Source organism: Duganella dendranthematis, assembly GCF_012849375.1.
Classification (GTDB): Bacteria; Pseudomonadota; Gammaproteobacteria; order Burkholderiales; family Burkholderiaceae_D; genus Rugamonas; species Rugamonas dendranthematis.
The window spans coordinates 5312327-5369997 of sequence record NZ_CP051684.1 but is presented as its reverse complement, the minus strand read 5'-3'; the positions used below and the strand labels follow the sequence as shown (position 1 = coordinate 5369997).

General features: G+C 63.2%; 49 protein-coding genes (2 of these 49 running past the window's edge). 26 read left to right on the top strand and 23 right to left on the bottom strand.

Annotated elements, in window-relative coordinates; genetic code table 11:
* From wrbA to HH213_RS24560, 16 genes are all read left to right on the top strand, one after another.
* A protein-coding gene (wrbA, locus tag HH213_RS24635) for an NAD(P)H:quinone oxidoreductase (RefSeq protein ID WP_169113999.1) crosses the window boundary here: on the top strand, window positions 1-78 show its end. 528 nt of this gene lie to the left of the window's left edge; 78 of the gene's 606 nt are visible here — the last part of the coding sequence; its start codon lies beyond the left edge, outside the window; the stop codon is at window positions 76-78.
* A 15-nt stretch (window positions 79-93) separates the two neighbouring features.
* Entirely contained in the window at window positions 94-501 is a 408-nt protein-coding gene (locus HH213_RS24630) for a DUF2069 domain-containing protein (RefSeq protein WP_110847715.1), read from the top strand.
* A complete protein-coding gene (locus tag HH213_RS24625) occupies window positions 498-1904 on the top strand; it encodes an FAD-binding oxidoreductase (RefSeq protein WP_169113998.1) in 1407 nt (468 codons plus the stop codon). The genes HH213_RS24630 and HH213_RS24625 overlap by 4 nt, the downstream gene beginning before the upstream one ends.
* Window positions 1905-1915: 11 nt before the next feature.
* A complete protein-coding gene (locus HH213_RS24620; RefSeq protein WP_169113997.1) occupies window positions 1916-2347 on the top strand; it encodes a DUF4124 domain-containing protein in 432 nt (143 codons plus the stop codon).
* A 107-nt stretch (window positions 2348-2454) separates the two neighbouring features.
* Entirely contained in the window at window positions 2455-5007 is a 2553-nt protein-coding gene (locus tag HH213_RS24615) for an FtsX-like permease family protein (protein WP_169115375.1), read from the top strand.
* The gene (locus tag HH213_RS24610; protein ID WP_169113996.1) at window positions 5007-6098 is read left to right on the top strand and encodes a lipocalin-like domain-containing protein; all 1092 of its coding nucleotides are present in this window, start codon (window positions 5007-5009) and stop codon (window positions 6096-6098) included. The genes HH213_RS24615 and HH213_RS24610 overlap by 1 nt, the downstream gene beginning before the upstream one ends.
* A 61-nt stretch (window positions 6099-6159) precedes the next feature.
* Complete coding sequence (locus HH213_RS24605; protein ID WP_169113995.1) at window positions 6160-7995, top strand: ABC transporter transmembrane domain-containing protein; 1836 nt, start codon at window positions 6160-6162, stop codon at window positions 7993-7995.
* A 66-nt stretch (window positions 7996-8061) separates the two neighbouring features.
* Window positions 8062-8805: a sterol desaturase family protein gene (locus HH213_RS24600; protein WP_169113994.1), complete on the top strand. Its 744-nt coding sequence runs from the start codon at window positions 8062-8064 to the stop codon at window positions 8803-8805.
* 24 nt (window positions 8806-8829) lie between these two features.
* Window positions 8830-9918 carry a threonine aldolase family protein gene (locus HH213_RS24595; RefSeq protein WP_174864431.1) on the top strand — a complete coding sequence of 363 codons (1089 nt, stop codon included), beginning with the start codon at window positions 8830-8832 and terminating at the stop codon, window positions 9916-9918.
* A 40-nt stretch (window positions 9919-9958) separates the two neighbouring features.
* Window positions 9959-11479, top strand: a complete 1521-nt coding sequence (locus HH213_RS24590; protein WP_169113993.1) for a DEAD/DEAH box helicase — start codon at window positions 9959-9961, stop codon at window positions 11477-11479.
* A gap of 129 nt (window positions 11480-11608) precedes the next feature.
* Window positions 11609-12580, top strand: coding sequence for a thymidylate synthase (locus HH213_RS24585; protein ID WP_169113992.1), 972 nt, complete (start codon window positions 11609-11611; stop codon window positions 12578-12580).
* Window positions 12577-13275 carry an alpha/beta fold hydrolase gene (locus HH213_RS24580; RefSeq protein ID WP_169113991.1) on the top strand — a complete coding sequence of 233 codons (699 nt, stop codon included), beginning with the start codon at window positions 12577-12579 and terminating at the stop codon, window positions 13273-13275. Before HH213_RS24585 ends, HH213_RS24580 begins: the two co-directional genes overlap by 4 nt.
* A complete protein-coding gene (gene yidD / locus HH213_RS24575; protein WP_169113990.1) occupies window positions 13272-13700 on the top strand; it encodes a membrane protein insertion efficiency factor YidD in 429 nt (142 codons plus the stop codon). The genes HH213_RS24580 and yidD overlap by 4 nt, the downstream gene beginning before the upstream one ends.
* A gap of 39 nt (window positions 13701-13739) precedes the next feature.
* Window positions 13740-14225 carry a dihydrofolate reductase gene (locus HH213_RS24570; protein WP_169113989.1) on the top strand — a complete coding sequence of 162 codons (486 nt, stop codon included), beginning with the start codon at window positions 13740-13742 and terminating at the stop codon, window positions 14223-14225.
* Between the two features lie 18 nt (window positions 14226-14243).
* Window positions 14244-14813 (top strand): DUF4337 domain-containing protein, encoded by a 570-nt coding sequence (locus HH213_RS24565; RefSeq protein WP_110847704.1) that lies wholly within the window; start codon window positions 14244-14246, stop codon window positions 14811-14813.
* Window positions 14814-15018: 205 nt separating this feature from the next.
* A complete protein-coding gene (locus HH213_RS24560; protein ID WP_110847703.1) occupies window positions 15019-17271 on the top strand; it encodes an arginine/lysine/ornithine decarboxylase in 2253 nt (750 codons plus the stop codon).
* 96 nt (window positions 17272-17367) lie between these two features.
* On the opposite strand, the gene HH213_RS24555 is transcribed toward HH213_RS24560, so the two are convergent.
* From HH213_RS24555 to HH213_RS24545, 3 genes are all read right to left on the bottom strand, one after another.
* Window positions 17368-18273, bottom strand: coding sequence for an intradiol ring-cleavage dioxygenase (locus HH213_RS24555; protein ID WP_169113988.1), 906 nt, complete (start codon window positions 18271-18273; stop codon window positions 17368-17370).
* A 71-nt stretch (window positions 18274-18344) separates the two neighbouring features.
* On the bottom strand, window positions 18345-19091 hold the full coding sequence (locus HH213_RS24550) for a hypothetical protein (RefSeq protein WP_169113987.1): 747 nt from the start codon (window positions 19089-19091) through the stop codon (window positions 18345-18347).
* A 57-nt stretch (window positions 19092-19148) separates the two neighbouring features.
* Window positions 19149-19751 carry a periplasmic heavy metal sensor gene (locus tag HH213_RS24545; RefSeq protein WP_169113986.1) on the bottom strand — a complete coding sequence of 201 codons (603 nt, stop codon included), beginning with the start codon at window positions 19749-19751 and terminating at the stop codon, window positions 19149-19151.
* A 204-nt stretch (window positions 19752-19955) separates the two neighbouring features.
* On the opposite strand from HH213_RS24545, the gene HH213_RS24540 reads away from it, so the two are divergent.
* Both HH213_RS24540 and HH213_RS24535 read left to right on the top strand, forming a co-directional pair.
* Window positions 19956-20648, top strand: coding sequence for a response regulator transcription factor (locus HH213_RS24540; protein ID WP_110848074.1), 693 nt, complete (start codon window positions 19956-19958; stop codon window positions 20646-20648).
* 3 nt (window positions 20649-20651) lie between these two features.
* Window positions 20652-22307 carry a sensor histidine kinase gene (locus HH213_RS24535; RefSeq protein ID WP_169113985.1) on the top strand — a complete coding sequence of 552 codons (1656 nt, stop codon included), beginning with the start codon at window positions 20652-20654 and terminating at the stop codon, window positions 22305-22307.
* A gap of 27 nt (window positions 22308-22334) precedes the next feature.
* On the opposite strand, the gene dcd is transcribed toward HH213_RS24535, so the two are convergent.
* Window positions 22335-22901 carry a dCTP deaminase gene (gene dcd / locus HH213_RS24530; RefSeq protein ID WP_110847696.1) on the bottom strand — a complete coding sequence of 189 codons (567 nt, stop codon included), beginning with the start codon at window positions 22899-22901 and terminating at the stop codon, window positions 22335-22337.
* Between the two features lie 38 nt (window positions 22902-22939).
* Window positions 22940-23776, bottom strand: coding sequence for an alpha/beta fold hydrolase (locus HH213_RS24525; protein ID WP_169113984.1), 837 nt, complete (start codon window positions 23774-23776; stop codon window positions 22940-22942).
* 112 nt (window positions 23777-23888) lie between these two features.
* On the opposite strand from HH213_RS24525, the gene HH213_RS24520 reads away from it, so the two are divergent.
* Window positions 23889-24245, top strand: a complete 357-nt coding sequence (locus HH213_RS24520) for a hypothetical protein (RefSeq protein WP_169113983.1) — start codon at window positions 23889-23891, stop codon at window positions 24243-24245.
* On the opposite strand, the gene HH213_RS24515 is transcribed toward HH213_RS24520, so the two are convergent.
* The 8 genes from HH213_RS24515 to HH213_RS24480 form a co-directional block, all read right to left on the bottom strand.
* Entirely contained in the window at window positions 24242-26686 is a 2445-nt protein-coding gene (locus HH213_RS24515) for a DNA internalization-related competence protein ComEC/Rec2 (RefSeq protein WP_169113982.1), read from the bottom strand. The two genes, HH213_RS24520 and HH213_RS24515, sit on opposite strands and share 4 nt — an antisense overlap.
* Window positions 26687-26778: 92 nt before the next feature.
* Window positions 26779-29667 (bottom strand): TonB-dependent receptor, encoded by a 2889-nt coding sequence (locus HH213_RS24510; RefSeq protein ID WP_169113981.1) that lies wholly within the window; start codon window positions 29665-29667, stop codon window positions 26779-26781.
* Window positions 29668-30581: 914 nt separating this feature from the next.
* On the bottom strand, window positions 30582-30950 hold the full coding sequence (locus HH213_RS24505; protein WP_229263140.1) for a hypothetical protein: 369 nt from the start codon (window positions 30948-30950) through the stop codon (window positions 30582-30584).
* 108 nt (window positions 30951-31058) lie between these two features.
* Window positions 31059-31850, bottom strand: coding sequence for a TatD family hydrolase (locus HH213_RS24500; protein ID WP_169113980.1), 792 nt, complete (start codon window positions 31848-31850; stop codon window positions 31059-31061).
* A gap of 4 nt (window positions 31851-31854) precedes the next feature.
* Window positions 31855-32544 carry a lipoprotein-releasing ABC transporter ATP-binding protein LolD gene (gene lolD, locus HH213_RS24495; protein WP_110847688.1) on the bottom strand — a complete coding sequence of 230 codons (690 nt, stop codon included), beginning with the start codon at window positions 32542-32544 and terminating at the stop codon, window positions 31855-31857.
* On the bottom strand, window positions 32537-33802 hold the full coding sequence (locus HH213_RS24490) for a lipoprotein-releasing ABC transporter permease subunit (RefSeq protein ID WP_169113979.1): 1266 nt from the start codon (window positions 33800-33802) through the stop codon (window positions 32537-32539). Before HH213_RS24490 ends, lolD begins: the two co-directional genes overlap by 8 nt.
* 143 nt (window positions 33803-33945) lie before the next feature.
* The gene (locus HH213_RS24485; protein WP_169113978.1) at window positions 33946-34608 is read right to left on the bottom strand and encodes a PEPxxWA-CTERM sorting domain-containing protein; all 663 of its coding nucleotides are present in this window, start codon (window positions 34606-34608) and stop codon (window positions 33946-33948) included.
* A gap of 32 nt (window positions 34609-34640) precedes the next feature.
* Window positions 34641-40850, bottom strand: coding sequence for an SdrD B-like domain-containing protein (locus tag HH213_RS24480; protein WP_169113977.1), 6210 nt, complete (start codon window positions 40848-40850; stop codon window positions 34641-34643).
* A gap of 260 nt (window positions 40851-41110) precedes the next feature.
* Between HH213_RS24480 and HH213_RS24475 the strand changes: the two genes are divergently transcribed.
* The 5 genes from HH213_RS24475 to HH213_RS24455 all read left to right on the top strand — a co-directional run bounded on the left by HH213_RS24475 (window position 41111) and on the right by HH213_RS24455 (window position 45326).
* The gene (locus tag HH213_RS24475) at window positions 41111-42130 is read left to right on the top strand and encodes a hypothetical protein (RefSeq protein ID WP_229263139.1); all 1020 of its coding nucleotides are present in this window, start codon (window positions 41111-41113) and stop codon (window positions 42128-42130) included.
* Entirely contained in the window at window positions 42127-43821 is a 1695-nt protein-coding gene (gene recJ, locus HH213_RS24470) for a single-stranded-DNA-specific exonuclease RecJ (protein ID WP_169113975.1), read from the top strand. The genes HH213_RS24475 and recJ overlap by 4 nt, the downstream gene beginning before the upstream one ends.
* 61 nt (window positions 43822-43882) lie before the next feature.
* Window positions 43883-44317 carry an antitoxin Xre/MbcA/ParS toxin-binding domain-containing protein gene (locus HH213_RS24465; RefSeq protein WP_161050739.1) on the top strand — a complete coding sequence of 145 codons (435 nt, stop codon included), beginning with the start codon at window positions 43883-43885 and terminating at the stop codon, window positions 44315-44317.
* The gene (locus HH213_RS24460) at window positions 44318-45007 is read left to right on the top strand and encodes an RES family NAD+ phosphorylase (RefSeq protein WP_169113974.1); all 690 of its coding nucleotides are present in this window, start codon (window positions 44318-44320) and stop codon (window positions 45005-45007) included.
* A gap of 1 nt (window position 45008) precedes the next feature.
* Entirely contained in the window at window positions 45009-45326 is a 318-nt protein-coding gene (locus HH213_RS24455) for a DUF2288 domain-containing protein (RefSeq protein WP_110847679.1), read from the top strand.
* Here the strand turns inward: HH213_RS24455 and HH213_RS24450 are convergent.
* From HH213_RS24450 to HH213_RS24415, 8 genes are all read right to left on the bottom strand, one after another.
* Window positions 45318-46667: an 8-oxoguanine deaminase gene (locus tag HH213_RS24450; RefSeq protein WP_169113973.1), complete on the bottom strand. Its 1350-nt coding sequence runs from the start codon at window positions 46665-46667 to the stop codon at window positions 45318-45320. The genes HH213_RS24455 and HH213_RS24450 overlap by 9 nt on opposite strands.
* Entirely contained in the window at window positions 46664-48709 is a 2046-nt protein-coding gene (locus HH213_RS24445) for an alpha/beta hydrolase domain-containing protein (protein ID WP_169113972.1), read from the bottom strand. Before HH213_RS24445 ends, HH213_RS24450 begins: the two co-directional genes overlap by 4 nt.
* A gap of 87 nt (window positions 48710-48796) precedes the next feature.
* On the bottom strand, window positions 48797-49213 hold the full coding sequence (locus tag HH213_RS24440; protein WP_110847676.1) for an RcnB family protein: 417 nt from the start codon (window positions 49211-49213) through the stop codon (window positions 48797-48799).
* A gap of 81 nt (window positions 49214-49294) precedes the next feature.
* Window positions 49295-50386 (bottom strand): DUF4272 domain-containing protein, encoded by a 1092-nt coding sequence (locus tag HH213_RS24435; protein ID WP_169113971.1) that lies wholly within the window; start codon window positions 50384-50386, stop codon window positions 49295-49297.
* Window positions 50387-50399: 13 nt separating this feature from the next.
* The gene (locus tag HH213_RS24430; RefSeq protein ID WP_169113970.1) at window positions 50400-51236 is read right to left on the bottom strand and encodes an aldo/keto reductase; all 837 of its coding nucleotides are present in this window, start codon (window positions 51234-51236) and stop codon (window positions 50400-50402) included.
* Window positions 51237-51316: 80 nt separating this feature from the next.
* Window positions 51317-53212: a S8 family serine peptidase gene (locus tag HH213_RS24425; protein WP_169113969.1), complete on the bottom strand. Its 1896-nt coding sequence runs from the start codon at window positions 53210-53212 to the stop codon at window positions 51317-51319.
* Between the two features lie 34 nt (window positions 53213-53246).
* On the bottom strand, window positions 53247-53933 hold the full coding sequence (locus tag HH213_RS24420; RefSeq protein ID WP_110847672.1) for a PEP-CTERM sorting domain-containing protein: 687 nt from the start codon (window positions 53931-53933) through the stop codon (window positions 53247-53249).
* A 170-nt stretch (window positions 53934-54103) separates the two neighbouring features.
* A complete protein-coding gene (locus HH213_RS24415) occupies window positions 54104-54784 on the bottom strand; it encodes a TetR/AcrR family transcriptional regulator (protein ID WP_110847671.1) in 681 nt (226 codons plus the stop codon).
* Between the two features lie 70 nt (window positions 54785-54854).
* Between HH213_RS24415 and HH213_RS24410 the strand changes: the two genes are divergently transcribed.
* The gene (locus HH213_RS24410; RefSeq protein WP_169113968.1) at window positions 54855-55706 is read left to right on the top strand and encodes a hypothetical protein; all 852 of its coding nucleotides are present in this window, start codon (window positions 54855-54857) and stop codon (window positions 55704-55706) included.
* Window positions 55707-55760: 54 nt separating this feature from the next.
* The gene (locus tag HH213_RS24405) at window positions 55761-56783 is read left to right on the top strand and encodes a proline iminopeptidase-family hydrolase (RefSeq protein ID WP_169113967.1); all 1023 of its coding nucleotides are present in this window, start codon (window positions 55761-55763) and stop codon (window positions 56781-56783) included.
* 8 nt (window positions 56784-56791) lie between these two features.
* Here the strand turns inward: HH213_RS24405 and HH213_RS24400 are convergent, their stop codons facing one another.
* The gene (locus tag HH213_RS24400; RefSeq protein ID WP_110847668.1) at window positions 56792-57514 is read right to left on the bottom strand and encodes an ABC transporter ATP-binding protein; all 723 of its coding nucleotides are present in this window, start codon (window positions 57512-57514) and stop codon (window positions 56792-56794) included.
* A gap of 12 nt (window positions 57515-57526) precedes the next feature.
* On the bottom strand, window positions 57527-57671 hold the final stretch of the coding sequence (locus HH213_RS24395; protein ID WP_169113966.1) for an ABC transporter permease subunit. Its footprint extends 1805 nt past the window's final position; 145 of the gene's 1950 nt are visible here — the last part of the coding sequence; its start codon lies beyond the right edge, outside the window — the gene reads right to left on this strand; the stop codon is at window positions 57527-57529.

Sequence of the window (57671 nt, the reverse complement as noted above, 5' to 3'; positions counted from 1 at the left end):
ATCACTGAAGACGAGAAACGCCTGGCCATCGCAATGGGCAAGCGGCTGGCCGAAACAGCAGTCAAACTTAACGCATAAACCCGGATAAGCGCCATGGAAACCACAATGCAGAAGTATTTTCACTGGGGCGCCATCGGCAGCCTGGTGACGTTGATTATCTTGTGTGTGTTGTGGGAGATGGTGCTGGCGCCGCTAAAGCCGGGCGGTTCGTGGCTGGTGCTGAAGGCAGTACCGCTGCTGCTGCCGCTGTATGGCGTCTACAAGCGTGACATCTACACGCTGCAATGGACCTCGATGATGATCCTGCTGTACTTCACCGAAGGCGTGGTGCGCGGCTGGAGCGATATCGGCTCGTTGTCGGCGTGGCTGGGCTGGGGCGAGGCGGCGGTGGTCTGCGTCTACTTTGTGTGCGCGGTGCTGTATCTGCGTCCGTACAAGCGCGCCGCGAAAAAGATGGCGCGGGAGCTGCTGGACAAGATCAAGGTCAACACGGTCAAATGATGGACTTCCTTATGCAATGCCGCGCCATCGTCGGCGACGCTTATGTGCTCGACGCGCCGGCCGATATGGGGCCCTTCCTCACCGACTGGCGCGGACGCTTTACCGGCAAGGCGCTGGCGGTGCTGCGTCCTGGCTCGGTGGAGCAAGTGGCGGCGCTGGTGCGCGCGTGCGTGTCGCATCGAGTGGCGCTAGTGCCGCAGGGCGGCAACACGGGACTGGTGCTGGGCAGCGTGCCGGATGCCAGCGGGGCGCAGGTGGTGCTGTCGCTGGCGCGGCTAAATAACATTCGCCAGATCGATCCGGTCAACCGCACCATGACGGTGGATGCAGGCTGCATACTCCAACAAATCCAGGAAGCTGCAGCGGCCGAGGACTGCTTGTTCCCGCTGTCGCTGGCGGCGGAAGGCAGCTGCACCATCGGCGGTAATCTGTCGACCAATGCGGGCGGCACGGCGGTTCTGCGCTACGGGAACACGCGTGAATTGTGCCTCGGGCTGGAAGTGGTCACGCCGCAGGGCGAGGTCTGGAGCGGCTTGCGTGGTCTGCGCAAGGATAATACCGGCTACGATTTGCGTGACCTGTTCATCGGCGCCGAGGGCACGCTGGGCATCATTACCGGTGCGGTGCTCAAGCTGTATCCGCAGCCGAAGGCCAGCATCACGGCGCTGGCGGCGCTGCCGTCGCCAGCCGCTGCACAGCAGTTGCTGGTGCTGATGCAGGACTACTGCGGCTCCAGCCTGACCGGCTTTGAGCTGATGTCGCGCTACTGCCTGGAGCTGGTGGCCGAGCAGTTTCCGCAACTGCCCAAGCCTTTCGCCACGCCGCATCCGCAGTACGTGCTGCTGGAGTTGAGCAGCAGCGAGTCGGAGCAGCATGCCGTTGGGCTGCTGGAACAGGCGATCGGCGCGGCGCTGGAGCGTGACGTGATCAATGATGCAGTGGTCGCGACGTCGGTGGCGCAGTCGGCTGGCTTATGGCAATTGCGCGAGCATATTCCGCTGGCGCAGGCCAAAGTGGGCAAGAACATCAAGCACGATATTTCGCTGCCGGTGTCGCGCATTGCGGACTTCATCGCCGTTACCGGGCCGTTGCTGGATGCGGCTTTTCCGGGTTGTCAGCTAGTGTGCTTCGGCCATCTCGGCGACGGCAACCTGCATTACAACGTGGCGCCACCGGTGGGAATTTCAAACGAGGACTTCCTGGCGAACCAACTGAAGGTCAACCGCGTAGTGCACGACAGCGTGGTGTCGTTTGGCGGTTCGATTTCGGCCGAACATGGCATTGGCGCGTTGAAACGCGACGAGCTGGCGCACTACAAGTCGGCGGTAGAGCTGAATATGATGCGAGCCATCAAAGCGGCATTGGATCCGCTGGGTATCATGAATCCCGGGAAAATCCTTTGACCGAGGCTGACATGAAACTGCTGATCGTTGTGGTGCTGTGGGCTGCCACGCTGATGGCGTACGCGCAAACCGTCTACAAGTGCAAGGCGGATGGCAAGACGACTTACAGCGATGCGCCGTGTCCTGCTGGTGCAGACGCTTCCACGCTGGAGGCGCCGGCCGCGCCGCCGCGTGATGCGGCTGCGGCCACCGCGTTGCGCCGCCAGCAAAAACAGGCCGACGCTCTGGAAAAGGAGCGTCTCAAGCGAGAAGAGCGTGACGAACGCGATGCGGCCCGCGTGTCGCAAGCCGCCGCCGTGCAGCGCAAGAAGTGCGACAAGCTCAAACTGAACAAACGCTGGGCCGACGAAGACGCCCGCCGCGCCACCGGCCAAGCCACCGAAGCAGCCCGCCTCCGCGCTCAACGCGCCGGCGAAGCCATGACGCTGGAGTGTCCCCGCTAATGTCCGACCACGCGCCCGCACCAGCACCCGTCGCGCCGCCGGAACACGTCGGCGGCGTCCGCGCCAACGCAACGCCGCTGCACACGCCCTCCGACACGGCGGCGTCAATGCGCCGGCTTTCACGCTGGCTGCTGCTGGGAGAATGGCGCGCGCATCCGGTGCGGGCCTTGGTGGCGATTGCCGCGATTGCGGTCGGCATCTCGCTCGGTTTTGCCATCCACCTGATCAACGCCGCCGCCTTCAACGAATTTTCCGCCGCCGTCAAGGGCCTGTCCGGCCTCGCCGACGTCCAGGTACGCAGCACCGAGCCATTCTTCGACGAAGCCATCTACCCGGCACTGGCGCAACGGGACGGCGTAGTCGTCGCCTCCCCCGTGCTGGAATTCGACGCCTCCGTTCCCGGCCAGCGCACCGCCCTCAAAATCATCGGCACCGACGCCTTTCGCGCCAGCTACATCTCGCCGGAGCTGGTCGGCACGCCGACTGACAACAACATCAACGACACCCTCGCCGACGACGCCCTGTTTCTGTCGGCAGCCGCCCAGCAATGGCTGCAACCGCAAGCCAACGCCGTCACGCTGCAAGTCGGCACCAGTCAGATCAAACTGCGCGTGGCCGGCTCCCTGCCTGCCGCCCGCGCCGGCCAGCGCATCGCGGTGATGGACATCGGCGCCGCCCAATGGCGCTTCGCAAAACTCGGTCAACTCTCGCGCATTGACCTCAAACTGCGCGATGGCGTCAACCGAGAAGCCTTCAAAGCCCAACTGGAAAAAGATCTGCAAGCCCGCTATCCCGGCCGCTTCCGCGTCAACCAGCCTAACGACGGCGAGCAAAACAACAGCAACGAGAGCATGAGCCGCGCCTACCGCGTCAACCTCACCGTGCTGGCTCTGGTCGCGCTGTTCACCGGCGCCTTCCTCGTTTTCTCGACGCAAGCGCTGTCCGTGATCCGCCGCCGCAGCCAGTTCGCGCTGCTGCGCGTGCTGGGCATGGACCGCCAACGCCTGCTGCGCCAGATCCTGCTCGAAGGCCTATGCCTCGGCATCGCCGGTTCCGCCATCGGCATCGCCGCAGGCTACGGCCTGGCCGCCGCCGCGCTGCACTTCATGGGCGCCGACCTTGGCGCCGGCTTTTTCTCCGGTGTGCGCCCGCAAGTGCAATTCACGCCGGTAGCCGCCGCCGTCTACTTCGCACTGGGCGTGGCCGTCGCGCTCCTGGGCTGCGCCGCGCCGGCACTGGACGCCGCCCGCGCCAAGCCAGCCATCGCCCTCAAATCCGGCAGCGAAGAAGCCGCGATGTCACGCCTGTCGCGCGCCTGGCCGTCGCTGGCGTGCATCGCCTTGGCCGCGCTGCTGTCGCAAGCGCCACCGATATTCGAACTGCCGCTGTTCGGCTACGTATCCATCGCCCTGCTGCTGATTGGCGCCATCGGCCTGATGCCGCGCCTGGCCGCCAGCGTATTCCGCTTCGCGCACCGGCGCTGGAGCGCGGCCATCGCCGGCAAGCCCGATGCATCGGCCGTCATGACGCTCACCTTATCGCGCCTCGCCAACGCCTCCAGCCAGGCCGGCATTGCGCTGGGCGGCGTACTATCCAGTTTCAGCCTGATGGTCGCCATGGCCATCATGGTCGCCAGCTTCCGCGTGTCGCTGGACGACTGGCTGCTGCACATCCTGCCAGCCGACATCTACGTCAGCACCGCCAGCGGCGGCGCCACGGCAGGTTTGCGGCCGCAGGAGCAGGCGGCGGTGGCCGCGCTACCCGGCGTCGCCAAAGCCGACTTCCTGACCACGCGCTCCGTCGCCCTCGCGCCGGGCCGTCCGCCCGTCACGCTGATGGCGCGCACCGTGGATGCGGCCAATCCCGGACGCACGCTGGCTATCGTCGGTGCCACGCAACTACCCGCAGCGGGCGGACCGCCGCCGGTATGGGTATCGGAAGCCATGGTCGATTTGTACGGCATGAAGGTAGGCCAGCGCATCGAACTGCCCCTTGCCGGCGCGCCGCGCGCCTTCCTCGTAGCCGGTGTCTGGCGCGATTATGCCCGCCCAACCGGCACCATCCAGATGCGGCTAAGCGACTACCGCGCCATCACCGGCGAACAGGAAGCCAGCGGAGTGGCGCTCACGCTCAAGCCCGGCAGCCGGCCGGAAGACACCATCAAGGCACTGAAACAGTTACCGTTCGCCGCCGCGCTGACAGCCAGCGAACCATCGGAAATCCGCGCCATGAGCATGAAGATATTTGACCGCAGCTTCGCCATCACCTATCTGCTGGAGGCGATCGCCATCGTCATCGGCTTGTTTGGCGTAGCCGCCACCTTCTCGGCGCAAACGCTGGCGCGCGCCAAGGAATTCGGCATGCTGCGCCACGTCGGCGTCACGCGCCGCCAGGTGCTGTCGATCCTGGCGATCGAAGGTGGCTCGCTGACGGCGCTCGGCATCGTTACCGGTTTCGCGCTGGGATGGGTGATTAGCCTGATCCTAGTCTTCGTCGTCAACCCGCAGTCCTTCCACTGGACCATGCAACTGCACATGCCATGGCCGCTGCTGGCCACCGTGGCCGGCCTGCTACTGGCCGCCGCCGCGCTTACCGCGCTGCTGGCTGGGCGCCAGGCGCTGTCCGGCGGGCCGATACGCGCCGTCAGGGAGGACTGGTAATGTTCATCCGCTTGCTCCGCCTCGTCGCAGTCACGCTGGCGTTCGCGCTGTCGTTGCCGGTATATGCCGCCGCGCCGGAATTTGCGACCGTCACGCCGCTACCGGCCGGCGCCGCGCTGTCCTTCCCCAAGGACTACGGCGCCCATCCCGAATTCAAAACCGAATGGTGGTACGTCACCGGCTGGCTCGATACGCCGGACGGCAAGCCGCTCGGCTTCCAGGTCACCTTCTTCCGCAGCGCCACCACGCACGACCGCGATAACCCGAGCCAGTTCGCGCCCAAGCAGCTGATCATCGGCCACGCCGCTGTATCCGACCCGGCCAACGGCAAACTACTGCACGACCAGCGCTCCGCGCGCGAAGGCTTCGGCCTGTCCTACGCCAAAACCGGCGACACCAACGTCAAGCTGGAAGACTGGCACATGGTGCGCGCCGCCGACGGCAGCTACACCGTCCATGTCGACAGCGCGCAGTTCAAATATGACATCAAACTGACCCCTGGCCAGGCCGTGATGCCGGAAGATCAACGCGGCTACTCGCGCAAGGGCCCGCGCCCGGGCCAGGCCAGCTACTACTACAGCGAACCGCACCTGCAAGTGAGCGGCAATGTTACCCGCAACGGCAAGCCGGTCGCCGTCACCGGCAGCGCGTGGCTCGATCACGAGTGGTTCAGCGAGTACGTCGATCCAGACGCCAGCGGCTGGGATTGGATCGGCGCCAACCTCGATGACGGCGGTGCATTGATGGCATTCCAGATCAGAAGCAAGACAGGTGCTAAACTATGGGCGCACGCGACATGGCGCGACGCATCCGGTAAGATCACGCAGTTCGCGCCTGACCAGGTCAGTTTTAGCCCGCAACGCAGGTGGCGTTCACCGCGCACCAATGCCGAATATCCGGTCGCCACCCGGCTCACCACCGGCGGCACAGTATGGGACGTGGTGCCGCTGCAGGACGACCAGGAGCTCGATTCGCGCCGGTCTGTCGGCGCGGTGTACTGGGAAGGCGCGGTCACGCTGAACCGTGACGGCAAGCGTATCGGCCGCGCCTATCTGGAACTGACGGGCTACGTCAGCGCCATGAAATTGTAAGCACAATATAAAGCCGTACCAGACGTCATAACAAGTATATTCACGTAACCGCAGCCACACGATGACCAATAGCACCACCGCCAGCACGCCAACCGCCGCTGCACCGAACGCATCCCGTGAACTTAAAAAAGGCAGCCTTGCCACCTTGCGCGAACTAGGGCCATTCCTGGCGCCGTACAAGCGCCAGTTCGCCATGGCCGGCGTTGCGCTGGTGGTGGCCGCCGCCTCCACGCTGGCCATTCCCGCCGCCTTCAAGCAGATGATCGACCTCGGATTCGGCGGTGCCGGCACGCGCAGCATCCAGCACGTCGACCTGGTGTTCCTGGCGCTGTTCGGCCTCGCCACCATCCTGGCGTTGGCCACGGCGGCGCGCTTCTACACCGTCTCCTGGCTGGGCGAACGCGTGACCGCCGACATCCGCAGCGCCGTCTACAAGCACGTCGTCACGCAAAGCCCGGAATTCTTCGAGACCACGCAGACCGGCGAAGTCCTGTCGCGCATCACCACCGACACCACGCTGATTCAGTCGGTGGTGGGCACCAGCATCTCGATGGCCTTGCGGAACGTGCTGCTGTTTATCGGCGGCCTGGCGATGCTGTTCGTGACCAGTCCCAAACTGTCGGCCATCATCATCGGCCTGCTGATCCTCACCGTGCTGCCGATCGTGATGTACGGCCGCCGCGTGCGCACGCTGTCGCGCGACTCGCAGGACCGCGTGGCCGACGCTTCCGCCATGGCTGGTGAAATCCTCAACGCCATGCCGACGGTGCAGGCCTTCACGCATGAGAAAATCGAATCGCAGCGCTTCGGCAATTCAGTCGAAGGCGCGTTCCAGACCGCCATGCGCCGCATCCGCGCGCGCGCCGTACTCACCATGCTGGCCATCGTGCTGGTGTTCGGCGCCATCGTCTTCGTGCTGTGGCTCGGCGCGCACGCTGTGCTGTCGGGAGAAATGACCGGCGGCGACCTCGGTCAGTTCATCCTGTACGCCTCCATTGTGGCCGGTGCGATTGGCGCGCTGTCCGAAGTGATGGGCGAAGCGCAGCGCGCCGCCGGCGCCACCGAGCGCCTGCTGGAACTGATGTCGGTCAAATCCAAGATTCAATCGCCGGTTACACCATTGGCGCTGCCACCGCGCGCAGCCAACGGCGCCGCACTGACGCTGAACGACGTGATGTTCTCCTATCCATCGCGGCCGGAGACCAACTCGCTCGACCACGTATCGCTGGATATCCAGCCGGGTGAAACCGTGGCGGTGGTCGGTCCTTCCGGCGCTGGCAAGACCACGCTGTTCCAGCTGTTCCTGCGCTTCTACGATCCGCAACACGGCAGCATCAAACTGGATGGCGTCGACATCACCCAGCTTGACCTGCACACGCTGCGCGACGCCATCGGCATCGTGCCGCAGGATACGATCATCTTCTCGGCCAACGCCATGGAAAACATCCGCTACGGCCGCGCCGGCGCCACCGATGAAGAAGTGATCGAGGTCGCCAAGCTGGCCGCCGCCCATGAATTCATCGAGCGCCTGCCGCAAGGCTATCAATCCTTCCTGGGTGAGCGCGGTGTGCGCTTGTCCGGCGGCCAGCGTCAACGCATCGCGATTGCGCGCGCACTGCTGAAAAATCCACCGCTGCTGCTGCTGGACGAAGCCACCAGTGCGCTGGATGCGGAATCCGAACGCCTGGTGCAAAGCGCGCTGGAAGCGGCGATGGTCGGCCGCACCACCGTCATCATCGCGCACCGCCTGGCGACCGTGCAGCGCGCCGACCGCATCATCGTTATGGAAGACGGCAAGATCGTCGAAACCGGCACGCACGCGTCGCTGGTGGCGCTGGGCGGCATCTACGCCAACCTCGCGGCGCTGCAATTCCACAACGTCCACATAGCGCATTAATTATTTTATAAGCACAGCTGGCGCAGGCCGACCGTATGATGGCGTCTTCCAATACCGGGAGACGCCATGCTGCTGCACCGAATACTCAACAGCCTTCAGCAAACCGCAATCTACTATGCGGTGATCGCCGGCGCGTTCTTCGCGTTGTGGCTGTGGTGGCGCAAACGGCCCGGCAAACGCAAGCCGTTGCAGGACAAGCCAGTCGAGGCATCCCAAATCCGCCGCGAGCTGTTCACCTCCATCGGCAGCATCATCGTCTTCTCCAGCTACCTGCCGTTGCTGTTCCTGCTCGGCTTCGGCGAATACACGCAGTTCTATCCGCGCATAGCGGATCACGGCTGGCCGTACTTCTTCCTCAGCATCCTGCTGGCGATGGTGGTACAGGACACTTACTTTTATTGGACTCACCGGCTGATGCACCACCGCCGCCTGTTCCGCTGGTTCCACCTCACGCACCATCGCTCAACCAACACCAATCCATGGTCGACCTACTCAGTCAATCCACTGGAAGCCATCGTCGACAGCGGCGCCGGGGTGTTAATCCTGCTGATCGTGCCGATGACCGGCTGGGCCATCTTCACCTTCTCGATCATCAACACGGTGTATGCGGTATACACGCATCTCGGCTACGAGCTGTATCCGCGCGGGTTGTCGGGCCACTGGCTGGGCCGCTGGATCAACACCTCCACCGCGCACAACATCCACCACGCCAAGGCGCGCTATAACTTCAGCTGGTATTTCCTGTTCTGGGACCGCATCATGGGCACCCTGTCGCCGGACTACGTGGGGCAGTACAAGGCGAAGTGGTAACATGCTGCCTTTCAGGAGACCGCCGTGACCGACGCAGAACTTAAACTCAATTGCCGCAGCCACCTGCCCGGCCATCGCACGCCCTCGCCTGCCGCGCTGTTTGCCGCCATGGGCGAATGGTGCGAAACGCACAAGGTCAGGCATGACGTCTACGGCAGCGGCGCGCTGATACAGGATTTCGAGGCGAAAGTCGCGCGCCTGCTGGGTTTTGAGGCGGCGGTATTCTGCATCACCGGCACCATGACGCAAGCGACCGCGCTGCGCATCGCCTGCGCGGAGCGCGGCAGCAAGCTGGTGGCGCTGCATCCCACCTCGCACATCCTCAAGCATGAACGCGGCAATCATCAGCTGTTCGATCATTTCCAGGCCTTGCAGATCGGCGATCCAAATCGTCCATGGACGCTCGACGAACTGAAAGCCATCCCGGATCAACTGGGCGCGGCCGTGCTGGAACTGCCAGCACGCGAGATCGGCGGCCAGTGCCCAAGCTGGGACGAACTGGCGGCCATCAAAGCCTATTGCAACGAGCGCGGCATCCACCTGCATATGGACGGCGCGCGACTGTGGGAGACCAGCGCCGCCTTCGGCCGCCCGGCCAGCGACATAGCCGCGGGTTTCGACAGCGTGTACGTGTCGCTATACAAAGGCATCGGCGGCATGGGCGGCGCCATGCTGGCCGGTAGCGCGGCCTTCGTCGCCAAGGCGCAGGAGTGGTATCGCCGCCAAGGCGGCAATGTGTATCAGCGTACGCCCTATGTGGTGGCCGCCGCCATGCAGTTCGACGCGCGGCTGGCAGCGATGCCGGATTACTTCCGACGCACGCAATGGCTGTATGAAGCGCTGCGCGACCATCCGCTGCTGACGCCCAATCCGGCCAAGCCGCACGCCAATATGCTGCACATTTACCTGCCGGTGAGCCGCCAGCGGGCACTGGAAATTCGCGGCCGCATCGCCCAGGAACATGGCGTGTGGCTGTTCAACGGCGCCAATCATGCGGCGCTGCCGGACCGCAGCTGGGTCGAGCTGTACATCGGCGACAACCTGCTGTCACTGTCCGATCAGCGCGTGCGCGAGATCCTGGCCTTGTGGTCGGATGCGCTGGCGACTGCATAAACCGGCTATACTGCGCCCCTTTTGTTTGACTGACCACACCATGACCTTCCAATCCCTCGGCCTGATCGCCCCCTTACTTCGCACGCTGGACGCGCTGGGCTACAAGCAGCCTACGCCCGTGCAAAAGCAAGCCATTCCCGCCGTGCTGGCAGGCCGTGACGTGATGGCGGCCGCGCAGACCGGTACCGGCAAGACCGCTGGTTTCGCGCTGCCGATCCTGCACCGGCTGACGATGGAAGGCGCGACCGCGCCGCAATGCGTACGCGCGCTGGTGCTGGTGCCGACGCGCGAGCTGGCGGAACAGGTCTACGAAAGCTTTCGCAGCTATGGCAGCAACCTGCCGCTGCGCAGCGCTGTAGCCTATGGCGGCGTGGCGATCGAGCCGCAGATCACCAAGCTGCGCAAGGGTCTGGACGTGATGGTGGCAACGCCAGGCCGTTTGCTCGACTTGCACGACCAGGGCGTCATCAGTTTCGAACTGCTGCAAACGCTGGTGCTGGACGAGGCGGACCGCATGCTGGACCTGGGCTTTGAGCGCGATCTGGATATCCTGCTGGCGGCGCTGCCCAAGCAGCGCCAGACCTTGCTGTTCTCGGCCACCTTCTCGGATGAGATTCGCAAGCTGGCCAAGGGCCTACTGCGCGATCCGGTGTCGATTCAGGTGGAAGCGGCCAACACGGCCGTCAAATCGGTCAAGCAGTGGCTGGTCACCACCGACAAGCGCCGCAAGCCGGAGCTGTTCCTGCATCTGCTGAACAAGCTGGCTTGGACGCAGGCGCTGGTGTTCGTCAAGACGCGCAAAGGCGCGGAAGCGCTGGTCAAGGAATTACTGGACCACGGCCTGACGGCGGACGCCATTCACGGCGACAAGACGCAGCCGGCCCGCCTGCGCGCGCTGGACCGCTTCAAGCGCAAGGAAGTACAGCTGCTGATCGCCACCGACGTGGCGGCGCGCGGCCTGGATATCGAAGCGCTGCCGCTGGTGGTGAACTTTGACCTGCCGTCCGTGGCAGAAGACTACATTCACCGCATTGGCCGCACCGGCCGCGCGGGCATGGAGGGCGAAGCGGTGTCGCTGGTGTGCGCCGACGAGGTGGATGTGCTGAAAGCGATCGAAACGCTGACGCGCCAGGCCGTGCCGCGTTTCGAAGAACAGGGTTTTGAAGCCGACCACCGTGTGCCGGAGACGTCGGCGAAAGGTGCTGCCGCGCCAGCACGCAAAGGGCCGCCGCCAAACGCCGCCAAACGCCCTGTCGGCGCGCCGCCACTGGCAAAAAAGCCGGCGCCTCCGAAAAGTGAGGCACGGCCTGCCGGCGGCAGCGAATCGCTGGGCTTCTGGACGCCGCCGGAAAAAATCGGCAAGTTGGCCAGCCGCGATCGCGTGCCCGGTAGCGCGCCAGCAGGACGCAGCGCCCCGCCGCGCAGCAAAGGCGCAGACTTCGGTGCGCCAAAAGGCGCGGTGGTGGTGACCGGCGCGCGCGGCGCCAAATCGCAGGCCCGCTCCGACGGCCGTGCCACCGCCAAGCCGGGCGGCCGCAAAGGCAAGCCAGGCCCGCGTTGAGCAGCCGGCGCCGGCCCTGCTAAAATAACCACCTGCGTCGTTCCCGCAACAGCGGAACCCATGCCGAGTATGGATTCCCGCCTGCGCGGGAATGACGGATATTTGCGCCACCCTACGTTGGAGAATTGAATGCAGCAATACCAGGAATTGATCCAGACCGTCATCGACACCGGCAGCTGGCAGGACAACCGCACCGGCATCCGCACGCTGAGCGTACCGGGCGCGATGATGCGCTTCGACCTGACCAAGGGTTTTCCTGCGGTGACGACCAAGAAGCTGGCATTCAAATCCGTGGTGGGCGAGTTGTGCGCCTTCCTGCGCGCCTCGCGCAGCGCCGCCGACTTCCGCGCGCTGGGCTGCAAGGTCTGGGACCAGAACGCCAACGAAAACCAGCAATGGCTGGACAATCCATACCGCCAGGGCACCGACGACCTGGGCCCGGTCTACGGCGTGCAATGGCGCCAGTGGCCAGGCTACAAGGTGATCGACGCCGATCAGCAAGCCCAGTTGGCCGACGCGCAAAAGAACGGTTTTACCGTGGTCGCGCCGATTGAAGAAGACGGCGTGCAGAAAGCGCTGCTCTACAAAGCCATCGACCAGCTGCGCGAGTGCCTGGACACGATCGTGAATAATCCCGGCAGCCGCCGCATCCTGTTCCACGGCTGGAACCCTGCCGTGCTGGACGCCGTCGCCCTGCCGGCCTGCCATCTGCTGTATCAATTCCTGCCAAATCCGACCACCAAGGAGCTGTCGATGTGCCTCTACGTGCGCTCGAACGACCTCGGTCTGGGCACGCCATTCAACCTAGCGGAAGGCGCGGCGCTGATGCATCTGGTGGGCCGCCTGACCGGCTACACGCCGCGCTGGTTCACCTACTTCATCGGCGATGCGCACATCTACGAAAACCACATGGACATGGTGCAGGAGCAGCTCAAACGCGAGCCGTTCCCGCTGCCGCAGCTGATCATCGCCGACCGCGTGCCGTCGCTCGCGCAGACCGGCAAGTACGAACCTGAGTGGCTGGAAAAAATCGAGCCGACCGACTTCGCGCTGGAAGGCTACCGGCACCATGCCCCGATCACCGCCGCCATGGCCGTATGACGCAGCTGGATTTCGTCCCCGGCACGCTGTGCGATGAGCGCATGTGGGGCCGGCTGCTGCCGCTGCTGGGCGACGGTTTTGAATTCAACCACGTCCCGCTGTACAAGGCGCAAACGCGCGAGCAGATGCTGGAGCTGATCGGCGCCCACAGCGCGCCACAGGCCCATCTGGTTGGCTTCTCGCTCGGCGCTTACCTGGCGATGGAGTACGCACTGGCCCAGCCCGAGCGCGTCGCCTCGCTGACCATCATCGGCAGCGCCGGCAAAAAACTGCTGGACAAGGAAAAGGCCACACGCCTGCGCATCATTCCGCAGCTGGAAAAAAACCACTACACCGGCATGACCCAGATGCGCCTGCGCGAAATCGTCGCGCCGGCGCACCTGGACGATCCGGCCATCGTCGGCGTGATCCAACAAATGGCCGTGGACCTCGGCAAGGACGTGCTGCTGGCGCAGTTCCGCAGCACCATCGAACGCCCGGAGCTGATGGACCGCGTCCACACCCTGCGCTGCCCGGCCATGATCATCGGCGCCGAGCATGACAATCTGGCGCCCGCCGACGACGTCCGCGCACTGGCTGCCAGCTGGCCCGGCGCCCAGCTGCACATGCTGGGCGAAGGCACCGGCCACATGATGCCGCTGGAAGCGCCGCAGACGCTGGCCCGCTACATCCAGGACTTCCACCACAACCTATGAAAGTCCTGGCACTGGCAGCCATCTGGTTCTACCAGCGCTACCTGTCGCCGCTGAAGGGCTTCGCCTGCGCGTTCGGCGTCCATACCGGACGCGACAGCTGCTCGGCATACGGCAAGCGCGTGATCGCCCGCCATGGACTGCTGACGGGACTGGCGCTGCTCAAGCGCCGGCTGTCGGCATGCGCGGAGGTCCACCAACGCCACTCGCCACAGCGCCACGTCAGCGCGCGCTACCGCGCACAAGCCGGTCATTGCGACTTGCCGTGCGACCTGCCGCACACGCACTGCGAGGTGGGCGATGCCTGCCAGGTGCTGGAGTGCGCCAGCTGCAATACCAGTGACACCAGCTGCCGCGACTGGTGGCGCAACTGGCGCCGCGACCGGTATAACGAAAAGCACAGGCGCAAACGCCACCCGCGCGCGTAATTTCAACGATAATGACGCCTCTTTACCGCATAGAGAATCATGAGCAAACTCACCATCATCGTCGCCACCGACGCCCAGCGCGGCATCGGCATCAACAACACGCTGCCGTGGAAGCTGCCGGAAGACCTGGCGCATTTCAAGCGCACTACCACCGGCCACCCGATCATCATGGGCCGCAAGACTTTCGACTCCATCGGCCGCCCGCTGCCGAACCGCCGCAACATTATCGTTACGCGTAACGATAAATGGTCGCATGACGGCGTCGAAGCCGTCGGCTCGATCAACGCCGCCATCGCGCTGCTGGACGGCGCCGAGGGCTTCGTCATCGGCGGCGCCGAGATTTACCAGCAATCGCTGCCACTGGCCAGCGAGTTGATTATTACGCAAATCGCCCATACCTTCGACTGCGATGCTTTCTTCCCCGAGATCGACGCCGCCGCCTGGCAGGAAACCGCTCGCGAGGAACACGTTTCCGAAACATCCGGTCTGCACTACGCTTTTGTCACCCTGCGCCGCAAGGCCTAAGTTTTAAAGAGGATATTTATGTCTGGTGATGGTTTTCACGTCCACGGCCCGCACGACCACGCAGTCGAGCACGCAGCCCATAGCAACGACGGTTTTTCCAACAACATCGCCGTCATGACGGCCATCCTGGCCACGGTCGGCGCGGCCTTCGGCTACCTCGGCGGCGCGACGCAAAACGACGCCGCCCTGTTCAAGAACAACGCCGCCATCGACAAGACTGAAGCGGCCAACCGCTGGAATTACTACCAGGCCAAGTCGGCCCGCCAGAACCTGGCCGAACTGGCCATGACCTTGCCTGGCGTCGATCCCAAGCGCTACGAGGCCGATGCCGCCCGCTACAAGCACGACAAGGAAGACATCAAGAAGGAAGCAGAGAAGTTCGAGGAATCGTCCAAGCAATGGAACGAGAAGTCGGACGAAGCCATGCACAAGCATCACCAGTGGGCACTGGCCACCACCGCCGAGCAGATCGCCATCTCGCTGGCCGCCATCACCCTGCTGACCCGCAAGAAGTGGATGATGGGTCTGGCGTACGGCGTGGCCGGTGTCGGCCTGGTGCTGGGCGGCCTGGCGTGGTTGGTTCACTAAGCAACATTAGCTGAGTAACAATTGCCGCCTGTCATGGCGGCGTCATGCTACTCATGCATTCTGGTACGATAATTTTTTTCCCGCAGTCGCGCTATTTCTGCGAGAATCCCGTTCTTATTTTTTGGCGGCCCGTTCATCCGAGGGGTCGCGCCCTGTCCGCCCCTTCACATCCTGTCAGGGGCGGCTTGCTTTTTTGGAGACATGCATGAAATTTCGTTTCCCCATCGTCATTATTGACGAGGATTTCCGTTCCGAGAACACGTCCGGTTTAGGCATTCGCGCCCTGGCCGATGCGATGGAAAAAGAAGGCATGGAAGTGGTGGGCGTGACCAGCTACGGCGACCTGGCCCAGTTCGCCCAGCAGCAATCGCGCGCATCAGCCTTCGTGCTGTCGATCGATGATGAAGAATTCGGCACCGGCTCGGTGGAGGACACCGACACCGCGCTGAAGTCGCTGCGTGCCTTCGTCGAAGAAATCCGCTACAAAAACGCCGACATCCCGATCTACCTGTACGGCGAAACCCGCACCTCGCGTCACATTCCGAACGACATCCTGCGCGAACTGCACGGCTTCATTCATATGTTTGAAGATACGCCGGAATTCGTCGCGCGCCACATTATCCGCGAAGCCAAGTCCTACCTGGACGGCCTGGCGCCGCCGTTCTTCCGCGCGCTGGTGGAATACGCCAACGACGGTTCGTACTCGTGGCACTGCCCGGGTCACTCGGGCGGGGTGGCGTTCCTGAAATCGCCGATCGGCCAGATGTTCCACCAGTTCTTCGGTGAAAACATGCTGCGCGCCGACGTCTGCAACGCGGTGGAAGAGCTGGGCCAGCTGCTGGACCATACCGGTCCGGTCGCGAAGTCCGAGCGCAATGCCGCCCGCATCTTCAACGCCGACCACTGCTACTTCGTCACCAACGGTACTTCGACCTCGAACAAAATGGTCTGGCACTCGACCGTGGCGCCGGGCGACATCGTGGTGGTGGACCGCAATTGCCACAAATCGATCCTGCACTCGATCATCATGTGCGGCGCGATTCCGGTGTTCCTGATGCCGACCCGCAATCACCTGGGCATCATCGGTCCGATTCCGCTGGAAGAGTTCACGATGGAATCCATCATGCGCAAGATCGAGGCGAACCCGTTCGCCCGCGAAGCCGTGAACAAGAAGCCGCGCATCCTGACCATCACCCAGTCGACCTACGACGGCGTGGTGTACAACGTCGAGACCCTGCGCGAAATGCTGGACGGCCAGATCGATACCCTGCACTTCGACGAAGCCTGGTTGCCGCACGCCACCTTCCACGACTTCTACAAGAATATGCACGCGATCGGCAAGGACCGTCCGCGCGCCAAGGAGTCGATGATCTTCTCGACCCAGTCGACCCACAAGCTGCTGGCCGGCCTGTCTCAGGCCTCGCAAGTGCTGGTGCGTGAATCGGAGTCGGTCAAGCTGGACCGCGACGCCTTCAACGAGGCTTACCTGATGCACACCTCGACCTCGCCGCAATACTCGATCATCGCCTCGTGCGACGTCGCCGCCGCCATGATGGAAGCGCCGGGCGGCACCGCGCTGGTGGAAGAATCGATTCTGGAAGCGCTGGACTTCCGCCGCGCCATGAAGAAGATCGACGCCGAATGGGGCAAAGACTGGTGGTTCAAGGTATGGGGCCCGAACGAGTTCGCCGAAGAAGGCATCGGCACGCGCGAAGACTGGATCATCAAGGCGGAAGACGACTGGCACGGCTTCGGCAAGCTGGCGCCGGGCTTCAACATGCTGGACCCGATCAAGGCCACCATCGTCAACCCTGGCCTGTCGCTGGACGGCAAGTTCGACGACACCGGCATTCCGGCGTCGATCGTCACCAAATACCTGGCCGAGCACGGCGTGATCATTGAGAAGTGCGGCCTGTACTCGTTCTTCATCATGTTCACCATCGGCATTACCAAGGGCCGCTGGAACACGCTGCTGACCGCGCTGCAACAGTTCAAGGACGACTATGACAAGAACCAGCCGATCTGGCGCATTTTGCCGGAATTCGCGGCCGCCAATCCGACCTACGAAACCATGGGCCTGCGCGACTTGTGCCAGCAGATCCACGATTTCTACAAGGCCTACGACGTGGCCCGCCTGACCACCGAAATGTACCTGTCGGACATGGTGCCGGCGATGAAGCCATCGGACGCGTTCGCCAAGATGGCGCACCGCGAAATCGAGCGTGTGGCGATCGACGAGCTGGAAGGTCGCATCACCTCGATCCTGCTGACGCCTTATCCACCGGGCATTCCGCTGCTGATTCCGGGCGAGCGTTTCAACAAGACCATCGTTGACTACCTGCGCTTCGCACGCGACTTCAACGAACGCTTCCCAGGCTTCGAGACCGACGTCCACGGCCTGGTCAAGCGCGAGGTGGACGGCAAGCGCGGTTACTTCGTGGATTGCGTAAAGCAATAACAACAAAAGGCAGCTTCGGCTGCCTTTTTGTTTTCTTTTAAATACATTGCCAACGACGTCAGCAGCGCCGGCGAGCCGGCGGAAGCGACTTTCGGATCAGGCGGAAACCGCCACCGTCAGCGTGGCGACATAGCCATCGGTGGCGTTGCCGGTGATGGTAGCCATCTGCAGCGAATAACCATCGCTAAAGACGTTATCAGTGGCAAAGCTGATCGCCGCCAGGTTCTTGACGCTGGCGCTGTAGCCGGTGGTGGCATACACCTCATTGCTGGTCGCCACCGGGAAGGTGAACTGCGAGGTCTTGATACGGCTCGACGCGGTGGTGGCCTTGGCCAGCGACGGGTACACCTCAAAGTGCACATGCGGCACGCGGCCCGAATAGCAGCCCGGATAGATGGTGGTGAAGGTGATGTTGCCGCTGCTGTCGGTCTCCTGCACGCCGCGCAGGTAGTTCTGGTTGGTGACGCCGCTGGAATACAGCGAGTAGTTGCCGTCGCGGTCGCAATGCCACAGGTAGACGGCGGCGCCGGACAAGGCCGCGCAGTTGTTGTTAGCGTTGACGATTTGCAGCTTGATGGTCAGCGGCACGCCAGCCGCGGTGCCACTGGCGCTGCCGAAGCTGCTGCGAATGTCGCTGCGCACCACGCCCGATTGCGTCAGCACGTTGACCACGCCGGCGCTGGTGCTGTTGGTGCCGTCGGCCGGATACGGGCCGCCGGTCTCTTCCGGAATGACCGAGCACGAGCCGACGGTCGGCGTGGTGGTCGTGGTCGTCGTAGTGGTGGTTGTCGTGGTCGTCGTCGGCGTGGTGGTGGTCGCGGCCGAGGTGGTGCTGGTGGTTCCGCTGGCGCTGTCGGAACCGCCACCGCAACCCATCATTGGCAGCGTCGAGGCGCCAGCCAGCAGCCAGCGCAACGTCTGGCGACGGTCGCTGTTCAGGTTGAGCATTGCGGCCAGATCTTCGGCCAGGCTGTGTTCGTGCATTTCGTCGTGGATATCCATACCTGCTCCTGCTTGGGTGAGAAAGCCGCCGCGACGCGCAAGGCGTGGCGGCGGATACAACTGGTGGCGCGTCAGACCGTGGTGTTGACCAGGTTGCCGCTGCTGCCGTGATTGCCGACCTTGGCCGACAGGGCTTGCAGGAAGGCTTCCAGCTTGCTGGTGGCGTCGCTGCTGGAGGTGCTGGTGCTGCTGTCGGTGCTATCGGTGCTGGCCGTGGTGTCGGTGCCAGCGCTGGTGCTGACGCCCAGTTTTTCCAGCAGGTTGGCAAACGAGCTTTCCAGCTGGTCGACCGCATCGCTGCTGTCGGCGCCATCGCTGCTGTCGGTGCTGGTGCTATCGGTAGTGCCGGAGCTTAGCTTGGCGATCAGGCTTTGCAGGTCGGAGTCCAGCTTGCCCGGACCACCCTGGCCACCAGCCGACTGCTCGCTATACGGCGGCGGCGCGTCGTTGCTGCCGTTTTGCGCGTGCAGCGCACCCATCAGACTTTGCAGGAAGCTGCCCAACGCGGCCGCCACATCAGTGGCATCGGTGGTGGTGCTGTCGGTGCTATCGGTGGTGGTCGACGCGGTCGAGGTGTCGCTGCTGGAACTGGAGCTGCTGCTCGACGAGGTGTCGGTGATACCGATCGACTTCAGCGCTTCGGCGATGGCGTTGGCGAAGTCGCCGCCGTCCGGTGGCGGTGGCGGCGGACGCACACCTTGGGTGCTGTCTGCGCCGTTGCTGGCGTTGCTGCTGCTGACGCTGTTGGTGCTGCTCAGACGGCTCAGGAAACTGAGCGCGCTGGCAGCGCTGCTGGAACTCAGGGCGCTGATTGACATACGATTCTCCGCTTATTTGGTTTAGAGGTCATTACGGGCACTGCTTTGCAAAAAACGTTAATCGCGCTGCGGATGGCGCGGTTTGTCGTCCGCTTGCTTCTTGCGCTGTTCCGGCGTCAGCACGGCCAGCAATTTCTGTTGCGTCCGCACGCGCTGCAAGGCGATGTTGGCTTCGGCGGTGGCGGCTTCCTTGGCCAGGGCGGCGGCTTTGGCGTCGTCATACTTGTCGGCGCCGGCCAGCGCATGCAGCGCTGCACGGGCCTTGGCAGCGGCTTTGCCTTGTTCGCGCAGATACGGGGTTTCGGCGTGCAGGATGGCGAAGACCTTGTCTTCCTGCGCTTCGCTCAGTTCCAGACCATGAAAGAATGGTGGACGGCCAGGGCCGAAACCTGGGCCGAAGCCGGGACCGTGGTCAGGGCCGCCATCCGGGCCGCCACGCTCTGGGCCGCCACGCGGGCCTTGTCCATCCGGGCCGCCTGGACCACCTGGGCCACGGTCATCGCTTTCTGGGCCACGCGGGCCATGATCGCCTTGCGTCATCGGTGGCGGCTGGTCGTTAGTCGTCTCGTCGGCGCGGGCGGCGCCCCCCATCGTCAACAGCGGCAGCGCCAGGACGGCGGCCAGCAGAATGTTGCGACCATTTTGTTTTGATGTTTTCATGCCCTGATCCTTGATTGGTAGTGAGCCATCATTTTCTGGGCCGGCACCGTTAAGTGGCGTTAGGGCAACGTAAATCTGCGTAAAGATGATGATCTGACATCCAATTCCCATCAGGCAATACGTTGTAAATCGGGGTAAAACCGCGCCGAAAGCCGCATGCGGGCTGTTATGATTGACGATCTGTATCTAAAGAAAAGCGCGGCAATGAAGAGCAAAGTACTGCTGATAGACGACGACATCGAACTGGTGGGCATGTTTAAGGAATACCTGGAACAGGAAGGCTTCGACGTCAAAGCCGTTCACGACGGCGAGGCGGGCACGGCCGAAGCCTTTACCGGCCTGTATGCGATCGCCATCCTCGACGTGATGATGCCGCGCATGAACGGCCTGGAAACCCTGCGCCGCATCCGCACCAACAGCCAGTTGCCGATCCTGATGCTGACCGGGCGCGGCGACGACACCGACCGCATCGTCGGCCTGGAACTGGGCGCCGACGACTACGTGGCCAAGCCCTGCACGCCGCGTGAGCTGACCGCCCGCATCCGCGCCATCCTGCGCCGCGCGCAAAGCGCGCCGGCCGACAACAGCCAGCAGACCGCCATCTCGGTCGGCCAGCTGATCATGTGGCCGGAGCAGCGCCGCGCCACCTGGGCCGGCGACAAGCTGGAACTGACCAGTACCGAATTCAATCTGCTGGAAGTGTTGGCACGTAACGCCGGCCGCCCGGTCAGTAAGAACACCCTGTCCGAGCAAGGCCTGGGCCGTCCGCTGGCGCGCTTCGACCGTAACATCGACGTCCACCTGAGTTCGCTGCGCCACAAGCTCGGCACCATCGCCGACGGCCGCTCCTGCCTGCAAACCGTGTACCGCCTCGGCTACCAGCTGATCAAGGAGTAAGACTTGGGTCGTTTGTTCTGGAAATTCTTCCTGTGCATCTTGCTGGCGCAGTTTGCCGCCACGGTCGGCATCGGCGGCGCCATCTGGCTGAAGAACCGCAATCAGCAGACCAATCCGTTGGTCAACCTGGACACCAGCCCGCCCGCCGAGATGGCGATCAACGCGGCCGCCGCCACGCTGGAATTCGGCGGCGTCAAGGCGCTGCAGCGGATGCTGGAAAACATGGACCGCCATCGCGTCTACGCGGTGGACGAGCAGGAACACGAGCTGCTGGGCCGCATCGTCAATCCCAAGACCTTGCAGGAAACCCGCGTGCGCCTGAAGGAAGACGGCAAGCGCCGCGTGGTGCGCCAGGTGACCGGCGACGACGGCAAACGCTACATGCTGTTCCTGCCATCCGGCGAGCGCCTGCACGGCATGGAGGGCGACAACCGTCCGCTGCTGGCCGGCTTGGGCGGCGGCGCGCAAATGGCCATGAAGGCGGCCTCGGTGCTGCAAGGCGGCGATGACCGCCGCGATCGTTTTGAAGACCGTGGCAACCGTCCGCCGCCGGGCTTTGGTGGCGCAGCTGACGCCAACCGCCCTGCCGGCGCACCCGGCCCAAGCGGAACCATGCCGGCGCTGGACGGCGCCCAGGCTGGCGATGGCCGTAGCCGCGGCCCCATGCCGGGCGATGGCCAGCCAGGCTTAGGCGGCCCCGGCCCCGGCATGCAGGGCGACATAGGCGGCGACCGTCAATGGGGTCCGCGCTTCCAGCCACTCGGCCCATGGGTGCCGATTGCCGCCGCCATTTTGGCCAGCCTGTTGTTCTCGGTGCTGCTGGCGTGGTACTTCTCGCGCCCGATCCGCGCCTTGCGACAAGCGTTTGACGCCGCCGCCAACGGCGACCTGTCACCGCGCTTCGCCAACGAAAACGGCGGCAAGAGCGGCAATGAACTCAACGATCTGGGCCGCGACTTCGACCGCATGACGGCGCGCTTGCGCAGCCTGATGGACGGCCAGACCCGCCTGCTGCACGACGTCTCGCACGAACTGCGCTCGCCGCTGGCGCGCCTGCAGGCCGCGATTGGCCTGGCGCACCAGCAGCCGGAGAAATTGAGCGCGTCGATGGAACGCATCGAACGCGAAAGCGTTCGCATGGATAAACTGGTTGGTGAACTGCTGACGCTGGCGCGTCTGGAAGCCGGCGCCATCAAAGCATCGCAGGAAGAAATCAGCATGGCCGACCTGCTCGACCAGATCGCCGACGACGCCCGCTACGAAGCGGCCAGCCAGCAACGCAGCGTGGTGCAGGACGGCGAAGCGGATGTGCAGGTGATGGGCCAGCCCGACCTGCTGGGCCGCGCCATCGAAAACGTAGTGCGCAACGCCATCAAACACAGCCCGGATGGCGGTGAGGTGCAGTTGCAGGTGCGCGCACTGGCCGACACGCGCCAGCTGGTGATACGGGTGCTGGATCGCGGACCGGGCGTATCGCCGGCCGATCTGGACACCATCTTCCAGCCGTTCTTCCGCTCCAGTAACGCCAGCACCGAAGGTCATGGCCTGGGACTGGCGATCGCCCAGCATGTGATCCAGGCGCACGGCGGCAGCATCAAAGCCAGCAACCGCGCCGGCGGCGGCCTGTGCGTCGAGATGGTTTTGCCGGTGAAGAAATAAAAACGCGGGCCGTGGCCCGCGTTATCTTTATGCTTTTGGCAGGGTCACGCCACGCTGGCCCTGGTACTTGCCGTTGCGATCCTTGTAGGATACGTCGCAGACTTCATCGCTTTCAAAGAACAGCACCTGTGCGCAGCCTTCGCCGGCGTAGATCTTGGCCGGCAGCGGCGTGGTGTTGGAGAACTCCAGCGTCACATAACCTTCCCATTCCGGCTCGAACGGCGTCACGTTGACGATGATGCCGCAACGGGCGTAGGTCGATTTGCCCAGGCACACGGTCAGAACGCTGCGTGGAATGCGGAAGTATTCCATGGTGCGGGCCAGCGCAAACGAATTCGGCGGGATGATGCAGACGTCGCTTTTGACGTCCACGAAGGAATTGGAATCGAAGTTCTTCGGATCGACGATGGTGCTGTTGATGTTGGTGAAGATCTTGAATTCATCGGCGCAGCGAATGTCGTAGCCGTACGACGAAGTGCCGTACGAAATTACCTTGCGGCCTTCTTCCTGGCGGACCTGATCCGGGAAGAACGGTTCGATCATGCCGTGTTCTTCCGCCATCCGGCGTATCCATTTATCGCTTTTAATCGTCATCGCAATGCCATCCTTCAAGTTTTACAATGCCCGAGATTTTACGCTACCGCCGCCTTTTTAAGAACTTTTTTACCAGATTGCCCGGATAGCAGGTCGTCGATCATTTCCCGGGTGGCCTCAGCGGCGGCGGCCGGGTTCTCCATCGGGAACAGGTGGCCGCCGGGCACGATGCGGAAATGGCTGCCGACCAGCGCCTTGGTATGCTGGTGGCCGGACTGGCTGGTTTCCCAGGAGTTGTCGCCACCGATGAAGCCGATCGGCACCGGATAGCCCTTACGCAGCAGCCGCGGCAAATGGTGCGGCAGCGTGGCGTAAACGGCGGTTTCGTTCTCGCGCGTGAAGCGGAGTTGCACGCCCTCCTCGTGCGGCTTGAGGCCGCTGTCCATGTAGTCGGCCAGCACGCCGGGCGCCCAGGCGGCAAACAAGTCCTTGGCGGCAAAGTGCTGGTAAGCGGCGCCGACATCGGGCCAGACGTTGCGGCGGCGGATGGAGAATTTGGCGGGCGGCATCGTGTAAGCCCGGCCCAGCCGCTTGATCACGTGCCAGGCGAAGGCGCGCCAGCCGCCGACCACCGGCGCATCCAGCATTACCACGCAGCGCACCAGGTCGGGACGCTTGTGCGCCACCATCATGCTCAGCATGCCGCCCAAGGAATGGCCGACCAGGATCACCGGTTCGTTGTAGCGGGTGGTCAGTTCGTGAATGTATTCGTCGACCAGGCGTGGCCAGCCGTCAGTGACGGGGTACTGCGGATTGTGCGCGTGCATGTCGAGCGACTGGATGTCGAAATACTGGGACAGTAGCGCGAAGTATTGTCGGTACACGCCCGCCGGATAACTGTTGGCGTGGGCGAAATGCAGCTTGGGCTTGGTCACAAGCGGTCTCCGTATGGTTATTTTTACTGCATTGTAATGTGGACGCTGGCCGGAGACTGGGGGAAACGCTCTAATATGCCACAAGTGAATCTTCTGTTAACATTATTTTGATATGAAGAAAATTCAAGCAATCCTGGCTTTGCTGGCGGTGCTGGACATCGACGCGGCCAAAAAAAGTCTGCCGCAGATCGATAAGGAGATCCGGGGCAAGGCGCCGGTCGTGCCGGAGGGGAAGCCGGACAGCCGCTACGGCCATCTGTCGCAGGCGATGGAGCGCGGCTATGTCGGCGCCAATCCGAACGACTGGCGCGGCTATTACGAAAGTCCGGAAGGGATTGTGTATTACACCGAGACGATCAAGGGACAGACCCAGTGTTGGATGACAGGGCCGGTCACGTCGCCGTCAGGCAAGAGCAATGGTGCGCTCAGCATCGGCTGTCCGGCATTGACCTCGTGGAAGCGGTATTAGCGCCAGTAACGCGCGGTGTCGCGCCGGTATGCCGACGTGGTGATACTGTCGCCGAATTCCAGCGTGATGGCGCCTGATTGATCGGTGCGCAGGCAAGCGATGCCCAGTTGGCGGTAGCGATCCACCACCTCCTGCTTGGGATGCCGGTAGCGGTTGCGATAGCCAACCAAAAATAGCGCCAGCTGCGGTTTGACCGCTTGCAGAAACGCGTAGGTCGACGAGGTGCCGCTGCCATGGTGCGGCGCAATCAGCACGTCGGCCGGCAAGCGGCCGGCGTCATGCTCCAATAACTGTGCTTCCTGATCGGCTTCGATATCGCCGGCCAAAAGGACCGATTTGCCGCCCGCAGTCAACTTCAACGTGCAGCTGCGCGCGTTGGCTTTGAGGGCATGGCTGGCGTAGCTGCCGGCCTGGGGATGCAGGATTTCGAAATCGACGCCATCCCATCGCCAGCGCTGGCCGGCGGCACAATGGAGGTGCTGGCGCGCCGCCTGTGCGATGGCGTGCTGCGGCGACAGCGACGACAGCACCCAGCCGGTACGCACGCCCTCCAGCACCGACAGCGCGCCGCCGGAATGATCTGCATCGCTGTGCGAAACAATCATGCCATCCAGCGCGTTGATGCCGCGCGCCCGCAGATACGGCACGATGACGCGATTACCGGCGTTGGATTCGGGACTGTAGGCCGGGCCGGTATCGTACAGCAGCCGATGGCCACTAGTTTCGATCAACAACGCCATGCCCTGCCCCACATCGAACGCCGTAACCGTCATGCGGCCCGGCGCGGGATGCGTGGGTTCTGCGGCCAGCAGCGGAATCCACGTCGCCAGCCCAAGCCAGCGCACCGGCCAGCCGCGCGGTGCGAGTAGCCAGATGGTGCCGAACATCGCCCAGCAGAATAGCCAGAACGGCGGCTGCGGCGCGCTCCACACGGCGTAGCGCATGGCGCTGAACCATTGCAGGCATTGCGCCAACAACTCCACCAGCCAGTGCGCGAGCGTGAGCACCGGCGTGGCCAACACCGCAGGCAACATGCTGCCGATTAGCGCAAGCGGCGTGACGACCAGGCTGATCAACGGAATGGCGACCGCGTTCGCCAGCGGGCTCACCACCGACACCTGGCCGAACAGCAGCATCGTCAACGGCACCAGTCCGAGGGTGACCGCGTATTGCGTGTGAGCGCCAACGCGAAGCGCGAGCAAGAAGCGTTCACGGTATGTCGGCGGGACCGGCACATGCGGCGCGGCTGGATCGCGTCCGGCCGGAGGCGCACGCGTTATGGGCACGGTGCGTCCCACCGTCGCGTACAGGATGACGGCCACGGCGCTGAATGACAACCAGAATCCCGGCCACAATACCGCCCACGGATCGATCACCAGCACTACGCCAAGCGCGGTGCACAGCACGTGCGAGACGCTGGTCAGACGATTGAACCACAGCGCCGCCGCAACCACCATCAGCATGTACAGCGTACGCTGGGCCGGGACGCCGAAACCAGCCAGCAGCACATACAGCAGCGCCACCGCCGCGCCAACCAGCGCCGCCACCTTCTGGGCTGGCAGCAACAAGGGCAACTGCGCGCGCGTGAAGAAGGACCAGCGCCACAAGGAAAATGCCGCCAGCGCAAACAGCCCCGCCACCATGGTGATGTGCAAACCGGAGATGGAAATCAAATGGCCGATGCCGGTGCGGTTAAAAACCTGCCAGTCCGCTTGATCGATGCCGCGCTGATCACCCACCACCAGCGCGACGATCACGCCGGCATATGGCTTACCGGGTAGCGCATCGAGGATGCGCTGGCGCAGCACAGCGCGGCTATGCTCAATCAGATTGCTGGCACTGAAGACGAAGCTGTCCAGTCGCTGATTGTCGCGCGCGACGCGCACATAGCCGGTGGCGCGCACGCCCTGCTCCAGCAGCCACGCTTCGTAATCAAAATTATAGGGATTGGCGTTACCGTGCGGCCGTTGCAGGCGAACCGTCAATTGCCAGCGTTCACCCGGCTGAATGTCCGGCACCTCGGTCACCTGATCGCGATAGCCCAAATACCACGATAATGCGATCTTCGGCGGCACCTCGACATCCGCGCGCTCCACCGCAAAATTAAACCGCACGCCCTGTGAAAACTTGTACGGCAAATTATCCACCGTGCCAACGATGCGCACATCGCGCCCCTCATCGGCCAGCGCCAACTCCGGCGCCAACGCCTGATGCGCCAGCCACGCGGCCCAGCCGAATCCCACCACACAACCTGTAGCCAGCGCCGCAAGCGCGCGCACCACAACCGGCACACGGCGCGCGCCACGGCGCCGCACCACCAGCAGCGCTAGCAGCATAAGCAGCGCGCCGCCCGCCAAGGCCAGCGCCTGCAGCGACGGCAACACCGCCTGCACCTGCAAGCACGCTGTCCCGATCGCGAAACCTGTCAACGCCATCCGCATAGCACCGCCTCCCTGCAGCGATACTACGCAAATAAAAAGGGCGGCACACTCATGCGCCGCCGCCATTTGATGCGGATCAGACTACCGCAGCTTTACATCTTCCAGCGCAAGCCAACCGAGACCGAGCGTCCGATCTGAAGCGTGCCGAAATTGGTCAGCTGCGCGTTACCCGCACTGCCGAAGTGGTAGTACTGCTGCTGCATTTCGTTGGTCAGGTTGACGCCACTGATATCAACCGACATGTTGTCGTTGATTTTGTACGACACTTGCATGTCCACGCTCTTTTCCGGATGACGCCAGATGCCGATCGGATTGGCAAACAACGCCGCTTCGTTACTGGCCAGGAAGCCGGAGCGCCAGACATAGGACAAGCGCGCGCTGACCGGGCCTTTTTCATACGCCAGCGTGGCGTTGTACGAGCTGTTGGACACGCCGAAGAACGGTGTCTTGAGCTGGGCGATGATCTCGCCGGCATCATTGGCATCAGGCACGTTCTGCGACGAGGTGAGTCGCGTATAGCTGCCCTGGAATCCCAGACCATCCAGCAGGCTCGGCAGACCTTTCGGGAAGTAGATCAAGCCCAGTTCGGCGCCACTGATCGTGCCGTCGGAGGCGTTGACCGGCGAGTTGATGACGTAATCGTAGCCATTCGTATGGTCGCCGCCCGAGGTCGAGTTGCGGAACGGGTCATTCGCCGGGTCGACGTGCACCTTGCGGCGCAAGCCCACCACCAGACCGTCGATCTTGCGCTTGAACGCAGTGCCATAGAGTGCGCTGTCTTTCTGGAAATACCACTCGGCCGTCAGATCCAGATTCTTGGAGCGGGTCGGTTTCAGGTCCGGATTGCCGCCGCTGCCCGAGCCGTAACCCACCTTCGACACGTCGTCACCCAATTGCAGCACTGGGTTCAGGTCACCGAAGTTCGGGCGGCGCAGGGTTTCGCCGTAGTTGAAGCGCATTACAACGTCCTTCGATGGGTCGTAAATCAGCGTCATGCTCGGCAATACCTTGCTGGTCGACTTGCTGGCACTGGACGGCGTGACCGCCTTGGTGGTGGCATCGACCTTGTAGAAGGTCATGTCGGTATCCACCTTGACGTAGCGCAGGCCGAAATTACCGCGCAGGCGATGGCCGAACAGTTCGTTCTGAGTATTCCCCATCAAGAACAGGTTGGCCGTCTTTTCTTCCACCTCGAAGGTCTTCTGCAGGCGCAGTTGGTCGGTGGTCAGGAAGTTCGGATCGGTCGAGCTAAACAGCTTGCGCCAGTCGTCGATGTGGTCGCGGATGTAGTAGGCATTCGGCTCGATCCATGAGCGCGGAACGTCCGAGATGTCCGTGCCGAAGTTCGAGTTGGTGGAGACATACTGCGGCCCCAGCGAGGCCAGGCTGCGGTTCAGTGTGCCCGATTGGGTCCGGTTCGCCTCCGACGCCTTGCGGTCGTCGAAGCGCGCGCCGAAGTGGATCGTCTCCAGCGGCCCCCAGTCGGCCTCGTAGATACCCGTCAGATTGGCGGTCGCGGCGCTGCCCTTGTTGCGGTTGGCGTTATCGTAAAACTGCGCGACATTCCACTTGCTCGGGTCGGTCAGGTCGGCGTTGTTGTTGTTAAAACCAAACGCCGTGTTGCCGCCGCCGGCATTGAAGTCGACATTGATGGAAGGTGCGACGCGGTCAATCCGGGTGGCGGTAAATTCAGAATGGTAGGTACTCGTCTGGTACGACAGGTCACCATCCAGCTTCAGGCGGTCGCCGACGTTCCATTTGCCGTTCAGGGCATAAACGTAGGAATCGGTTGCCGACGTGGTGTAGTCGCCGCTGTTGAAGCCATAAACGTTATTGACGGTACGGCTCTTGATGATATTGGTTCCCGGGAAGGTCGTAATCGTGCTCGCAGGGTTGCTGCCGAGATCCCCCCACCAGTCCACGAAGCTGAACAGCAACTGGTTGAAGGACTTGTCGCGATAACCGTTGTACATCGATTCGAAAGTGTAGACCGCATCGCTATTCGGCTTCCACTGCAACGCGAGATTGGCGGCAGGACGCTCACGCTTGCCCTGCACGTCGCTCTGGAACACGGCGTCACGCGACAGGTAGTATGGATAAGCTTTGCCGTTGAAATCCAGCGTCGAGCCAGCTGCCGTCGGCAAGCCGGTGTGGGTGCCGGGCGTCCAGATACTGGTGTCGGTGATGCGTTGCAGCGGCGTGTAACCTGGCGGAACTTCGGCGGCATTGGGGCTGGTGAACGGCACCATGGCGCCCGGCGTCACGCTTTCATTGCGGTACTTCGTCTGGCTGGCCGACAGATTGACCAGCGCGCCGACTTCGCCAATGCCGGTTTCCCAGCGGTTGCTGAACATGGCGCTGAGTTGCGGGTTGGCCTTCTTCGCCGGATCGAGGTAGGTTTCGCGCGCCGAGATCGACACTTTCGCTTCCTTGAAATCGAACGGCCGCAGCGACTTGACGTCAACCTGGCCGGCAATCCCGGTCTCCAGCTGGCTGGCGTCGCGCGTTTTATAGACATCAATCTGACGCACCAGGGTCGAAGGAATGTCCTGCAGTGCGACCTGCGTGCCGGACGCGGTGAAAATAGTCCGGCCGTTCCACGTAGTCTGAACGTCGGGCAGACCACGAATCGACAAGGTGCCGACTTCGCCGCCGGCGCGATTGGTGACCTGCACACCCGTCACGCGCTGTAGCGCTTCTACCACATTGTTGTCTGGCAGCTTGCCGATGTCCTCGGCAACCACCGATTCCACCACCTGATCGTTGGTGCGCTTGATGGCCAGGCTCTTGATCAGCGACGCCTTGACGCCGGTGACGACCACGGTGGTCTCGCCGTCAGTGGACTCCGTCTTTTCGACGGCTGCCTGGGCCCACACCGAGGCGCTGCTGAGCAGGCCGGCGCCCAGCAGCGCGACGACGGACAGTTTCAGGTGGCATGGATGTGCGGCGGCCGCCGCGCTGCGGATGGATTGGTGGTGCATGTTGTCTCCCTTAGTTGTATTTTTTTGATGCAGCTTTAACACCGCTCAATTCATCTTATGGAGATCGCAACACACGATCCAATCGTTTTTTTTCGCCGTCCGATATTGGTTTGGATATCTCCTACTGCGGCTGACAACGTCTGGAGTACGAGATGTCACCGCGTGACGTTGCCGCCATACCACTGTAAATGTGCCAATCGGTGGATGAGGTGCGGACACGGCAATTGAACTGTTGCGCCTGGGTCTTCATTGAAATATCAGGCAGGGGATCCAGTTGTAGAATCGTCACTTTGCCCGCCGGGCCGGAACAGGAAGTAGCCGTGCACAGCGGCTCTGTTAGCCGATCGGCAGTGACCGATCTTTTGGTAACCTTGGCAAAATCCACTTCGTAGACGCGGTAGGCATGCGTTGCCAGCTCGGCCGGAATCCCACTCACATTTTCCAGCACATCCGATACGCGCAAGCCGGGGCATTGCGCGGTGGGGTCCTACATTCCGATAAAAAGCGATGTGCTGATGGTAACCGCTAGAATAATTATCCTCCGCGACCGTATCCAGTACCCGCGCGTCCGGGTTGAAACTGTAAGAAGGAATCAGCTTCGCAACCCCTGAGAAGCTGCGCCTGTCGGTGCCGTACACCGAGGCAGTGATAATCGGCGACGGCTCGCTGGAAGCCTCGTCGAAGTGGGCGAACGTATAGTCTTCGGGCACGCTTGCCTCACACGTCCTGGAGCAACCAGCACATTCGACCACGCACTCCTGATACGCCCTCAATTGCGGAAAGCGTGGATCCAGCGTCACCGTCCGGATTTTTACGTCGAAGGCATCCCGATTAAAACTCGGGTAGGCGCAGCCACACAAGGCGGCGAGCGGCGCCAGCATCGCCAGCCATCGGAATAATTGCATTGCCACGGCTTACTTGACGCTAACGTCGGGCGCCTTGACGGCGATCCGCTCGGTGATGTTTTTGGTGGCAATGGTACCGGTCTGAGTCAAGGCCGTGGCCAGCATCTCGGTCATGCCGGTGCCCACACCGGTATAACTCGGCTGCGACACGTTGCCGCTGCGCTCCCACCAGCGGTATTGCCATAGGTCCTGCTGCCCCGCGCCCGACGAGCAATCGGCGGATTTGCATTTGAATTCCGTGAACACGACCTTGGCGGCAGGCGCATTGCATTTGGGGACATCAATGGCGCGCACGGAGACTTCGCTCGGTTCCGCAAAGCTCAGGGCCGGGAGGATCAGCAAGGCTGCAAGGCTGTAATAGCGGACGTGGTTTTTCAAAATAGTTTCTCCGTGTTGGTGATATGTTAAGTTTTGAATTATGCACTGTCGTGCAAATGTCAAATCTATCCAACTTTCACAAAACACAGAAATAAACTTATGGCAACATTATAGTGCCATGCGCGGCAGCGCGGCACGGGCGTTGGCCGTGGTGGCGTGCGCCACCTGCTGTTCCGATAGGCCGCGCAGTTCGGCCAGGACGGCGCCGATGCGCGGAATCTGGTCCGGGCTGTTGCGGCCCGGATGCACCCATGAGGGAGAGATGTCCGGCGCGTCGGTTTCCAGCACGATGGCGTCAAGCGGCAGTTCCGCAGCCATGCGGCGGATCTGCAAGGCGCGCGTGAAAGTCATGGCGCCGCCGAAGCCGAGTTTAAATCCCAGGTCGATATACATCTTGGCCTGCTGGTCGCTGCCGTTGAAGGCATGGGCGATGCCGCCCGCCGGCGGAATCTGCCGCACGTGCTTGAGGATCACGTCCTGCGAGCGGCGCACATGCATCAGCACCGGCAGTCCGAATTCGCGGGCGATTTTGAGCTGTTCGCGGAAGAAGAAAATCTGCTTCTCGCGCATGGCCGGTTCGGTCAGCATGGGAATGAAGAAGTCCAGACCGATCTCGCCGAGCGCCACGAAGCGCGGGTCGGCCATGGCGGCGGCGACCAGTTCGCGCAGCACGCGCAGGTCGTCCTCTTTGGCATTCGGCACGTAAATCGGATGGATGCCCAGCGCATAGCAGGCGTTGTCCACGCTGGCCGCGAGGCCTGCGACGATGGAAAAGTTGGCCGTTTCCACCGCCGGAATGACGATCATGCCCACACCCTGCGCTTTGGCCAGCGCGGCCTGCGCCGCCGATTCGTCGCCGAATTCGTGCGCGTCCAAATGGCAATGGGTGTCGATCCACATGGCGTTATACCTCGTCGGCCTGCAATCCCTGGTCGGTCATGCGCAGCACGCGGTCGCAGCGGCGTGCCAGTTCGATATCGTGGGTGACGATGACGAACGCGGTGCCCAGGGTACGCGACAACTCCAGCATCAGATCGAAAATCTGCTGCGCGGTGCCGTGATCGAGGTTGCCGGTCGGTTCGTCGGCCAGCACGCAGGCCGGTTGGGTGACCAGCGCGCGCGCCAGCGCCACGCGCTGACGTTCACCGCCGGACAATTCGCCCGGCACGTGGGTCACGCGCTTGCCCAGGTTGACGCGCTCCAGGATCTGCTGCGCCGCCGACCTCGACTCGTCGCGCTTGAGGCGACGGATCAGCAGCGGCATGGCGACGTTATCCAGCGCGCTGAATTCCGGCAGCAGGTGGTGGAACTGGTAGACGAAGCCCAGCGATTTATTCCGCAGGTCGCCGCGCGCGGTCTCACTCAGACTGGCGAAGTCCTTGCCTTGCAAGGTAACGCTTCCCTGGGTCGGCGTATCGAGGCCGCCCAGCAGATGCAGCAGCGTCGATTTGCCGGAGCCGGAGGCGCCGACGATGGCCACGCGTTCGCCGCGCCGCACATCAAGATCGATCCCGGCCAGCACTTTCACCGAATACGAGCCCTGGGTAAAGGTCTTGCCAAGATTGCGGCAGGACAGGACGACTGGTTCACTCATAGCGCAGTGCCTCCGCAGGTTTGACGCGGGCGGCCCACCAGCTTGGATACAGCGTGGCGACAAACGCCAGGATCACGGCCACGCCGCCGATCTTGAAGACGTCCGGCCAGCGCAGGTCCGACGGCACGGTGCTGATGTAGTAGATATCCTTGGACAAGAACTGCACTCCCAATAAATGTTCAATAAACGGTACGATCACATCGATATTCAGCGCCACCAGCACGCCGCCGGCCACGCCCAGCGCGGTGCCGAGGATGCCGACCAGCGCGCCCTGGATCATGAAGATCTTCATGATCGACGGCGGCGACGCGCCAAGCGTGCGCAGGATGGCGATGTCGGCCTGCTTGTCGGTCACGGTCATCACCAGCGTCGACACCAGATTGAAGGCGGCCACCGCGATGATCAGCGTCAGGATGATGAACATCATGCGCTTCTCGGTCTGCACGGCGGCGAACCAGTTGGCGTTGAGCTTGGACCAGTCGCGCACGAACAGGTCGCCCGGCATCGAAGCCTTCAGCTCTTTGGCCACTTGCGGCGCGCGGTTCATGTCTTTCAGGCGCAGGCGCAGGCCAGCCGGGGCGTCGATCCGCAGCAGTTTTTCGGCATCAGTCAGGTGGACGAAGGCCAGCGACGAATCGAACTCGTTGTGCCCTGCTTCAAAGATGCCGACCACGGTGAACGAGCGCAAACGCGGCAGCACACCGGCCGGTGTCGGCTGGCCCTGGGCCAGTGCCAGGGTCACCTTCTCACCCAGGTTGACGCGCAGCGCGCGCGCCAGCTCGATGCCCAGCACGATATTGTAAGCGCCCGGTTGCAGCGCGTTGAAACTACCGCGCTTGGTTTGCCGGGCGACGTCGGAGACTTGCGGTTCCTGGTCCGGCAGCACGCCGCGCACGATGGCCGGCCGCAGCACGTCGTCGCGCACCAGCATGCCCTGGGTTTCGGCAAACGGCGCGCTGCCGATCACTTCCGGATTCTTGCGGGCGTCGGCGGCCTCCTGCTGCCAGTTCGGCATGGCGCCGCTGTTGTCGAAGATTTCCACGTGGGCCAGCACCGACAGCATGCGGTCCGTCACTTCCTTCTGAAAGCCGTTCATCACCGACAGCACCACGATCAGCGCGGCCACGCCCAGGCCAATGCCGGCCATGGAAATCAGCGAGATAAACGATATAAAACTATTGCGTCCGCTGCGCTTGCCGGCGCGCGTGTAGCGCAGGCCGACCAGCCATTCGAACGGCAGATTCTTCACAATACTCATAGGCTCCGGAAGGCATCACACGAAATTAGCCCGAAGTGTGCCATACAAACGCACTTTCATGGGTGAAACACCGAACTTTCCACCCATAAAAAACCGCGCCAGGCAGCATGACTGCGGGCGCGGCGGAGGATCTTAAGATCTTCTTAAGCGGCGAATTGTTCGCTCTTTTTCGATTTGCGACGGCCCATGAAGCCGATCATGCCTGCGCCCAGCAGCATCATGGCCCAGGTTTCTGGCTCAGGTACGGCGGCGACGGCCAGTACGGTCTGCGAGCTGTGGTCCAGGCTCTTGTATTCGGTGTAGCTGTAATGGCTGACGCCACCGTAGCTATAGTCCTTGGCGGCCTGCACCCAGGTATTGGCGTCTTTGGAGATGGCGTCGTTGTTGTCGAAAGCGCCGCCGGTTTCGGCCAGCACGACGCTGCCAGGCAGGTTGGTCAAGCTCCACAGCGCCAGCTGGAACGATGCCGCCTTGTCGCTGTTGTAGACGCCGGCCACGAAGACATTGCTGTACGAGCTTTCATACAGGTTGCGGACCAGATCGCTGGGCGCATAGCTATTGGCGCTGTAGTTGGTCACCGATGGAATGCCCCAGGTCAACGGGTCGATGCAGAAGGCCAGCACGCTGCTGCTGCCGTTCACCACACTCCATGGTTCGACGGTGTAGCCCATCTGGCCGAAGATGCTGGAGTCCAGGTTGAAGTAGTCGGTGGTCGACTTGGCCGTGATGTTGATGGCCTGGCTGGCTTGGGCCACGGCCATGGTGGCGGCGAAGACAATGGCTTTCAGTGCGAATTGATGGTTCATGATTTCTTTTCTCTTTATAAAAATAATATTAATTAAGCGTGTACTGCCGGGGACTGGCCCACCAACTGAACTGCCTGACTACTTTCTTGCATCAAATCTGCGATGGTCGGCGTGACCACGCCGGCCGCTGCCGCGTCGCTGGCGGCGACGTTGAAGTAGACGTCGGTCATATCCGCCGTCTTGCCGTTGCTCAAGGTGACGCTGCTGCGTTCCAGGTGCAGGTTGTTATTGGCGTCCAGGAAAGGCAGCTCGGTGTAAGCGACCTTCAGGCTGGTGACGCCAACTTGCGCCAGGGTCATCAGTTCGCCAGCGTCGGTCTTGCCGTCGCTGTTGGCGTCCTGCCAGATGCGCAGTTCGCTGAAGTTGGCGTCTTTCGCATCGACCACGCCGTCGCCATTGCTGTCGTAGGTGGCCAGCTTGGCGAAGCCCGAACCTTTGCTGGCGCCGCCGAACAGTTCGCTGATGTCGTCGATCTTGCCGTTGCCGTTCTTGTCGATGGCCAGGAAGCCGTCGCCTTTCGACAGCCAGCCCGACTGGATCGCCTTGCCGGTGCCCAGCAGGTCGAAGCTGCCGGTCATGTCCTGGCGGGCGATGGTGTGGATGCCGTCGCCGTTGAGGTCGATGGCAATCGGCGTGATGCTGGCATCCCAGCTCATGTCGTTCTTGCCCGAAGTCAGCGTGATGGTGTCGGTCTTGGTGGTGTTGACCGGGTTCTTGGCGTCGCCCACCACGTCCGAATCGATCGCATCATTGGTGCCGACGTTCTTCACGCCCCACTTCCAGTCATTCATGTTGTAGGTGGCCTTGTCCGAGGAGAAGTACACCTTCACATTGCTCTTGTCGAACGCCAGGTAGTAATCGCCCGGATTCAGGTCGGTGAATTTGTAGTTGCCGCTGGCATCGGTCTTGATGGTGGTGCCGACCTGCTTGCCGGTCGCCGCATCAAACAGCGAGACGCTGATGCCGCCGATGCCTTCTTCACCGGTGTCCTGAATACCGTTGTGGTTGGCGTCGCGCCACACCTTGTCGCCGATGCTGGCCTTGCGGTAGATGCCGGCATCTTCGGTGGTGAGGTTCTGGCCGGTGGCCAGCGTGATGACATCGGTCTTGCCGCTGCTGCCCGAGACGGTGGTGATGTCGGAATCCTTGGCATCGCTGCCGATGCCGGACTTGGTGAAGTACCAGCCGGTGCTGTTGACCACTTCCACCTTGTAGTTGCCGGCCTGCAGATCGTCGAACAGGTACTGGCCGCCGTCATGGGTGACGGTGGTGGCTTGCAGCGTGCCGCTGGCGTCGTACAGCTTGACGGTGACGCCATCGACACCCTTCTCGCCGCTGTCCTGCACGCCGTTGTAGTTGCTGTCTTCCCACACGCGGTCGCCGATGCTGGCCGATTTGACCAGGCCGGCGTCATGGGTCTTGTCGACCTGGCCGGAGCTGAGCGTGAACTGCGCGCTCAAGCCGTTGCTGTCGGCGTCCGAATCGGCGCTGGTGCTGCTGCCCTGATTTTGCTTGGTGAATACGTAGCCGTCCGGCGCGGTGAACTTGACCGAATACTTGCCCGGCGTCAGATCGGTGAACGAATACAGGCCGTTGGCGTCGGTAGTCGCGGTGGCGACGGCTGCGCCTTTTTCATTCAGCAGCGTGACCTTGACGCCCTTGGCGGCGGTCTCGTTGCTTTGCTGGATGCCGTCGCCATTGGTGTCATACCAGACCTTGTCGCCGATTTCGCCTTTTTGATACAGGCCGGCGTCCAAGGTGGTGACGCTCTGGCCGGCGGTCACGGTAACCGAACCCAGGTTGCCGCTGGCGTCGGCATCGCTATCGGTGGCGCCACTGCTGCCCTGGTCCTTGGCGGTGATCAGGAAGCCGCTTGGCGCCTTGATGTCGACCGAATAGGTGCCCGCCTCCACCGAGAACTTGTAGTTGCCGTTGCTGTCGGTGGTGGTCGTCTTGACCACGGCGCCATTGCTGTTGCGCAGTTCGACGGTGACGCCGGCCTTGCCGGCTTCGCCGTCATCCTGGATGCCGTTGGCGTTCTTGTCGATCCATACGCGGTCGCCGATGGTGGCGGCGGCCAGCACGCCGGCGTCGACACTCTTGTCGATCTGGCCCGAGGTCAGCTTGACTACGTGCGATACGCCGGCGGCGCTGACGTCGGAATCGATAGCGTCGTTGCTGCCGATATTGGCGCTGGTGAAGGTCATGCCTTCCGGCAGCGATGCCTTGTCGAACACCACCGTGTAGTTGCCCGGTTTCAGGTTGCTGAACTGGTAGTTGCCGTTGGCGTCGGTGGTGACGCTGGCACCGACTTGCTTGCCATCGGCATCGAGCAGCGTGACTTTCACGCCGCACAGGCCGGCTTCGCTGCTGTCCTGCAGGCCGTTCTTGTTGCTGTCCAGCCAGACGCGGTCGCCGATGCTGCCCAGCTTGTACAGGCCGGCGTCAACGGTGGTGTTGACTTCGCCCGCTTTCAACGTGACGGCGGCGCTTTGGCCGGTGCTGCTAAAGTCGCTGTCGATGGTGTCGTCGGCGCCGACATCCTTGCCGGTGAAATAGTAGTCTTTCGGCGCGGTGACCGACACGGTGTAGCTGCCCGGATCGGCGGTAAAGCTGTACTTGCCGTCGGTGCCGGTGGTGGTGGTCTGCACCACTTTGCCGGTGCTGTCTTTCAGCTGCACACTGACGCCGCTGATGCCGGCTTCGCCCGCATCCTGCACGCCGTTGCCGTTCTTGTCTTCAAACACAAAGTCGCCCAGCTTGGCTGGCAAGGCGACGATGCCGGCGTCCAGATCGCTGTAGACCTGGCCCGAGGTCAGGGTCACTTGCGCGGTCTTGCCGGTGGTGACGTTGGCGTCTGAATCCTTGGCGTCGTTGCCGCCCAGATCGGCGCCAGTGAACACGTAGTTGGCCGGCAGACTGGCCTTGTCGAACTGCACGCTGTAGGTGCCCGGCTTCAGGTTGGCGAAGCTGTAATTGCCGTTGGCGTCGGTGGTGGCGGTGGTGCCGGTCGGGTTGCCCGAAGCGTCAAGCAGGATGACCTTGACGTTGGCCACGCCGGCTTCGCCGCTGTCCTGTACGCCGTTTTTATTGGCGTCCAGCCAGACGCGGTCGCCCAGCGTCCCGCCTTTGTAGAAGCCGGCGTCGACGTTGTTGTTGGTCTGGCCTGCGCTCAGCGTAATGACGTCGCTCTGGCCGTTGGCGTTGATGTCGCTGTCGACCGCGTCTACGCCCTTGTGCTGGTCGGTGGCGGTCATGCCGGTTGGCGCGGTCACGGAAACCGTGTACTTGCCCGGATCGACGGTGAAGCTGTACTTGCCGTCGGCGCCGGTGGTGGTGGTCTTGACGATGTTGCCGCTCTCGTCCTTCAGATCCACCTTGACGCCGACGATGCCGGCTTCGCCGCTGTCCTGCACGCCGTTGCCGTTGGTGTCTTCCCATACGCGGTCGCCCACGGTTGCTTGCTGAATCACCAGCCCGGCGCGCAGCGTCAAGTCCTGGCCCGAGGCCAGCGTGACTTGCGCGGTTTTGCCGGTGCCGGTGTCGGCGTCCGAACCGATGCCGCCCGGACCGCCCTGGGCGGCCGAGGTGAAGTCGTAACCGGCCGGCAGGCTGCTCTTGTCGAACTGCACGCTGTACTTGCCCGGGGTCAGGTTGGTGAACTGGTAATGGCCGTCGGCATCGGTGGTCGCGCTGGCGCCCGGCACGGCAACACCGTTGGCGTCCAGCAGGATGACCTTGACGCCGGCGGCGCCGGTTTCGCCGTTGTCCAGACGGCCATCACGGTCGGCGTCGAACCAGACCACCTGGCTCAGCGAGGCCGGACGGTAGACGCCGGCATCGATATCGTTGTTGACGTCGCCAGACGCCAGCGTGACCTTGGCGTCGCCGCTGGCGTTGACGTCGCTGTCCAGCGCGCCATTGCCGCCCTTGCCGGCGCCGGTGAACACATAGCCCGATGGCGGCGCCACCGAGACGGTGTACGTGCCCGGATCGACGGTAAAGCTGTATTGGCCGCCGTCGTGGGTGACCACGGTGCTGACCACGTTGCCGCCGGCGTCCTTCAGCGAGACGGTGGCGCCATCAATGCCCTGCTCGCCGGCATCCTGCACGCCGTTGCCGTTGCTGTCTTCCCACACGCGGTTGCCCACGGTGGCCTGCACCACCACGATGCCGGCATCGACGTCATGGTTGTGGTCACCAGAATTGAGCGTGACTTGCGCGGTCTTGCCGGTGACGACGTCGGCGTCCGAGCCGGTGTCGGCCGCGCCCTGGCCGGCGCTGGTGAACACATAATTGGCCGGCAACGTGGTTTTGTCGAACTGCACGCTGTAAGTGCCTGGTTTCAGATCGTTGAAGCTGTAGTTACCGCTGGCGTCGGTGGTGGCGGTGATGCCGGTCGGGTTGCCGGACGCGTCCAGCAGGATGACCTTGACGCCGGCCACGCCGGTTTCGCCGCTGTCCTGCACACCGTTGCGGTTGGCGTCCAGCCAGACTTTGTCGCCCAGCGAGGCTGGACGGTAGAAGCCGGCGTCGACGTCGGTCTTGACCTGGCCCGGCGTCAGCGTGATGGCGGCGGTGTTGCCGCTGGCGTCGATGTCGCTGTCGGCGGCGGCATCGCCGCCCTTGCCTGCGCCGGTGGCGACGTAGCCATCCGGTGCGGTCACCGATACCGAATAGGTGCCCGGGTCGACGGTAAAGCTGTATTGGCCGCCGTCGTGGGTGGTAACGGAGCTGACGACTTTGCCGCTGCTGTCCTTCAGCGCGACCTGCACGCCGTCGATGCCCTGCTCGTTCGCGTCCTGCACGCCGTTGCCATTGGTGTCTTCCCACACGCGGTCGCCCACGGTGGCTTGCTTGATGACGATGCCGGCATCAAGGTGCTGGTTACTGTCGCCCGAATTCAGCGTCACTTGCGCGGTCTTGCCGGTGGTGACGTCGGCGTCGGAATCCTTGGTAGCATCGCCGCCCTGGCCTTGGGTGGTCAGCAGGTAGTTGGCCGGCAGCGTGGTCTGGTCGAACTGCACGCTATAGGCGCCCGGTTTCAGGTTGCTAAACTGGTAGTGCCCGCTGGCGTCGGTGGTGGCGGTAGCGCCGGCGACCGGATTGCCGTTGGCGTCCAGCAGCGTGACCTTGACGCCGGCCACGCCGGCTTCACCGCTGTCCTGCACGCCGTTGCGGTTGGTGTCGTACCAGACGGTGTCGCCCAGCGACACTGGGCGGTACAGGCCGGCATCGGCCTTGTTATTGGTTTCGCCCGGCGCCAGCGCGATCGGCGCGGTGCTGCCAGCGGCGTTGATGTCGCTGTCGGTGGCGTCGTTGCCGCCCTGGCCCTGCTGGGTGGCGACATAGCCGGCCGGCGCTTGCACCGTGACCGAATAGGTGCCGGCGTTAACGTCGAAGTGATAGGCGCCCGAACCATCGGTGGTGGTGGTGGCAACCACCTGGCCGCCGCCATCCTTCAGTTGCACGGTGACGCCGGCGATGCCCGCTTCGCCGCTGTCCTGCACGCCGTTGCCATTGGTATCTTCCCAGACGAAGTCGCCCAGGTGCGCCTGTGGCACTTTGAAGGTCAGGTAATTTGGCGTGGCGCTGGTGTCGGCCGCGCCGCAGCCGACCAGGCCGCCCGCGTCGCGCACTTTGAAGCCGATGTCGAAGCTGCCCGACGTAGTCTGGCTCGGCTCGAAGGCCAGCTTGCCGGCGGCGATGTCGGCAGCGGAGATTTCCGCGCCGATCGCCACGGCCGCGCCGTTCAGCGTCAGTGTGCCGGCGGTCGGCAGCGAGGTGATGATCACTGACTGGAAGGCGTCGTGCTCGACCTTGTCGACGAAGCCAAAGTCGGATTGCGCCAGCGAGATGGCGTTGCCGTTGCTGAGGTTGAAGGTCTTGTCGGCACCGGTCGGCGCGTCATTGACGGGATCGACCACCACCTGCAAGCTCAGCGTGATGTTATTCGAGACGCCGGCACCTTGGTCCAGCACGAATTCGAAGGTAGCAAACTTGCCGTTGTAGTTTTCCGCCCACTGGCCGGGACGCACGTAAATGGTGTCGGCGTCGACCTTGCCAATCAGCCCCGTATCCTTGGTTGTGACCGTTCCGTCCGGCAATACTACCGACATTGCGTTGATTTTCAGCGTGGTGCTCGCAGTGTAGCCGGCGCTGGCCAGCAGGTCGCGTACGTCAAAGGTACCATTAGTATCTTCGCAAATGTGAATAGTAGTAGCAAGATTGATCGAGCTCATACGAGGCCTTCAAGAATAGTTTTTGGAGTTATAAAGGTGCCAGCACGGCTGCTACGCTGATTGGGTAGGCAGTGTTGGGTAGTACAAGAACCGGTATCACATTGTTTTGAGTGATACCTTGTGGACATCTAAGTTGTCGCAATTATAGCGAACATTTACTTAGAATAATTAAGTTTTTTTGCAACTCCGTGGTTTTTTCGTAATTATTGTTTCTTTAAAGAATTAATTCATCAAAAGCCCCAATGCCCTACAATCTCGGGATGACTGAAATTATCCTGGCCTTGCCCTTTGCCCTGCCCCCGCCTGAACTGGCCAATGATCTGTTGCGCGCGCTGAAGACACCATCGCTGGCCTCCCTGCTGGGCCGTCACAGCACACTGCAATATAGTGAGTTCGACCACAACAGCCGCGTGCTGCCGCACGAAGCGTGGCTCAGTCATGCGCTGGGCCTTGGCGACAACGCCCCGCTAGCCACCGCCTGCATGCGCGGCTGCGGGCTGGCGGCGGAAGCCGAGCAAGGCCATTGGTTCATGCTGCAACCGGCGTATGTGCAGATCTCGCGCACCCATTTTTTACTGACCGACCTGCGCGGCCTGCAACTGAGCGAGGCCGATTCGCGTGCGCTGTACGAGGTGGCGCGGCCGTATTTCGACGATATCGGCAAGCCGCTGCTGCACGGCGCTCCAGGTCTGTGGTTTGTGCGCGCCGACGAATGGGCCAGCCTGAGCACCGCCTCGCCAGACGCCGCCACCACCCAGAGCATGGGCGACTGGCTGCCGGAGGGCGACCACGCGCGCGCCTTCCGCAAGCTGCAAAACGAAATCCAGATGCTGTGGCATGAACATCCGATCAACGAAGCGCGCCAGGCGCGCGGCCTGCAACCGGTGAATTCCTGCTGGCTGTGGGGCGGCGCCGGTCCGGCAGCGACTAGCGGCCAAGTGGCCATCAGCGCCGACACCGCATGGATGGCGGCATTGGCAGCGCCGGAGCGGCGCCAGCCGACCGCGCAGCAACTGATCGACCAGCCGGGCGCGGCGCTGCTGGCCGACCTGATCGCCCCAGCGCAAGTGGGCGACTGGTCCGACTGGCTGGCGCGCATGCTGCGCTTCGAGCAGGATTGGTTTGCGCCGCTGCTGGCCGCGCTGAAGGATGGCCGCATCGGCAGCGTCAAGCTGGTGCTGAGCCACCGCTTCGGCACCAGCAGCGTCACCAGCAGCAAACTGGCGCAACGCAAATTCTGGCGCCAGCCGACCCTGAATCCTTTGTTGAAGCAATCATGACCCGTATCGCCACCCGCAACATCCCGTTCCGCGAATCCGAAATGCTGCGCCAGAACGGCATCCACCCAGTGCTGGCGCGCCTGTACGCCGCGCGCGGCCTGACCGATCCGAAAGAACTGTCCAGCGAACTGGCAGCCATGATTCCGCCATCCGGCCTGCTGCACATCGACGCCGCCGCCGTGTTCCTGGCCGACTCCATCGGCGCGCGCAAGCGCATGGTGATCGTGGCCGATTACGACTGCGACGGCGCCACCGCCTGCGCCGTGGCGCTGCGCGGGCTGCGCGCGATGGGTGCCGATATCGACTTCATCGTGCCGAACCGCTTCGAGTACGGTTACGGCCTGACGCCGGAAATCGTCGAGCTGACGGCGCGCGAAAAGCAGCCGGACATCATCATCACCGTCGACAACGGCATCGCCAGCATCGACGGCGTGGCGGAAGCCAACCGGCGCGGCATCGAAGTGATAGTCACCGATCACCACTTGCCGGCCGATACCCTGCCCGCCGCGCGCGTGATCGTCAATCCCAACCAGCCGGAGTGCGGCTTCCCGAGCAAGCATATCGCCGGTGTCGGCGTGATGTTCTATGTGCTGCTGGCCTTGCGCGCCGAGTTGCGCAAGCGCGGCGTGTTCGACGCCCAGACGCAGCCCAAGCTGGACAACATGCTCGACCTGGTGGCACTGGGCACTGTGGCGGACGTGGTCAAGCTGGATGCCAACAACCGCATCCTGGTGGCGCAAGGCCTGAAGCGCATGCGCGCCGGCCGCATGCACGCCGGCGTGGCGGCGCTGTTCCGCGTGGCCGGCCGCGAGCCACGCAACGCCAATCCGTTCGATCTGGGCTTCGCGCTCGGCCCGCGCCTGAACGCGGCCGGCCGGCTGGAAGATATGTCGCTGGGGATCGAATGCCTGGTCACCGACGATGAAGACCGCGCATGGCAGCTGGCGCAGCAGCTTAACGAAATCAATTTGAAACGGCGCGAGATCGAAGCCGACATGCAGGACGCGGCGCTGCTGCACCTGGACGCCTTCGAGCCGGCCGAGAGCAGCACCATCTGCGTGTTCGACGACTCCTGGCACCAGGGCGTGATCGGCATCGTCGCCTCGCGCCTGAAGGAGAAGTTTTATCGCCCGACCATTACCTTCGCCCCCGGCGCGGATGGCTGGATCAAAGGGTCGGGCCGCTCGATTCCCGGCTTCCACCTGCGCGACGCGCTGGACCTGGTGTATAAAAAGGCGCCGTCGCTGATCGACAAATTCGGCGGTCACGCGATGGCGGCCGGCCTGACGCTGCGCGCCGACGCTTTCGACGCCTTCGCCAAGGCCTTCGAGGAAGTCGGCCGCGCATGGCTCAGCAAGCAGCAGCTGGAACGCGTCGTCGAAACCGACGGCCCGCTGGAAGACGCCTATTACACCACCAATTTCATCGAACTGATGGCCGGCCAGGTGTGGGGTCAAGGCTTTGCGCCGCCGGTATTCTGCGACGATTTCCGCGTAGTCAGCCAGCGCATTCTGAAAGAGCGCCACCTCAAGCTACTGCTGGAGAAAAACGGCGCCCGCTACGACGCCATCTGGTTCGGCCACACCGACGCGCTGGGCGACCGCGCCAAAGTCGCGTTCCGGCTGGACGCCAACGAGTACAACGGCGTGACGAAAGTGCAACTGCTGGTGGAGCACGCCGAGGCGGCATAATTGAAAACGGATTGTATTTTATCCAAAAACGGAGTATAAAGAATCCATTACCGGAGGATTTATGCTGAACTATGCCTACCCTCGCAGCCGCTTCGAGCCGACCGTCCTGGTGGATCTCAACGCCAAGGCCGAGCGCGAACGGCTGTCGCAATCGGCCCTGAAGGGCTTTTTCAAGCTGGTCGCCACCTGGAAGGTGCGCGACGAAGATGCACGGCAACTACTGGGCGGCCTGTCCAACAGCGCTTACTACGACTGGAAGAAAAACCCGGAACGTACGCTGGAAGTCGATTGCATCACTCGCATTTCCTACCTGCTGGGCATTTACAAGGCGCTGCACATCATCTACGGCGACAAGCTCGCCGATGAATGGATCAGCCTGCCCAACAACAACCAGATTTTCGAGGGCCGCACGCCGCTGGCCTATATGCTGGGCGGCGGCCTGCTGGCCATGCAAACCGTGCGCCAATTGCTGGACGCCCGCCGCGGAGGACTGTAAGTGCCGGTCAGCCTTGTTCCGCCTTTAACCGCGCTGCGCCAGTTCGACACCTGCCGTTTGCTGCCCTCCCGCTTTGCGGACGTGGAGGATTCCGTGCTGGCGCCGTTGGCCGACAGCGACGCCCACCTGCGCGACCTGTTCGACCTGGATAACGCCACCAACGCCCGGCTGCGCACGCAGAACGGCGGCGCGGCCGGCATCAATGTCGATGAACTGGTGTTCGGCGTGCCCAACTTCCGCATCGTCAACGCCGCGTTTACCTATGCGCATCCGCAGGGCAGCCGCTTCAACGACGGCCGGCGCGGCGCCTGGTATTGCGCGTTTGACGCCAAGACGGCGCTGGCGGAAGTCAGCTTCCATAAAGCGGTGGAGTATGCGGAAATCAACCGCTTCGACGACAGCGTGCAGTATCAATGCATGCTGGCCGATTTCACCGCCACCTTCCACGACCTGCGCAACCAGCCACGCTACGACGACTGCCTGGCTGCGGACAGCTACGTCGCCTCACAAACGCTGGCCGAACGGCTGCTGGATGGCGGTTCGCTCGGCATCCTCTACCCAAGCGTGCGGCGCAACGGCGGCGTCAACCTGGCCTGCTTCCGCCCTGCCCTGGTGGGCAATGTTCGCAAAGGCGCGGTCTATCGGTTAACATGGCAAGGTAGCCCAGTACCGAAGATAGAAATTATTTAATATGCAAACCAATCCAGACAAAGACACCGAACTCCGCGCCAAAGTTAACCGCGAAACAGCACGCCTGCCGTGGAGCGAGCTGCTGAAGCATTTCGCCCAGGGGAACGTGGTGTGGGTGGCCAATTCGCTGGACCTGGTCGATGTCGCCGTGCGCATCTCGCACGACGACAAGGCCAACATCAGCCAGTGGATGCACTCCGGCCTACTGGCCAAGGTCAACGACCAGCAGGCTGCCGCATGGCTGGAAGCCGACGCGCAGCTGTGGGCCAGCGTGGTCAGCCCCTTCATCCTGGTGCAGGAACAGAAGGCGCTAAACTAACTGCAGCGCCAGCGCGTTGTGGCGCTCAATGATCACCGGCAGGTCGATCGTGCACAGCTTCCCATCGCGCACTACGACCTTGCCGTTGATGATGCTGCAGGCGACATTGGGCGGCGTGCAGAACACCAGCGCCGCCACCGGATCGTGCAGCGCGCCGGCCATGCCGATGCCGTCCAGCCGGAACATGACGATGTCCGCCGACATGCCCGGCCTGATGGCGCCAATGTCGTCGCGGTTTAGCACCTTGGCGCCGCCCAGCGTCGCCACTTCCAGCGCCTGACGCGCGGTCATCGCGTCCGGACCGAATCCCACCCGCTGCAGCAGCATCGCCTGGCGCACTTCGCCCATCATGTGGCCGGCGTCGTTGGAGGCGCTGCCGTCAACACCCAGGCCCACCGGCACCCCACGGTCCAGCATCTTGCGGATCGGTGCGATGCCGGAGGCCAGACGCATGTTCGAGCATGGGCAGTGCGCCACGCCGGTGCCGGTGCGGGCAAACAAGTGGATGCCGTCGTCGTCCAGCCGCACGCAGTGGGCGTGCCAGACGTCAGGCCCTACCCAGCCGCAGTCTTCAGCATATTCGGCTGGCGTCATATTGAATTTTTCACGGCTGTAGGCGATATCGTTGACGTTCTCCGCCAGGTGCGTGTGCAACGACACGCCGAAGCTGCGCGCCATGCGGGCCGATTCCTTCATCAGCTCCTGCGATACCGAAAACGGCGAGCATGGCGCGACGACCACGCGCTGCATCGCGTGGCGGCTGCTATCGTGGTACGTCTCGATCAGGCGCTGCGTGTCTTTGAGGATGGCGTCCTCCTCTTCCACCACGCGGTCCGGCGGCAGGCCGCCTTTCGACTGGCCGACGCTCATGGCGCCGCGTGCGGCGTGGAAGCGCATGCCGATCTTGTGCGCGGCCTCGATGCTGTCATCGAGCTTGCAGTCGTTGGGATAAATGTAGAGGTGGTCGCTGCTGGTGGTGCAGCCGGACAGGATCAGTTCCGCCATCGCCGTCAGCGTCGAGACGTGGATCATTTCCGCCGTCAGGCCCGCCCACAGCGGATAGAGGTTGGTCAGCCAGTTGAACAGCTCACCATTCTGGGCGGCCGGGATGGCGCGCGTCAGGCTCTGGTACATATGGTGGTGGGTGTTGACCAGGCCGGGCATGACCACATGTCCGCTGGCGTCGATGACTTCATCGGCTGTTTGCGGCAGGTCGCCGCTCGCGCCCACCTGTTCGATGACGTTGTCGCGGATGTAGACCGCGCCGTCGGCGATCTCGCGCCGCGCGTGGTCCATGGTAACCAGCACCCGGGCGTTTTTAATCAGGAGTGTCTTGCTCATTTGGCGTAGAGGTAGTTGCAGCTTTGATCGGCGCTGTCGCGGGCCAGGATACGGTCGTACAGGCCAAGGTTTTCCTGCATGGTGCGCGCGACATCTTCGGCCAGCAGCAGGCCGGCGCCGACCTGACGTTCAGCGGCGGCGCGGACGGCGGCCGCATAATCGTCACGCGTTGGGTAGCGCGCCTCCAGGCTAGGCCGTGGATCGCCGGCCGCCATACGCTCCGCCTCGGTGCGGGCGAACGGCACAAAGCTGCCGTCGAAGCGCGAGGTGGCCCAGGCGAAGCCGGTATCCACAGCGCGCAGGTTCCAGCCGGTGTGGGTGCCCAGCGGCGCCTGCAGCTCGACCAGCCGTACGCCGCCTCTGTCGTTGCCGTCGGCGTCCGGCGCTGGCACACGGGTTTCGTAGTCGTCGCCGTGCCTGGGCGGGACGGTGTCGGCGATGCCTTGCGTGGAGAAGCGACGGCCGAAGCCCAGGCGCGGTTCGCGCAGGTTCTGCTCCGGCGGCGTCAGGCCGAAGCCCTTGGGGAAAATGGCGCGGTAATCTGCAACGGTGGTCAGCGTGCCATCGGCCAGCTGCGGGTAGGCGCTGGCGGGCGGCTGTTTGCCGGTGACGGTCCACTCGTCGAGTGCGACGATCAGCGCGCGCATCGGCAAGTAGTGGTCACTGGTCGAGACGCAGGCGGTGAACGGCGCACGTTTGGTGGAGCGGCCGACGTAATGCTGCGCGCCCATGAAGCCATAGATCCGCACATTGTCGGCCGGCGCCACATCGCGCTCGCCATCCGGCGTGGTGGCGATCAGCGAGGCGCCACGGTTCCAGAATTCGGTCGAGGTGTTGGCGTAGATAAGCTTGGGCAGCCTGCCCTGTTTGTCGCGCGCCTTGTCGAGCGTCGATGCTGTGACGCCGGTGACTGGGTCACGCAACGGCGCACTGGTGAACGGGAACGCGTCGGCGGGATAGTCGTGCTCCTCCATCATCGACGGATGACGCGTCGGTTGTGCGAAGCGGCTGTTGAAACCCGCCGAACCGCCTGCACCGGGCACTTGCAGATACGCGCCGCTGAATACCAGCTTGCCGCCCTCATCGACGTTCAGGCCATCATGCAGCATGCGGCCGATGACGCGGCCGGACTGGCTGATGCCAAACATCAGGACGTTGCGCGGTACGGCGGCGTTTTCAAACGGGTGATCGCGGAACCACGACAGCAAATCGCGGATGCCGGCCAGACCGGCGCCGGTGACGTACGGGTCTTTCGCCACATAGGTTAGTTCATAGATGGTGTCGGGCTGAAAGCCGCCATCGAGCTGCATGCGGCCAGGACCGCCCTTCAGTTCAGGCGCCATAAAACGCCAGGCGCTGCGGGCGATGAGACGGCGCTTGTCACCCGGACGCGCGCGCGCGGTCAGCTGTGCATGTGGATCGTTGGGCGTTGCTGGTTCGTAGGTCAGACCGCGCATGCCAGCGTAGGTGACAGCATCGGTTGGTGCGTTGACAGTAAATTCGTTCTGCACCCTGCCCTTGACGCCTTTCGCGACGGGCGGCGCAAACACCAGCGGCCGCGGCGCAGGAGTGCCGGCGGCGGCTGGCGAGGATGGCGCCACGTCCCACGTCCACGCGGAGAACAGCAGCGAAAAGCCGTGCCGCATCAGGAAGCCGTCGCCGGCGTCAGCTGCGGTGGCTGGATCGTTTTGCGCAGGACTGCGGCCGTTTACTTGCCCGAGGATGGCGATGTTACCGCGATTGTTCACATCATAAAGCAAGGTGGTGGGCTGCGCGCCCGCAGGCCGCAGCAGCACGAACTCGCTGGAGAACAGCACGCGGCCTTGCTTGTCGCGCGGCGCGCGCTTCAAATCAACGATGGATGCGTTGGCCGCCGCCCTGGGATCAAGCGCGTAGTACGCGATGCCGCGTATCTTTTCATAGCCGCCATAGTCGCCGAAGGCGACGCCCGGCGCGAACGGCGTGCGTTCCAGCACCTCGATGCGCTCGACGGCGCCCTGGGCGGCACTAACCACCGCCAAGGCAGCCAAGACGGCGGACATGCATCGCCAGGGAAAGCGGTGTAGCTTGGGCAGGCTCATAAAAAATATGCTGGACAGTTGGACTGTCCAGCATATTAGCAGAGCCGGTTAGTTCGACAGCAGCAGACTAGCGATGATGCCGGTGGTGATCGCCACCAGCACATAATCGCCGCCGGTCTGAACCCAATGATAGCCACGCGGTGGCGCGCTCAGACGGTGACCGCGCCAGTCATCGACCACGTACTGGCGGTTGCGATATTCAGGTGGCAGACGGCCGCCCTTGCGCAGATCATGACGCGGACCGGCGCCGCGGTCGTCACGGCGGTTGTCGTGATTATCGGCACGGCGGTCGTCATGACGATCATTCTGTTGGTAATCGGCGCGATCGTTACGGCGCTCGTCGGATCGGCTGAAATCCGGGCCGCCACGACGGTCGTCGTCACGGTGGCGGTCTTGCGCCGAAGCCGCGCCAGTGACGCCAATAAAGGCTGCCAGCACGGCAGCGGTAATCAGTTTGTGGTTCATTTTGAACTCCTAGTCATTGCTTCGATAGGAATCAGCTTACACCTGGACCGACAAACTGTTCTGTACGCTAGCGAACGTTGCTCAGGTCGGGGTATCGACGTCGTCCCACTCGCGGTCTTCAAAACGCACCAGCCAGTTCAGGGCGTGGTGACGCTCCTGCAACACGCCATCGTTGATGCCGGCCGGCGCCGGCGTTTTCTTCAGAATGGCCTGGCGGCTGGCCCAGTGCAGGCGGTAATGCAGGTCGAGCGCATCGAGGATCTCGCCCGGCGCGCGCGCCACCGGCTGCTTGCGCAAGCCTTCCGTGCCACGGTCGATGACGGTGCTGGATATCGACGCCACATCGCAAATGGCATCGGCGAACGGCAGCGCCTCTTGCAAACCGAGTGCCCATTGCAGCACCAGGATCGCTTCGTAACGCCACAGGAATTGGGTGATTTCCTGTTCGCTGGGCGTGTCTTGCGCCAGGAAGGCGCGTTCGGCGTCGGTCAGCGCGGCGAAGGCCGGCGGGAAGCGTTGCTGCAAATCGGCCACCGTGATCGGCGTCTTGCTGGTCAGCGATTCGGCGCGGATGGCGACCACGAACAGGGCCAGCATGCGGCGCAGGATGTCTTCCGGCGCGCGCAGGCGCAGCTCCGGCTCGGACACCAGCGGCGGCAGGTCGGCCGGCACGTCGATTTTCAGCGCGGCCAGTTGCGCGTCGGAGCGCGCCTTGCGCTGCCAGGCTTGCGGCGGATAGGGCATCACGGCGGGCGTCACCGCGCCGACACCGGCTTCGGCATCCTCGCCAGAAGCGGCCAGCAGCATGCGACCTTGCGGATCGCGCACCGTGCCGTCCTGCATGAACAACAGCGCGTTGGCGCTTTCCGCCCACGCGTGGAACGCCGCCATATCGGCCGGATCGACGGCAAAGCTCAGATGATGCTGCACGCGTTGCAGGTGGCGGATCACGTGATAGCGGGTGCGCGTCATTCCGCCGCCGTTTTGTTCGGCCAGATAGTGCATAAAACCGTTCAGGTGCGGCGCCAGTTCGGCGTCGCTGATGTCACGGCGGCCGTTCAGCACATGCGGGAACGCCGGCTTGGGCAGGTCGCCGACGGTGCAGTAGGCATTGAGCAGGATGTGGTTGCTGATGTCCTTCGGAGAGAACAGCTGCTTCAGTCGATTGAGCATAATTAGTTATCTTTTAACGCATATCCAGCGCGCGGCGACGGCGCGGCGGCGGAAATGCCTGGTCCAATGCGGCCAGATCGCCGGCGGAAAGCTCGATCTCGGCCGCGGCGCGGTTGGCGCGCAAGTGTACAGGATCGACGGCCTTGGGGATAGCGATCACGCCATCCTGATGCAGCACCCAGGCCAGCGCGATCTGCGCCGGCGTGACGCCATGGGCGTCGGCCACCGCCTTGAGGCCGGGGTTGGCCAGCAACGCGGCCTGTTCGCGGCCATGTGTTTCCAGCGGCGAGTAGGCCATGATGGGCAGCTGGCGTTCGCGTGCCCACGGCAGCAGGTCGAACTCGATGCCGCGCTTCATCAGGTTGTACAGCACCTGGTTGGTGGCGGGAGCGCCGTAGGCTAGCGATTCCTCCAGGTTCTCCAGGTCGAAGTTGCTGACGCCGTAGGCCTTGATTTTACCGGCCTGCCTGAGCGCCTCGAAGCCGTCGAAGGTTTCGGCCAGCGGGTGGTGGCCCTGCCAGTGCAGCAGGTACAGGTCGATGGCGTCGACCTTCAGGCGGCGCAAGCTGCGTTCGCAGGCTTCCTGCACGCCCTCGAAGCTGGCGTTGTGCGGATAAACTTTGCTGACGATGAAGGCCTGGTCGCGGCGGCCGGCGATGGCTTCGCCCACCACTTCCTCGGCGCCGCCCTCGCCGTACATTTCGGCGGTGTCGATCAGGGTCATGCCCAGGTCGAGGCCCAGTTGCAGCGCGCGTACTTCGTCCTGCCGGCGTGCGGCCTGCTCGCCCATATTCCATGTGCCCTGCCCCAGCGCCGGCACCTCCCGTCCGGCCATCTTCAGCGTCTTCATACGGTCTCCCATTTCGTCGAACCGACAGTATAAAAAAAATCCGGCGCCTAGGGGCGCCGGATTCTCTGGGCTAACGACGATTAAGGCAGCTTGCTCAGCGTGGCCGTGGCGTCGATCAGGCCAAAGCCGTCATACACGCTCCATAGCTTGGACGCCGCCGTGCCGGCGACCGAATAAGGCGGCACGCGGGCTGGCGCAGAGGTCTGCAACAGGCTCTTCAGCTGTTTTGGCGGCAGCTTGCCAGGACCACCGGCCTTTTGCAGCAGCAGCGCCGCAACACCGGCAGCGTGCGGTGCAGCAGCGCTGGTGCCGAAGAAGTTAGGTCGGCCATTGCCTTCGAAATCCTGGCCAGGATAGAAGAAGGTGGTGTCGCCGCCGTCCGGTGCGGCCAGATCGGGCTTTTTGCGGGTTTCCGCCACGGCCAGGCGGTTGCCATCAGCGTCCAGCGCGATCACCACCGGGCCTGGGCTGCTGAACGGTTCCAGCACTGGCTTGTATGGCGATACCTGCGTCGCCGGATAGGTGTAGCGGTAGGCCGCCACGCTGTTGGCGTTGGCGGCGGCGCTATGACCGAAGGTGGTCGGGCTGGTGTTGACCGCGAACGGGCCCCCGTCAAAGCCGTCGAAGTTGACCAGGCGCACGCGGGTGGCGCTTTGGGCGCCGGCGCTGGTGCGGCCGATCATGACGCGCAACGAGTTCAGGCTGCCGCCGCCGGACAGGCTGATGTACTCCATACCGTTGTCGGTAGCGATGTTGTTGCTGGCGAAGGTGAATACGCAGTTGCCGGCATCATCAAAGAGGTACAGATTCAGGTCGGTGCTGACGGCGCCGGCGTAGAACGGATCATCCCACTGCAGGACCAGGCGCGAGCCGGCCGACGTGTAGTTGATGCGCTGGACATAGTTGCCGCCGCCGAAGTCCAGCCAGCCGCCGCCGACGTTGGCCTTGGTCGAGCCGGACGATGGCGAGCTGGTGCAGGTAGCGGCCGATGCCAGCTTGATGTTGCCGAGGTTGGCCGGCGCGGTCGAGAAAGTGGCGTTCGGCACGTCGATGGCGCCGCCACCACCGGCCGCGCCCTGGTTGCCGGCCGACGAGAAGTAGCTGACCTGCTTGCCCGGCAGCGTGGTGCTGGTGACCACATCGTTGACCGCCTGCGCCACCTGGCCATCCGAGAAGAACGGCTCGTCAAAGTAGAACACGTCGTCGACGATGACGTCGGCGCGACAGCTGGCGTGGGTGCGCAGCGTGCGGATGTTGTCGGCAAACGCGGCCTCGCCGTCGAAGGCGGTGGCAAAGCACAGGTCGGCGGCCGGGGCCACGTCCTGCACGATCTGCATCATGGCGCGGCCTTCGTCGGTATTGCCGGCGTCGACCAGGTCGATCACGAATTTCGGCGTGCGCAGGTCGCCGCTGGCGATGTCGGTGGCGGCACGGATGCTGGTGAAGCTGGCCGGCGAACCATCATACGAGTCCGACAGCACGCCAACAGTAATGCCGGCGCCGGTGATGCCGGCGGCGTTGGCTACGTCCGAATGCAGCACCTTGGCGCCCTGCGAGGTGGTCACGCCGATATTGCGTTGCGGGCGCAGCGACAGTTTCATCACGCGCAGGCCGCTGATGGCGGCCAGGCCTTCGATCTGATTGGTCGGCACATAGGCCGACACGGCGCCATGGCGGAATGCCTTATTCACGCCGGTGACGTTGGCGCCGGCCGCTTTCAGGCTGGCAACTACGCTGTCGAGCGAATTCTGGCCATCCAGGTAGATATCGACCAGCACGCGGCCGCTACGGTCGGTCAGGCCGTCGTAGTTGGCTTGCAGGCCGTTGGTGACGGTCTGACGGGCGGCGGCCGGGGTTTTCTGCTTGTCCAGCAGGTCGGACAGGCCGGCGTCGAGTTTAGCGTGTTGGGCCTGGACCAGGCCGGTAGCGCCAGCCAGCAGCAGCGCCAGTAATGGAGTGATGTGTGCGGTTTTCATGGATCTCATCTTCACAATCGTATGTTGAACGAATTCAGACTTGCGAACGGCGGCGACGACGTGCCGCCACGCCCACCAGGCCCAGGCCGGCCATCAGCATGCTGATGGTGGCCGGTTCCGGCACCGGCGCGGCATTGGCGTAAGCGCCTTGCAGCTTGATCTCATAGGCATCGCCCTCCTGGCTCTCGCTCTGCCAGCCGGTCAGGGTGCCGCCGTTGATCGGCAGGACCTGGTCCTTGCCGATCAGGCTGCCAAAGATCGGGCCGGTGGAACTGACCGGGGTATAGCCGGCGCCGGCGATACCCAGGTAGTAATAGCCGGTGGAGATGACGTTTTTGGTGATGGTAATGGTAGAGGTCGGGCCCACGTTCGGATCGTCGTCATTGGCAACTACACCGTGGCCAGCGCTGTCGAACAGGAACAGCGCGGTGTCGAAGTTGTTGGTGTTAAAGGCCGACGCCGTGGTGGTGGCGCTGAAGGTGGTGCCGGCGTACAGGTAGACGCGGAACAGATCGGCGTAATCGGTGGCCGAGGTGGTCAGCAGCGAACCGCTGATGGTGGAAATCACGCCCGTGGAAAAGGTCTGGGCAGAGCCGAGCAGTTGACCGGCGTCGCCGCTCTCGGTCACTGTGCCAGCGTGGGCAGCGCCCACCGCCAGCGTCATCAAGGTAGCGCCAGCCAGGGTGCGCAGCGATTGTTTAAAGCGAATCTGTTTAGTCATCACTCTGTCCTATGTGTGTACGAAATTGAAATACAAATGACTCTTTTGCATATCATTTGTGCAACCAATTCTATACTGAATTGCAAGTCAGATTGAAAACTTTTCAACAATAATTATTTTGTCGTAAAAACAACTAAGGCTGCTCATTGCATGTTGACAGCCTCATCCATTTATGACACCGCATCACGCTTTACAGCTTGCGTCAATTCCCCGTTCAGGGCGGTGAACAAGATGTCCATGCCGGCGCAATATATCTGGTCGATCTCGGACACCCGCAGGAACGGCATGACCTCGGTGATGCGGGGGAACTCCTCTGGCGAATAGAAGTTTTCCAGGATGATGGGGGTGGCGTCCGGCTGCTTGGCGCGGCTGCCGACCTCGGCAACGCCGGCGCCGACGGTAAAGTTCGCCATCAGCCGATAATAGCGGCCGCTTTGCTCCGGGCTCAGTCCGGCCTGGTGGAACAGCAGCAGCAGTTGCTCGTAAAATTCCAGCGCCTGCTGCGTACGGAAGCGCCGCGAGACCATGCTCAGGAAGGCATGCGGATGCTCGATGGCGATGGTGCGCAGCGCGTCGAAAGTACGGCGCACGCGTTCCAGCGGCGTGCCGTCGGGCGTCAGGCGCGAGGCGACGTTGGCCAGGATGATGTCCAGGATGCCGTCCAGCAGCTCGGCCTTATTGCGGAAATGATGGTACAGCGCCATGGCCTCGACACCCAGCATGCCGCCCAGCTTGCGCATGCTGAGCTGATCGATGCCCTGCTCGTCAATCAGCGTCAGGGCGACCTGGGCGATGCGATTGCGGTCCAATGGTTCGGCCTTGGCTTTGGCGCTCTTCTTTTCAGCTGTCATTGATTGTTTTTTGCAGTGTAGTGTATGACCTTATGAATCACATTATCGCATTAGAAAGGACGCGTTAGCAGTGCCTCAACATATCCCCGAACCGGCCGACCTGGAGTTGTCCGACTTGATTGAAGTGAACGCACGCCTGGCGCTGTTTGCTGCGGCGCCAGCGGACTTCGCGTGCCTGGCCGTTCAGGTGCCCGGTACCGCCGCGACGCTGATGCGCGTGCCAGCCATGCCTACCCCGGCCATGAACCGGGTGGTCGGTCTGGCCGGCGGCAGCGCCCTGACGGACCAGACGCTGGCCTGGATCAGGCAGACGTTTGCCGACGGAGGCATCGGCGAGTTCTGGCTGCATGCCTGGGACTTGCCGGCCGACGCCGCGCTGCAAGCCGGTTACGCGGCGCGCGGCTGGCAGCCAGACGAGCAAGCGGCCTGGGTCAAGCTGCTGTGCGACCTGGACGGCCCGCTGCCGGCGCCGCGACCGCATTTAGGGCTGAAGGTGCGCCAAGCCCACGCCGACGAGACGCTGTTGAGCGGCGATATCGTCTGCCGCAGCTTCGGCATGGCGCCGGCGCTGGCGCCGTGGATGGGCGCCGTGGTGGGCCGCCCAGGCTGGCAGGTGTATTTCGCTTGCGACGCCAACGGCGTGCCAGTGGCGTCGGCCGCGCTGTTTATCGACGGCCCGCATGCGTGGCTGGGCATGGGCGCCACCTTGCCCGAGGCGCGCCAGCAGGGATGCCAGCAAATGCTGCTCGCCGCGCGTCTGGCGGCGGCCAAGGCGGCCGGCTGCACCGTCGCCGGCATCGAGACGGAAGCGCCGCCCGCAGGCGAAACCCGGCACTCGCTGAACAATATCCGTCGCGCCGGTTTCCGGGAGGTTGGATGGCGATTCAACTATCGCTGCCAGGTGAGCGACTTTACAGTGTAAGCTCGATCATGTATTCTGCGGTTTTTACACTGTAAAGTTAAGATAGGAGTCGCAATGGATCGTCGTCATTTTCTTACCACTAGCGCCGCCACCGTGGCGGCCGGCGCCGCTTCTACAGCCGTCGCTGCCGCCACCCGTAGCAGCGCGCCGAGCGACCAGATCACCGTCAGCAAGCCAGACGGTCTGAATCCGCCGGGCGTCCGCACCGCTGGCGTCAAGATGGTGCCGGTGGTCGGCGGCAAGTACAAAGTGTGGACCAAGAAAATCGGCAGCGGCCCGGTCAAGGTCTTGCTGCTGCATGGCGGCCCGGGCTTTACGCACGAATACCTGGAGGCGATGGAGTCGTTCCTGCCGCAGGCTGGGATCGAGATGTATTACTACGACCAGCTTGGCTGTGGCAATTCCGATCAGCCGGACGATCCGGCGCTGTGGACGCTGCCGCGCTATCTGGAAGAAGTCGAGGAAGTGCGGATTGGACTGGGGCTGGACAACTTCGTGCTGTACGGCCACTCGTGGGGCGGCGTGCTGGCAATCGAGTACGCGCTGCATCACCAGCGTCATCTGCGCGGACTGGTCATCTCGAATATGACCGCCGGCATCCAGTCGCTGTTGCAGCATCTGGAGGTCATCAAGCGGCAGCTGCCGCCGGAGATCCAGGTCAAGCTGCAGGCGCTGGAAGCGGCGCAAGCCTACGATGCGCCCGAATACGAGCAGATCATGATGGAGCACCTGTATCCCAAAGTTATCTGCCGCACCACGCCGTGGCCGGATGCGGTGGAACGGGTGTTCCGCCATGCCAATCAGAAGATCTACAACCAGATGCAGGGTAAAAGCGAGTTCCTCGTCACCGGCAACCTGAAGGATTGGGAGCGCTGGGATCGCCTGCATGAAATCAAGGTGCGCACGCTGACCATCGGCGCCAAGTACGACGAAATGGATCCGCAGGACATGAAGAAGATGGCCACCATGATGCCGCGCGCCACCTCGGTGATTTGCGAGGAAGGCAGCCATCTGTGCATGTGGGATGCGCAGGCCTATTACTTCGAGCACCTGCTCAAATTCCTCAAGACCGTCTGATTCCGTGGTCAGTGGCCGCCACCAAGGTAGGCGGCGATGACCTTGGGATCTGTTTTGAGGCTCTCGGCCGGCCCGTGGACGGAGATATGGCCATTCTCCAGCACATAGCCATAGTCGGCGACGTTGAGCGCGGCGGCGGCGAATTGTTCCACCAGCAGCATGGTGACGCCTTCCGCTTTCAGGCGCTGGATGATGCGGAACACCTCCTCCACCAGGATCGGCGCCAGGCCCATCGACGGTTCGTCCAGCAGCACCACGTCGGGATTGAGCATGACCGCGCGCGCCATGGCCAGCATTTGCTGTTCGCCGCCGGATAGCGTGCCGGCGAGCTGGTGCTGGCGTTCCTTCAGGCGCGGGAACAGTTCCAGCGCTTTTTCCAGGTCGCGCTGGATGTCGCCTTTGGGCCGCGCGCGGGTGAAGCGCGGGAAGGCGCCCAGCAGCAGGTTGTCGGTAACGCTCATGGAGGCGAACACGCGCCGCCCTTCCGGCGAATGCGCCAGCCCGGCGCGGGCGATCTGGTGCGAGTCGCTGCCGGTGATGTCCTTGCCGGCCAGCGTGACTTTACCGCTCTTCGGCTTGAGCATGCCGGAGATGGCGCGCATTGTGGTGGTCTTGCCGGCGCCGTTGGAGCCGATCAGGGTGACCAGTTTCCCTTTCGGCACCTCCAGCGAGATGCCGTGCAGGACGTCGACTTTGCCGTAAGCGGCGTGCAGGTTGGTGATCGAGAGCATGTGGTGTCCTTGTCAGTGCGCCGTGGCGCCAGCGCCGCCGTGTTCTTCGCTGCTGCCGCCCAGGTAGGCTTCGATCACTTTCGGATCGCTTTGCACGGCGGCCGGTTTGCCTTCGGCGATTTTCTGGCCGAAGTCCAGCACCGTGACGGTGTCGGAC

Coding starts and splice junctions, on each gene's coding strand:
- HH213_RS24450 (WP_169113973.1), bottom strand. CDS start 46,667: ATGAGCAAGACACTCCTGATTAAAAACGCCCGGGTGCTGGTTACCATG.
- HH213_RS24425 (WP_169113969.1), bottom strand. CDS start 53,212: ATGAAAACCGCACACATCACTCCATTACTGGCGCTGCTGCTGGCTGGC.
- HH213_RS24625 (WP_169113998.1), top strand. CDS start 498: ATGATGGACTTCCTTATGCAATGCCGCGCCATCGTCGGCGACGCTTAT.
- HH213_RS24555 (WP_169113988.1), bottom strand. CDS start 18,273: ATGGATATCCACGACGAAATGCACGAACACAGCCTGGCCGAAGATCTG.
- lolD (WP_110847688.1), bottom strand. CDS start 32,544: ATGAGTGAACCAGTCGTCCTGTCCTGCCGCAATCTTGGCAAGACCTTT.
- HH213_RS24610 (WP_169113996.1), top strand. CDS start 5,007: ATGTTCATCCGCTTGCTCCGCCTCGTCGCAGTCACGCTGGCGTTCGCG.
- HH213_RS24415 (WP_110847671.1), bottom strand. CDS start 54,784: ATGACAGCTGAAAAGAAGAGCGCCAAAGCCAAGGCCGAACCATTGGAC.
- HH213_RS24455 (WP_110847679.1), top strand. CDS start 45,009: ATGCAAACCAATCCAGACAAAGACACCGAACTCCGCGCCAAAGTTAAC.
- HH213_RS24630 (WP_110847715.1), top strand. CDS start 94: ATGGAAACCACAATGCAGAAGTATTTTCACTGGGGCGCCATCGGCAGC.
- HH213_RS24420 (WP_110847672.1), bottom strand. CDS start 53,933: ATGACTAAACAGATTCGCTTTAAACAATCGCTGCGCACCCTGGCTGGC.
- HH213_RS24605 (WP_169113995.1), top strand. CDS start 6,160: ATGACCAATAGCACCACCGCCAGCACGCCAACCGCCGCTGCACCGAAC.
- HH213_RS24445 (WP_169113972.1), bottom strand. CDS start 48,709: ATGTCCGCCGTCTTGGCTGCCTTGGCGGTGGTTAGTGCCGCCCAGGGC.
- HH213_RS24490 (WP_169113979.1), bottom strand. CDS start 33,802: ATGAGTATTGTGAAGAATCTGCCGTTCGAATGGCTGGTCGGCCTGCGC.
- HH213_RS24560 (WP_110847703.1), top strand. CDS start 15,019: ATGAAATTTCGTTTCCCCATCGTCATTATTGACGAGGATTTCCGTTCC.
- HH213_RS24585 (WP_169113992.1), top strand. CDS start 11,609: ATGCAGCAATACCAGGAATTGATCCAGACCGTCATCGACACCGGCAGC.
- HH213_RS24565 (WP_110847704.1), top strand. CDS start 14,244: ATGTCTGGTGATGGTTTTCACGTCCACGGCCCGCACGACCACGCAGTC.
- yidD (WP_169113990.1), top strand. CDS start 13,272: ATGAAAGTCCTGGCACTGGCAGCCATCTGGTTCTACCAGCGCTACCTG.
- HH213_RS24550 (WP_169113987.1), bottom strand. CDS start 19,091: ATGTCAATCAGCGCCCTGAGTTCCAGCAGCGCTGCCAGCGCGCTCAGT.
- HH213_RS24590 (WP_169113993.1), top strand. CDS start 9,959: ATGACCTTCCAATCCCTCGGCCTGATCGCCCCCTTACTTCGCACGCTG.
- HH213_RS24485 (WP_169113978.1), bottom strand. CDS start 34,608: ATGAACCATCAATTCGCACTGAAAGCCATTGTCTTCGCCGCCACCATG.
- recJ (WP_169113975.1), top strand. CDS start 42,127: ATGACCCGTATCGCCACCCGCAACATCCCGTTCCGCGAATCCGAAATG.
- HH213_RS24515 (WP_169113982.1), bottom strand. CDS start 26,686: ATGCGGATGGCGTTGACAGGTTTCGCGATCGGGACAGCGTGCTTGCAG.
- HH213_RS24435 (WP_169113971.1), bottom strand. CDS start 50,386: ATGCTCAATCGACTGAAGCAGCTGTTCTCTCCGAAGGACATCAGCAAC.
- HH213_RS24540 (WP_110848074.1), top strand. CDS start 19,956: ATGAAGAGCAAAGTACTGCTGATAGACGACGACATCGAACTGGTGGGC.
- HH213_RS24500 (WP_169113980.1), bottom strand. CDS start 31,850: ATGTGGATCGACACCCATTGCCATTTGGACGCGCACGAATTCGGCGAC.
- HH213_RS24440 (WP_110847676.1), bottom strand. CDS start 49,213: ATGAACCACAAACTGATTACCGCTGCCGTGCTGGCAGCCTTTATTGGC.
- HH213_RS24510 (WP_169113981.1), bottom strand. CDS start 29,667: ATGCACCACCAATCCATCCGCAGCGCGGCGGCCGCCGCACATCCATGC.
- HH213_RS24400 (WP_110847668.1), bottom strand. CDS start 57,514: ATGCTCTCGATCACCAACCTGCACGCCGCTTACGGCAAAGTCGACGTC.
- HH213_RS24520 (WP_169113983.1), top strand. CDS start 23,889: ATGAAGAAAATTCAAGCAATCCTGGCTTTGCTGGCGGTGCTGGACATC.
- HH213_RS24465 (WP_161050739.1), top strand. CDS start 43,883: ATGCTGAACTATGCCTACCCTCGCAGCCGCTTCGAGCCGACCGTCCTG.
- HH213_RS24475 (WP_229263139.1), top strand. CDS start 41,111: ATGACTGAAATTATCCTGGCCTTGCCCTTTGCCCTGCCCCCGCCTGAA.
- HH213_RS24405 (WP_169113967.1), top strand. CDS start 55,761: ATGGATCGTCGTCATTTTCTTACCACTAGCGCCGCCACCGTGGCGGCC.
- HH213_RS24620 (WP_169113997.1), top strand. CDS start 1,916: ATGAAACTGCTGATCGTTGTGGTGCTGTGGGCTGCCACGCTGATGGCG.
- HH213_RS24430 (WP_169113970.1), bottom strand. CDS start 51,236: ATGAAGACGCTGAAGATGGCCGGACGGGAGGTGCCGGCGCTGGGGCAG.
- HH213_RS24580 (WP_169113991.1), top strand. CDS start 12,577: ATGACGCAGCTGGATTTCGTCCCCGGCACGCTGTGCGATGAGCGCATG.
- HH213_RS24600 (WP_169113994.1), top strand. CDS start 8,062: ATGCTGCTGCACCGAATACTCAACAGCCTTCAGCAAACCGCAATCTAC.
- dcd (WP_110847696.1), bottom strand. CDS start 22,901: ATGACGATTAAAAGCGATAAATGGATACGCCGGATGGCGGAAGAACAC.
- HH213_RS24480 (WP_169113977.1), bottom strand. CDS start 40,850: ATGAGCTCGATCAATCTTGCTACTACTATTCACATTTGCGAAGATACT.
- HH213_RS24545 (WP_169113986.1), bottom strand. CDS start 19,751: ATGAAAACATCAAAACAAAATGGTCGCAACATTCTGCTGGCCGCCGTC.
- HH213_RS24615 (WP_169115375.1), top strand. CDS start 2,455: ATGCGCCGGCTTTCACGCTGGCTGCTGCTGGGAGAATGGCGCGCGCAT.
- HH213_RS24570 (WP_169113989.1), top strand. CDS start 13,740: ATGAGCAAACTCACCATCATCGTCGCCACCGACGCCCAGCGCGGCATC.